The organism is Streptomyces sp. NPDC002276, assembly GCF_053891435.1.
Window position 1 is genome coordinate 1 of sequence record NZ_JBSFCQ010000018.1, and the last position, 57,671, is coordinate 57,671.

The 57,671-nt window shown below is 70.5% G+C and carries 48 protein-coding genes and 1 pseudogene (1 of these 49 running past the window's edge); 23 read left to right on the forward strand and 26 right to left on the reverse strand.

All coding sequences use genetic code 11. The annotated features are described in order from the left end of the window. Positions 1–211: 211 nt before the first annotated feature. The 6 genes from ACWIHT_RS35790 to ACWIHT_RS35815 all read right to left on the reverse strand — a co-directional run bounded on the left by ACWIHT_RS35790 (position 212) and on the right by ACWIHT_RS35815 (position 9,067). Entirely contained in the window at positions 212–2,017 is a 1,806-nt protein-coding gene (locus ACWIHT_RS35790) for an RICIN domain-containing protein (protein WP_456172490.1), read from the reverse strand. Between the two features lie 23 nt (positions 2,018–2,040). Then, complete coding sequence (locus ACWIHT_RS35795; protein WP_456172491.1) at positions 2,041–4,197, reverse strand: beta-galactosidase; 2,157 nt, start codon at positions 4,195–4,197, stop codon at positions 2,041–2,043. 52 nt (positions 4,198–4,249) lie between these two features. After that, complete coding sequence (locus ACWIHT_RS35800) at positions 4,250–5,176, reverse strand: carbohydrate ABC transporter permease (RefSeq protein WP_456172492.1); 927 nt, start codon at positions 5,174–5,176, stop codon at positions 4,250–4,252. Further along, a complete protein-coding gene (locus ACWIHT_RS35805; protein WP_456172494.1) occupies positions 5,173–6,090 on the reverse strand; it encodes a carbohydrate ABC transporter permease in 918 nt (305 codons plus the stop codon). Before ACWIHT_RS35805 ends, ACWIHT_RS35800 begins: the two co-directional genes overlap by 4 nt. Before the next feature lie 70 nt (positions 6,091–6,160). Further along, a complete protein-coding gene (locus ACWIHT_RS35810) occupies positions 6,161–7,558 on the reverse strand; it encodes an ABC transporter substrate-binding protein (RefSeq protein WP_456172495.1) in 1,398 nt (465 codons plus the stop codon). Between the two features lie 357 nt (positions 7,559–7,915). Next, the gene (locus ACWIHT_RS35815; RefSeq protein ID WP_456172496.1) at positions 7,916–9,067 is read right to left on the reverse strand and encodes a LacI family DNA-binding transcriptional regulator; all 1,152 of its coding nucleotides are present in this window, start codon (positions 9,065–9,067) and stop codon (positions 7,916–7,918) included. A gap of 367 nt (positions 9,068–9,434) precedes the next feature. Here ACWIHT_RS35815 and ACWIHT_RS35820 point away from each other — a divergent pair, with 367 nt between their 5' ends. Next, positions 9,435–11,240 (forward strand): ABC transporter ATP-binding protein, encoded by a 1,806-nt coding sequence (locus tag ACWIHT_RS35820; RefSeq protein WP_456172497.1) that lies wholly within the window; start codon positions 9,435–9,437, stop codon positions 11,238–11,240. Positions 11,241–11,247: 7 nt separating this feature from the next. Here ACWIHT_RS35820 and ACWIHT_RS35825 read toward each other — a convergent pair whose 3' ends face one another. Next, entirely contained in the window at positions 11,248–11,871 is a 624-nt protein-coding gene (locus ACWIHT_RS35825) for a hypothetical protein (protein WP_456172498.1), read from the reverse strand. A gap of 161 nt (positions 11,872–12,032) precedes the next feature. On the opposite strand from ACWIHT_RS35825, the gene ACWIHT_RS35830 reads away from it, so the two are divergent. Continuing rightward, the gene (locus tag ACWIHT_RS35830) at positions 12,033–12,815 is read left to right on the forward strand and encodes an alpha/beta fold hydrolase (protein ID WP_456172499.1); all 783 of its coding nucleotides are present in this window, start codon (positions 12,033–12,035) and stop codon (positions 12,813–12,815) included. Between the two features lie 10 nt (positions 12,816–12,825). Here the strand turns inward: ACWIHT_RS35830 and ACWIHT_RS35835 are convergent, their stop codons facing one another. The 3 genes from ACWIHT_RS35835 to ACWIHT_RS35845 all read right to left on the reverse strand — a co-directional run bounded on the left by ACWIHT_RS35835 (position 12,826) and on the right by ACWIHT_RS35845 (position 17,160). Further along, positions 12,826–13,482 (reverse strand): response regulator, encoded by a 657-nt coding sequence (locus ACWIHT_RS35835; RefSeq protein WP_456172500.1) that lies wholly within the window; start codon positions 13,480–13,482, stop codon positions 12,826–12,828. After that, positions 13,479–14,780 (reverse strand): sensor histidine kinase, encoded by a 1,302-nt coding sequence (locus ACWIHT_RS35840; protein ID WP_456172750.1) that lies wholly within the window; start codon positions 14,778–14,780, stop codon positions 13,479–13,481. The genes ACWIHT_RS35835 and ACWIHT_RS35840 overlap by 4 nt, the downstream gene beginning before the upstream one ends. 142 nt (positions 14,781–14,922) lie before the next feature. Further along, complete coding sequence (locus ACWIHT_RS35845; protein ID WP_456172501.1) at positions 14,923–17,160, reverse strand: MMPL family transporter; 2,238 nt, start codon at positions 17,158–17,160, stop codon at positions 14,923–14,925. 296 nt (positions 17,161–17,456) lie between these two features. Here ACWIHT_RS35845 and ACWIHT_RS35850 point away from each other — a divergent pair, with 296 nt between their 5' ends. From ACWIHT_RS35850 to ACWIHT_RS35860, 3 genes are all read left to right on the forward strand, one after another. Next, positions 17,457–18,935: a serine/threonine-protein kinase gene (locus ACWIHT_RS35850; protein ID WP_456172502.1), complete on the forward strand. Its 1,479-nt coding sequence runs from the start codon at positions 17,457–17,459 to the stop codon at positions 18,933–18,935. 126 nt (positions 18,936–19,061) lie between these two features. Then, positions 19,062–20,102, forward strand: coding sequence for a LacI family DNA-binding transcriptional regulator (locus tag ACWIHT_RS35855; RefSeq protein ID WP_456172504.1), 1,041 nt, complete (start codon positions 19,062–19,064; stop codon positions 20,100–20,102). A gap of 161 nt (positions 20,103–20,263) precedes the next feature. Then, on the forward strand, positions 20,264–22,399 hold the full coding sequence (locus ACWIHT_RS35860) for an RICIN domain-containing protein (RefSeq protein WP_456172506.1): 2,136 nt from the start codon (positions 20,264–20,266) through the stop codon (positions 22,397–22,399). Between the two features lie 74 nt (positions 22,400–22,473). Here the strand turns inward: ACWIHT_RS35860 and ACWIHT_RS35865 are convergent, their stop codons facing one another. The 5 genes from ACWIHT_RS35865 to ACWIHT_RS35885 form a co-directional block, all read right to left on the reverse strand. After that, positions 22,474–24,828 (reverse strand): glycoside hydrolase family 3 N-terminal domain-containing protein, encoded by a 2,355-nt coding sequence (locus ACWIHT_RS35865; protein ID WP_456172507.1) that lies wholly within the window; start codon positions 24,826–24,828, stop codon positions 22,474–22,476. Between the two features lie 89 nt (positions 24,829–24,917). Then, complete coding sequence (locus ACWIHT_RS35870; RefSeq protein WP_456172508.1) at positions 24,918–25,841, reverse strand: carbohydrate ABC transporter permease; 924 nt, start codon at positions 25,839–25,841, stop codon at positions 24,918–24,920. After that, positions 25,838–26,689, reverse strand: a complete 852-nt coding sequence (locus ACWIHT_RS35875) for a carbohydrate ABC transporter permease (RefSeq protein ID WP_456172510.1) — start codon at positions 26,687–26,689, stop codon at positions 25,838–25,840. Before ACWIHT_RS35875 ends, ACWIHT_RS35870 begins: the two co-directional genes overlap by 4 nt. 47 nt (positions 26,690–26,736) lie before the next feature. Continuing rightward, on the reverse strand, positions 26,737–28,062 hold the full coding sequence (locus ACWIHT_RS35880; RefSeq protein ID WP_456172511.1) for an extracellular solute-binding protein: 1,326 nt from the start codon (positions 28,060–28,062) through the stop codon (positions 26,737–26,739). 208 nt (positions 28,063–28,270) lie between these two features. Then, entirely contained in the window at positions 28,271–28,624 is a 354-nt protein-coding gene (locus tag ACWIHT_RS35885) for a hypothetical protein (protein ID WP_456172513.1), read from the reverse strand. A 175-nt stretch (positions 28,625–28,799) separates the two neighbouring features. Between ACWIHT_RS35885 and ACWIHT_RS35890 the strand changes: the two genes are divergently transcribed. Beyond that, positions 28,800–30,032 (forward strand): PP2C family protein-serine/threonine phosphatase, encoded by a 1,233-nt coding sequence (locus ACWIHT_RS35890; RefSeq protein ID WP_456172515.1) that lies wholly within the window; start codon positions 28,800–28,802, stop codon positions 30,030–30,032. 254 nt (positions 30,033–30,286) lie between these two features. Continuing rightward, positions 30,287–31,714: an alkaline phosphatase family protein gene (locus ACWIHT_RS35895; RefSeq protein ID WP_456172516.1), complete on the forward strand. Its 1,428-nt coding sequence runs from the start codon at positions 30,287–30,289 to the stop codon at positions 31,712–31,714. 81 nt (positions 31,715–31,795) lie between these two features. On the opposite strand, the pseudogene ACWIHT_RS35900 reads toward ACWIHT_RS35895, so the two are convergent. Beyond that, a pseudogene (locus ACWIHT_RS35900) lies at positions 31,796–32,660 on the reverse strand (fructosamine kinase family protein). Further along, a complete protein-coding gene (locus tag ACWIHT_RS35905) occupies positions 32,657–33,211 on the reverse strand; it encodes an AAA family ATPase (RefSeq protein ID WP_456172517.1) in 555 nt (184 codons plus the stop codon). The pseudogene ACWIHT_RS35900 and the gene ACWIHT_RS35905 overlap by 4 nt, the downstream one beginning before the upstream one ends. 123 nt (positions 33,212–33,334) lie before the next feature. On the opposite strand from ACWIHT_RS35905, the gene ACWIHT_RS35910 reads away from it, so the two are divergent. Next, the gene (locus tag ACWIHT_RS35910) at positions 33,335–34,564 is read left to right on the forward strand and encodes a PP2C family protein-serine/threonine phosphatase (RefSeq protein ID WP_456172518.1); all 1,230 of its coding nucleotides are present in this window, start codon (positions 33,335–33,337) and stop codon (positions 34,562–34,564) included. Positions 34,565–34,603: 39 nt separating this feature from the next. Here the strand turns inward: ACWIHT_RS35910 and ACWIHT_RS35915 are convergent, their stop codons facing one another. The 3 genes from ACWIHT_RS35915 to ACWIHT_RS35925 are packed head-to-tail and all read right to left on the reverse strand — an operon-like array spanning position 34,604 to position 40,248. Then, on the reverse strand, positions 34,604–37,555 hold the full coding sequence (locus ACWIHT_RS35915; protein WP_456172520.1) for a CHAT domain-containing protein: 2,952 nt from the start codon (positions 37,553–37,555) through the stop codon (positions 34,604–34,606). 3 nt (positions 37,556–37,558) lie between these two features. Next, complete coding sequence (locus ACWIHT_RS35920; RefSeq protein WP_456172522.1) at positions 37,559–38,848, reverse strand: hypothetical protein; 1,290 nt, start codon at positions 38,846–38,848, stop codon at positions 37,559–37,561. Then, complete coding sequence (locus tag ACWIHT_RS35925; protein WP_456172523.1) at positions 38,848–40,248, reverse strand: hypothetical protein; 1,401 nt, start codon at positions 40,246–40,248, stop codon at positions 38,848–38,850. The genes ACWIHT_RS35920 and ACWIHT_RS35925 overlap by 1 nt, the downstream gene beginning before the upstream one ends. 126 nt (positions 40,249–40,374) lie before the next feature. Here ACWIHT_RS35925 and ACWIHT_RS35930 point away from each other — a divergent pair, with 126 nt between their 5' ends. The 4 genes from ACWIHT_RS35930 (at position 40,375) to mftR (ending at position 43,335) form a co-directional block, all read left to right on the forward strand. Further along, positions 40,375–40,797 (forward strand): hypothetical protein, encoded by a 423-nt coding sequence (locus ACWIHT_RS35930; protein ID WP_456172524.1) that lies wholly within the window; start codon positions 40,375–40,377, stop codon positions 40,795–40,797. After that, the gene (locus ACWIHT_RS35935) at positions 40,794–41,072 is read left to right on the forward strand and encodes a hypothetical protein (protein WP_456172525.1); all 279 of its coding nucleotides are present in this window, start codon (positions 40,794–40,796) and stop codon (positions 41,070–41,072) included. The genes ACWIHT_RS35930 and ACWIHT_RS35935 overlap by 4 nt, the downstream gene beginning before the upstream one ends. Positions 41,073–41,257: 185 nt before the next feature. Continuing rightward, a complete protein-coding gene (locus ACWIHT_RS35940; protein WP_456172527.1) occupies positions 41,258–42,697 on the forward strand; it encodes a hypothetical protein in 1,440 nt (479 codons plus the stop codon). Positions 42,698–42,705: 8 nt separating this feature from the next. Further along, positions 42,706–43,335: a mycofactocin system transcriptional regulator gene (gene mftR, locus ACWIHT_RS35945; RefSeq protein ID WP_456172528.1), complete on the forward strand. Its 630-nt coding sequence runs from the start codon at positions 42,706–42,708 to the stop codon at positions 43,333–43,335. 14 nt (positions 43,336–43,349) lie between these two features. Here mftR and mftG read toward each other — a convergent pair whose 3' ends face one another. Continuing rightward, a complete protein-coding gene (gene mftG / locus ACWIHT_RS35950) occupies positions 43,350–44,894 on the reverse strand; it encodes a mycofactocin dehydrogenase MftG (RefSeq protein WP_456172529.1) in 1,545 nt (514 codons plus the stop codon). A gap of 147 nt (positions 44,895–45,041) precedes the next feature. On the opposite strand from mftG, the gene mftA reads away from it, so the two are divergent. From mftA to ACWIHT_RS35995, 9 genes are all read left to right on the forward strand, one after another. Further along, positions 45,042–45,179 (forward strand): mycofactocin precursor MftA, encoded by a 138-nt coding sequence (gene mftA, locus ACWIHT_RS35955; RefSeq protein WP_456172530.1) that lies wholly within the window; start codon positions 45,042–45,044, stop codon positions 45,177–45,179. Between the two features lie 9 nt (positions 45,180–45,188). Beyond that, a complete protein-coding gene (gene mftB, locus ACWIHT_RS35960) occupies positions 45,189–45,464 on the forward strand; it encodes a mycofactocin biosynthesis chaperone MftB (protein ID WP_456172532.1) in 276 nt (91 codons plus the stop codon). Then, the gene (mftC, locus tag ACWIHT_RS35965) at positions 45,461–46,669 is read left to right on the forward strand and encodes a mycofactocin radical SAM maturase (RefSeq protein ID WP_456172533.1); all 1,209 of its coding nucleotides are present in this window, start codon (positions 45,461–45,463) and stop codon (positions 46,667–46,669) included. The genes mftB and mftC overlap by 4 nt, the downstream gene beginning before the upstream one ends. 24 nt (positions 46,670–46,693) lie before the next feature. Beyond that, entirely contained in the window at positions 46,694–47,902 is a 1,209-nt protein-coding gene (gene mftD / locus ACWIHT_RS35970) for a pre-mycofactocin synthase MftD (RefSeq protein WP_456172534.1), read from the forward strand. Beyond that, the gene (gene mftE, locus ACWIHT_RS35975; RefSeq protein WP_456172535.1) at positions 47,899–48,633 is read left to right on the forward strand and encodes a mycofactocin biosynthesis peptidyl-dipeptidase MftE; all 735 of its coding nucleotides are present in this window, start codon (positions 47,899–47,901) and stop codon (positions 48,631–48,633) included. Before mftD ends, mftE begins: the two co-directional genes overlap by 4 nt. Next, positions 48,630–50,015: a mycofactocin biosynthesis glycosyltransferase MftF gene (gene mftF / locus ACWIHT_RS35980; RefSeq protein WP_456172536.1), complete on the forward strand. Its 1,386-nt coding sequence runs from the start codon at positions 48,630–48,632 to the stop codon at positions 50,013–50,015. Before mftE ends, mftF begins: the two co-directional genes overlap by 4 nt. Positions 50,016–50,135: 120 nt before the next feature. Further along, positions 50,136–51,317 carry a hydroxylase gene (locus ACWIHT_RS35985; RefSeq protein ID WP_456172537.1) on the forward strand — a complete coding sequence of 394 codons (1,182 nt, stop codon included), beginning with the start codon at positions 50,136–50,138 and terminating at the stop codon, positions 51,315–51,317. Between the two features lie 36 nt (positions 51,318–51,353). Next, positions 51,354–51,872 carry a flavin reductase family protein gene (locus tag ACWIHT_RS35990; protein WP_456172538.1) on the forward strand — a complete coding sequence of 173 codons (519 nt, stop codon included), beginning with the start codon at positions 51,354–51,356 and terminating at the stop codon, positions 51,870–51,872. A 46-nt stretch (positions 51,873–51,918) separates the two neighbouring features. Continuing rightward, positions 51,919–52,662 carry a hypothetical protein gene (locus tag ACWIHT_RS35995; protein WP_456172539.1) on the forward strand — a complete coding sequence of 248 codons (744 nt, stop codon included), beginning with the start codon at positions 51,919–51,921 and terminating at the stop codon, positions 52,660–52,662. Positions 52,663–52,669: 7 nt separating this feature from the next. Here the strand turns inward: ACWIHT_RS35995 and ACWIHT_RS36000 are convergent, their stop codons facing one another. Then, positions 52,670–53,089 (reverse strand): nitroreductase family deazaflavin-dependent oxidoreductase, encoded by a 420-nt coding sequence (locus ACWIHT_RS36000; protein WP_456172540.1) that lies wholly within the window; start codon positions 53,087–53,089, stop codon positions 52,670–52,672. Between the two features lie 102 nt (positions 53,090–53,191). Here ACWIHT_RS36000 and ACWIHT_RS36005 point away from each other — a divergent pair, with 102 nt between their 5' ends. Then, entirely contained in the window at positions 53,192–53,857 is a 666-nt protein-coding gene (locus ACWIHT_RS36005) for a TetR/AcrR family transcriptional regulator (protein ID WP_456172541.1), read from the forward strand. Positions 53,858–53,887: 30 nt separating this feature from the next. Here ACWIHT_RS36005 and ACWIHT_RS36010 read toward each other — a convergent pair whose 3' ends face one another. Together ACWIHT_RS36010 and ACWIHT_RS36015 are read right to left on the reverse strand one after the other, a co-directional pair. After that, on the reverse strand, positions 53,888–54,538 hold the full coding sequence (locus ACWIHT_RS36010; protein WP_456172542.1) for a PASTA domain-containing protein: 651 nt from the start codon (positions 54,536–54,538) through the stop codon (positions 53,888–53,890). Positions 54,539–54,581: 43 nt separating this feature from the next. Beyond that, a complete protein-coding gene (locus ACWIHT_RS36015) occupies positions 54,582–55,772 on the reverse strand; it encodes a prolyl oligopeptidase family serine peptidase (RefSeq protein WP_456172544.1) in 1,191 nt (396 codons plus the stop codon). A 203-nt stretch (positions 55,773–55,975) separates the two neighbouring features. Between ACWIHT_RS36015 and ACWIHT_RS36020 the strand changes: the two genes are divergently transcribed. Next, positions 55,976–56,599, forward strand: a complete 624-nt coding sequence (locus tag ACWIHT_RS36020; protein ID WP_456172546.1) for a TetR/AcrR family transcriptional regulator — start codon at positions 55,976–55,978, stop codon at positions 56,597–56,599. A gap of 9 nt (positions 56,600–56,608) precedes the next feature. Here the strand turns inward: ACWIHT_RS36020 and ACWIHT_RS36025 are convergent, their stop codons facing one another. Next, on the reverse strand, positions 56,609–57,382 hold the full coding sequence (locus ACWIHT_RS36025) for an SDR family NAD(P)-dependent oxidoreductase (RefSeq protein ID WP_456172547.1): 774 nt from the start codon (positions 57,380–57,382) through the stop codon (positions 56,609–56,611). A gap of 34 nt (positions 57,383–57,416) precedes the next feature. Continuing rightward, on the reverse strand, positions 57,417–57,671 hold the 3' portion of the coding sequence (locus tag ACWIHT_RS36030) for an SDR family NAD(P)-dependent oxidoreductase (protein ID WP_456172548.1). 510 nt of this gene lie beyond the right edge of the window; only the last 255 of its 765 coding nucleotides appear in the window; its start codon lies beyond the right edge, outside the window; the stop codon is at positions 57,417–57,419.

Below are 57,671 nucleotides of genomic sequence, written 5' to 3' on the forward strand. Positions count from 1 at the left end.
GCTCGGCGACGGCCAGTTCCGCGCCGTCGGCGACCCGGACCACCACCGCCCGCCCCGACAGCGTGCCGTAATCGACCCCGACGACGTAGGTGTCGAGGTTCGCGCGGTCCTCGTGGGGTGCGTTCACAACCGGCCGTCCTTCTGCTGATCGGTGATTCGATGTGCCCTGGCGGGCCTGGCCGATGGGGCCAGGCCCTGTCTCAAGAGGGGTCTACTGGACGAGTTCCCAGTCCTGCGAGCCGTCCGTGAGCGCTGTCTGTAGGGTGAGTTGCGCTCCGGCGGCCGCGCCGGTCAGGTACAGGCTCGTGTTCTTGACGGACTGCAGTTTGTAGAACCCGTCGCTGGTCTTGACGAGGTTCCAGCTGCCCGTGTTGCTGTTGTCGACCCACTGGCCGATCTTCTGGCCGGCGGTGGCGCTGCCGGTCCAGATGGCCGCCGCCCGGCCGCCCGCCTTGTTCAGCAGGCTCACGCCGCCGCTCGGCTCGGTCGTCACGTGCCAGTACTGGGTGTCGGCGTTGGCCGCCGAGCCAGGGGCCTCCAGCCGGACGTCGGGGACGTCCGCGTTGCCGATGTTCGCGTCGTTGGTCTTGTTGCCGGTCCCGATCACTTGGTCGGTCTTGCGGTTCACCAACTGGTAGTAGGCGCCGTCGGAGTGGCCGAGGTCGACCTCGGCGAACTTGAGGGTGGAGGTGCCCTGGTTGTTGAGGATCACGACACGGCCGGTGCTCGTGACGTACTGGAGGTTGCGGCTGTAGCCGGCCGCCGAGGTGGTCTGGTACTCCTTCCAGGTGCCGTCGCTGCGCCCGGTGTCATTGACCCAGACGTTGCCGCTGCTCGCCGAGTTGTAGACCAGGCGTCCGCCGGGCTCCCTGATGAGGACCGGGCTGCCGCCTGTGGCGAGGGCGTGCGAGCCTGTGTCGAGCGGCAGCGAGGTGACGGCTGTGCCGGTGGCGGAGCCGAGGAAGAACTTCAGCGGGTTGTCGGCGACGACATACCTGGTGTTGGCCCCTCCACCCCAGTACTCGAAGGTCAGCATCCACTTGCCGTCCGCCGTGCGGACCACGTTCGCCATACCCGGCCGGCCGCCGCCGATCTCCGTCTTGCCGCTGCCCATGTCCTGGTTCAGCCCGGCGATGTCGACGACGGTGGAACTCCACGCGGCACTCGTGCCGTCCCAGGTCCGGTGCGCGAGGATCTGGCCGTGCGAGTCGGTCGCGGTGTCGTTGGCGGGGTCCAGGGTGGCGACGCCGGTGGTCGCGTCGAAGCTGGTGTAGTCGTTCTCGTCGGAGTAGTAGCAGACGAGCTGGCCCTTGTAGACCATCAGGTAGGGCTCCCAGACGGGGTCCACCTGGTTGTTGGTGTTCGCCGCCGCGATGTTCTGGCCGACCGCGCCCGCGCTGCCGCCCTGCCAGCCGCCGGTCGCGACGACGTTGACGACCTTCCAGGTCGCACCGTCGTCGGTGCTGGAGTACAGCGCGATCGCCACGTCCTTGCGGTCGCCGTCGTTCGTCGGCGTCCAGCTCGCGTCGGCCGCCTTGTGCTCCTTGTAGTAGTAGTCGTCGCCCGACACGACACTGGCGAGGAGGAGGGTGCCCTGCTTCAGGTTCCCGACGTCCTGGGGGAGCGTGTAGAGGTAAGGGTTGGTCCAGTTGCTTGTGTACTTCGCGTACTGGGGGTCACTGGAGAGGTACGCCGGAGCCTTGACCTCCGACAGCGCCTGCCAGGTCGTGCCGTGGTCGTCGCTCTTGTACACCGGGAGGGTCTGCCCGTCGGCGCTGCCCGACGCCGTCACGACCGTCGACTTCTCGAAGGACGCGACGAGTCGGCCGCTCGGCAGCTCCGCCGACTTCGGATAGATCGCGCAGTTGCCCCGCCCCTTCAGACACGCCTCGCTGCCGAGTTGGTAGAGAGTGCCGCCTGTCGGGTTGTACGCCTGCGCACTGACCATGGGTATGGCAAGGATCGCGGATGTAGCAGCAAAGGTTGCGAAGGCTCGTCCAAGCCGTCTTCTCTGCATGGCCCCTCCTCAGGGGAGTTGGTTCACGATCGGTTGGCTGTGTCGGAGACGAGGACGCGTACGTCCCAGGCGCCGAGGTTCAGGGCCGAGCCGGTGACGACCGCGTCGCCGGTCAGGGCGTCGGTGAGGTCCGCCGGGGCGGGGACGCTCGCGGGCTCCCAGCTCCAGTTGTGGACGATGTGGACACGGCGGTCGTCGGGTGCGGTCCCGGTGGTCGCGGTGACGGTCGGGGGAAGGTCCTGCCAGCCGCTGCTCGCGGCCGGGGAGAGCCACTCGGCCAGTGCCCGGGCGAGGTCACGGTCCGGTGCCGTGCCGACGCAGGTGATCCGGCCCGCGCCGTGACCGCGGGTGGTCACCGCGGGCCAGCGGCCGTAGTGCGGGTGCTCGTAGGCGGCGAGGACCTCGGCGTCGACGGCGGTGAGGCCCTCGATCCACCGCGTGGCATGGGCGTTCGCGGGTATCTCGAACGGGCCGCCGGGCACCGCGCGCACCGGTACGTCCTGCGTGAGGTTGCCGAACTCGTCGTACCGCACGCCCGCCGCCGCGACCAGCCGTCCGGGGGCCGGTTCGTGGCGGGCCCGTGCCTCGTGGTCGGCGTAGCCGGTGCGCGGGCCGAGGACCAGGTGGCCGCCGGCGTGGGCGTACGCCTCCAGCCAGTCGAGCGTGGAGTCGTCGACGACATACAGGGCCGGGGCGACGAGAACCGGGTGGCGTTCTACGGCCTCCTGCGGTGTCATCCCGTCCCGCTCGCCGCGCGGATCGTGCAGCTGGCGGGCGTGCACGATGCGCACCTGGCGGCCCGCGTCGAAGGCGCCGCGGTAGAAGGGGTCGAAGAACCGGTGGTAGGCGGCGGAGTCCGGCTCGCCGTCGGCGTTCGCCAGCGGCGGGTACTTCTGCATCAGCCACTTGCTCGGCGTCGAGTAGACCATCGTGATGTCCGCGTCCGGTTCGAGACCGGCGACGAGCGGGCCCGCAGCGCTGAACTCCGCGCCGAGACGGGCGATTTCGGCATAGGTACGGCCCGGCTGACCGCTGTGCGGGAGGACTCCGCCCCAGTAGGTCTCCGCGCCGAAACGCAGCGTCTGCCACTGCCAGTACTCGATCATCCGCGCCCCGCGCGCGACATGCGCCCAGGCCGCCTGGCGCCATTGGCCGTCGTAGCCGGGCCGGTTGTCCCAAGCGAAGCCGATGCTCTGGGCGTTGGTCTCGGTGACGAGGAACGGCTCCTGGCGCGAGGAGAACATCCAGTCGGCCGTCTGGTACATCGACCACACCCCGGTGGTCTTCCACTGCTGCTCGTGGTCGTCGGGCGTGGGGTCGGGAAGGAGGAGGCCGTCCTGCATGTCGTAGTACGGGTTGCCGGAGGCGATGTCGAGGCGGTCCGACAGCTCGTCGTCCTCAACTCCCTTGCGGGTGTACGAGATGCAGGTGGTGACGAACTGGTCCGGCTGGGCGTACTCGCGGACGAGGTCGGCCTGCCAGCCGATGAACTCGGTGACCTGGCGGGCCTGGAACTCCCGCCAGGCGACGTCGTATTGAGGCTGTTCGTTGCCGTCCGGGGTCCACAGGTCGGCCCAGGTCGACAGGCGGTGGGACCAATAGACCAGTCCCCACTCGCGGTTGAGGGTCTCGACGTCGCCGTACTTCTCCCGCAGATGGTCCACGAAGCGCTGGAAGACGCCGTTGTTGTGGAGGAGGTGCAGGCCCGGCTCGTTGTCGACCTGCCAGCCGATGACCGCCGGGTGGTCGGCGTACCGGGCGACCATCTTGCGGATGATCCGCTCCGCGTGGAAACGGAACGCCGGGTGGGTGAAGTCGATCTCCTGGCGGGCGCCCCAGCCGAGGCGCTGCCCGGTGGCGTGCTCGGCGGTGATCTCCGGGTACAGGCGGACCAGCCACTGCGGGGCGGCGTAGGTCGGGGTGCCGAGGACGACGGAGATGCCCCGCTCGTGGGCGCCGTCCAACACCGGTTGCAGCCAGTCGAGTTCGAACCGACCGTTCTCGGGCTCCCAGGTCGACCAGACGGACTCGCCGACCCGGATCACGGTGAAGTGCGCCTCGGCCATCAGGTCCAGGTCGGTCTTGAGCTGTTCGTCGGGCCGCGCGATGGAGCCGTAGGCGGGCGTGTACTCGTGGTAGTACGCGGCACCGAACAGGACGCGGGCAGGCAGAGCCGCCATGGGGGGAAACCTCCGGGGAAACGGGAAGTGGTACGAGGGACGCGGACGCGCGCTACTGCTTGACGCCGCCGGACGCCAGGCCGCTCTGCCAGTACCGCTGGAGCATCAGGAACGCCACGACCAGCGGGACGATCGAGATCAGGGAGCCGGTCACCACCAGCGCGAGCATGTCGCTGCTGGAGCCCGCCCCGCCGTTCTGGGCCTGCGCGGCCCACGAGGAGAGGCCGACGGTGACCGGGTACAGGTTCGGGTTGTTCAGCATGATCAGCGGCAGGAAGTAGTTGTTCCAGGTCGCCACCAGCGTGAACAGCAGGACGGTCACCAGACCAGGACCGAGCAGCCTGAGCACGATCCGGAAGAAGATCCGCGCCTCGCCGGCGCCGTCGATCCGGGCGGCCTCCAGGATGCTGTCGGGTACGGCGTCCTCGGCGTACACCCGCATCAGATACAGGCCGAACGGGTTGACCAGGGACGGCAGGATGACGGCCCAAGGGGTGTTGACCAGGCCCGCCTTGGCGAACAGCAGATAGGTCGGGATCGCCAGCGCGGTGGCCGGGACCATCACGGCGCCCACGACGAGGTTGAACGCCACCCGGTCGCCGCGGAAGCGGAACTTGGCGAACCCGTAGCCGCCGGCCGCCGCGAGCAGCGCGGCCCCGACCGAGCTGACACCGGCGTACATGACCGTGTTCAGCAGCCAGCGTACGAAGACGCCGTCGTCCTGGGCGAAGGTGGCCCTGATGTTCGTCAGCAGTTGCGGGGCGTGCGAGAACCACAGGCCGAAGGTGTTGAAGAGGTCCTGGGTGCTCTTGGTCGAGGCGACCAGCAGCCACAGCAGCGGCAGCAGGAAGTACGCCAGGACGGCCAGCATGACGATCGTCAGCGGGGTGCTGTGACGCTTCCTGCGCCGCTTGCTCGCGGTGGCGGGGACACGCTTCGCCGACGGAGCGAGGTCGGCCGTGGGAAGGGTGGTCGTCATGATGTCCTCCTGCGGTTGGCGGTGAGCAGGACGGCGTAGGAGACGATCACGATGACGAGGCCGAGGAGGAAGGACACCGTGGCCGCGTAGTTGACCTGCTGTCCGGTGAACGCGAGCGTGTAGGCGTAGAGGTTGGCGGTGTAGGAACTGCTGATCACGTCCGGGGCGATGCTCATCAACAGCTTCGGCTCGTTGAAGAGTTGGAAGCTGCCGATCACCGAGAACAGCAGGGTGAGCATCAACGCGGGCCGCAGGGCGGGCAGTTTGATGGACCAGGCGATGCGCCAGGCGCCCGCCCCGTCCACCGCGGCGGCCTCGTACAGCTCCTCGGGGACGGTGCGCAGCGCGGCGTACAGGATGATCATGTTGTAGCCGACGAACTCCCAGGTCACGATGTTCGACAGGCTGCCGAGCATCCAGCTGTCGCTGAGGAAGTCCGGGGCCGGCAGGTGCAGATCGTGGCTCAGCTGGGCGAACGGGCCGAAGTCCGGTCCGTACAAGTAGCCCCACATGAGTGCGGCGACCACGCTCGGCACGGCGTACGGGACGAAGATGCCGAGCCGGATCACCTTGGCGAACCGCAGCAGCCCGCTGTCGAGGGCGAGCGCGAAGAGCAGCGCCAGCAGCAGCATCAACGGGACCTGGATCACGAAGAACAGGGCGACGCGTACGACACCGTGGATGAGCTGGGGGTCGCCCAGGGCCCGGACGTAGTTGTCGAGTCCGACGAACGCCGTTCCGCCGATGAGCCGTTCCTGGAAGAGGCTCAGATAGGCGGCGTAGCCGAGCGGGGCGAGGAAGAGCAGCAGGAACAGCGCCATGAAGGGTGCGACGAACAGTGGCCCTGCCGACCGGCGGCGGCGCGCGCCGCCGCGCCGGCCCTTGGGGGAGGCCGCGGTTGTGGCAGTCATCATCGGGCCTTTCTGAGGGGTGGGGTGTGCCGGGGGGCGGGTCCCGCGCCGCCGCGCGGGACCCGGCGCGCCGTCAGGACGAGTGGACCGTGAAGCCCTGGGTCTTGGCGTACGTGGTCAGCCGCGTCTGCCAACTGCCCAGCGCGCGCACCGTGTCGGTCTTGTCGGCGAGGGACTTGCCGACGGTCTCGGTCCAGTCGGTGGCCGCCTGGTCGAGGAACGGGGGCCACTGGAAAGAGGAGTTGACCGTGGAGCTGATGTCGGCGAAGACCTGGTTGACCTTCTGGCCGCCGTAGAAGGTCGGGGAGTCCGACACGAAGTCGGCCTCCGTGAGCAGGGCCTTGGTCGCCGGGAAGAAGAACTGCTCGGTGGCGAACATCTTGGCGCTGGCCGGGTCGGTGTTGAGGAACTGCGCGAACACCGCCGCCTGGATGGGGTTCTTGGTGGACCGGATGACGGCGGTGGTGGAGCCGCCCCAGTTGCCGGAGCTGGGCTTGGCCGCGTCCCACTGCGGGAGCGGGGCCGCGCGCCACTTGCCGGCGGTGGCCTTGGCGGAGCCGGAGAGGAAGACCGGGCCCCAGGCGGCGGTCAGCCAGGTCGCGTACTTGCCCTTGTTGAGGGCCGCGTACCAGGAGTCGGTGAAGTCCGGCTCCACGCCGATGACTCCGTCCTTGGCGAGCCCGCCCCAGTACGCGCCGAGCTTCTGGGAGACGGCGTCGTCCACACCGATGGTGATGTCGCTCTTGCCGGACATCGCGTAGGGCTTGGCGCCCGCCTGCCACAACAGACCGTGCCAGGCGGCGACTTGGTTGGCGGCGAGGTTGGTGAGGTAGACGTCCGGGTCGGCCTTGTGCAGCTTGCGGGCCGCGGCGGCGAACTCGTCCCAGGTGGTGGGGACTTCGATGCCGTGCTTGTCGAAGATGTCCTTGCGGTACAGCATGCCCATCGGGCCGGTGTCCTGCGGGATCGCCCAGATCTGGCCGCCACTGCCGGTGACCTGGCCCCAAGTCCAGTCCACGAACGTCGACTTGAGGGCCGAGGCGCCGTAGGGACGCAGGTCCAGGAGGCTGTCGGTGATGGTGAAGGTCGGGATGGCCTGGTACTCGATCTGCACCATGTCCGGGGCACCGCTGTTCGCCTTGAGGGCGGTGCGCAGCTTGGTGTACTGCGGGGTGCCCTGACCGGCGTTGACGACCTTGACCTTGACGGCCGGGTACTTCTTCTCGAAGAGCGCGACCTCCTTGTCGATGTTCGGGACCCAGGTCCAGAACGTCAGCTCGGTCGGCGTCTTCATGGCCTTGTCGATGTCGGCCTGGCTGACCGGCTTGCTGGACGTGGTCGAGCCGCCGGAGCCGCTGCCGCCGCAGGCGCTGAGGGTGACGCCGAGCGACAGGGCGCCGGTCGTGGCGAGGAAGCCGCGACGGCTCATCGAGAAGGGGCCGGGCGTGGACGAAGAGGTGTTTCTGGGCATGGTGAACTCCCGCCGGTGGCGAAGTTGACGGCACGCCTGGCAAGGGCGTGCGGAGGCGTGATGGAGGAGGGCGCGGACGCGCCGGCCGAGGAGCGGACGCCGACGGGGTCGGGCACGCGTCCTCGTGGACCGGGCCGACGACTTCTCCGGATGCGGAGAGGGCGGTCGTGGCCGAGGAAGAAGGTGGTGAGCCGGCGACGGAGACGGTGGGGGCGAGGCGGCTCGCCGTCTGTCGGCTTCAGGAACGCCCTTGCCTGGCAAGGGCGTTCGGAGGGACGGGGCGTGACCGGGACCTGCGGCTCGTCCTCTGGTCACGCACCGGCCGTGCGCTCGTGCTGTCCGGGCTGGCCGGCGTCGTCACTGGTGGGTGGCCGGGCCTCCGTTCGACAGCGGAGCGCTGCGCGCGCCCACGCGGGTACGGGCGGCGGTACGTCTGCCGCGGGCCGGGGTCGTCCGGCCGGGCGGCGGCGCGGTCGAGGTACGGATGATGAGGTCGACCGGCGGGGGACTCGTCGGTAAGGGAACCGAGTTCGGGTTCTCGATGGCGTGCACCAGACGCTTGAGCCCTTCCTGCGCCACGGCGTCGAACGGCTGACGCACCGTGGTCAGCGGAGGAGTCACATAGGCGGCGACCGGGATGTCGTCGAAACCGACGACACTGACGTCCTCGGGGACGCGCAGTCCGGCCTCCGTCAGCGCGCGGATCAGTCCGATCGCCATGTCGTCGTTGGCGGCGAACACCGCGGTGACCCCACCGTCCTCGGCCAGTTCGCGCCCCGCCCGGTACCCGGACGCGGCCGACCAGTCGCCCTCGACGGGCGGCGGTACGGCCCTGCCGTGCGCGGTCAGGGTGGCCCGCCAGCCGTCGAGACGGTCCCGCGCGGCGTACCACCGCTGCGGGCCCGCGAGGTGATGGACCGTCATATGGCCGAGTTCCAGGAGGTGTTCGGTGGCGGTGTGGGCCATCAGGTCGGCGCCGTCGCCCGCGGTCAGCACGAGCCGTGCGGAGACCGGCGAGGGTGCGCCGAGGACCAGGATCGGAACGTTCAGACGGGGAGCGGCACTTCCGTCGTCCCGGGGGATGCCCTCCTCTTCGATCGGCTCGGAGATGACGATGCCGTCCACGCCCTGATCGAGGAGCGAGTCCACGGCACCGGCCATGCCCGCCGGGTCGCCTTCCATCGTGTTGACCACGCGCAGCGCGTAGCCGGTGTCCCGGACGACCCGCTCGACCCCCATGAGCAGCGAGGCCGGACCGTACAGGGCCGTCCCCAGCGTCACCACGCCGATCGAGCGGGTGCGTCCGGAGGCCAGTGCCCGGGCGGCGTTGTTGCGCCGGTAGCCGAGTTCTTCGGCGGCTTGGAGAACGCGCCGGCGGACGTCGGCGGAGACGTACTGCTCGTCGTTGAAGACCCGCGAGACCGTCTTCTGCGAGACCCCGGCCAGGCGCGCGACGTCCACGCTGCGCGGAGCCGCGGTGTTCCCGCTCCGCGCTGTCCCTCGCGTCATGGTGTCTCCCGATGGCCGGTTTCTCCGTCTGGCTGCGCAGTCATGTCTGCGCTGTCATGTCTACGCAGTCATAAGGCTGTCGTCAAGAGTCCGGAACGCATCCGTAACTTCGGGACCGGCGTTCGCAGGGCATGGGTCAGCCGGGTAAGTGACTCGGTAAGGGAACATCATCCAACCCTCACCTCCCTTCCTGAGTTCGCCAACTACCGCCCCCGTACTACCGGTTGCCAACTCCGAGAAAGGGGAACGACGTGTCCTTCGCGAAGATCACCCTGGCCAAGAAGGCCAAGAAGAAGGAGTGCGCCAAGGAGGCGCATCACAAGCACCACGAGAAGAAGCACCACCGCAAGCACAAGAAGCACGGCAAGTGACGGCTGTGCCGGGGTCCGCCCGTCCGCCTGACATGGACCCCGGCACGCCTTGGGACTGGACGGCGGCAGCGGAACACCACCCGTCCCGTATGCGGCACGCCCGCGTCTCCCCGCTCGCCGCCTTCCGCACCTTCTGGCCCCTGGTCCGCGGCAACCGCCTCGCCGTCCTCTCCTCGGCCCTGCTCCTCATCGCCGCGTCCGCCGCCGACGCCGTCGCGATCGCCATCGCGGGCTGCCTCACCGACGACGTCCTCGCCCCCGGCGACCTCGACGCCTTCTGGGGCCCGGCCACGCTCTGGCTGAGCTTCGCCGTGGCGGGCGCCGCGGCCTCAGCCGCGGGCAGCTACCTCTCCGGCTGGACCAGCGAACACTTCCTCCTGGGCCTGCGCGACCACGTCTTCGAACACCTCCAGCGCATCCCGCCGGACACCCTCGACCGCTACGGTACCGGCGACCTGGTCACCCGCCTCACCGGCGACATCGAGGTCGTGGAGACCCTGGTCGCCTCCGCCCCCGTCGAGCTGATCACGTCAGCCGCGGGCGCTCTGGTCTTCGCCGCCGCCGCGTTCCGCACCAGCTGGCAACTGGCGCTCATCACCCTCGGCGCCGCCCCGCTGATCTGGCTCGGCGCCCGCGTCTTCGGCACCCTCATGCGCAGCGCCACCCGCGCGGAACGCGACAGCAACGGACGCCTCGCCTCCCTCCTGGAGGAGAGCCTCGCCAACATGCCGCTCGTGCAGGCCTACGGCCGTCAGCGCGCGGAGAGCAGCAAGGTGCACCGCGAAGGACGCACCTGGATGCGGGCCGGGCTCCGCCAGATCCGGCTGTCCTCCGTGTACGGCCCGCTGGGCGAACTCCTCGAAACGCTCAGCGTGTTGGCGGTGATCGGCGCCGGGGCGTGGCAGATCTCCGAACACCACCTCACCGTGGGCGGCCTGCTCTCCTTCGCTGCTTTCCTCAGCTACCTCCACCCGAGGCTCCAGGAACTCGGCGAACTCCTCGTCGGCGCCTCGACGGCCACCGCCGCCTGCGAGCGCCTGATCGAGGTCCTGCGCACCACCCCCGAACCCACCTCCCGCCCCGACGCGCGCCCACTCCCCGAACCCGTACGCGGCGCCGTCACCTTCCAGGACGTCGGCTTCTCCTACCCCGGCGCGCCGGGCCCTGTCCTCGACCACGTCCAACTCGACATCCCCCCGGGCCTGTTGGTCGCCGTCACCGGCCCCAGCGGCGCCGGTAAGTCCACCCTCGGCAAACTCCTCCTCCGCTTCCACGAACCCACCCGGGGCCGCATCCTCCTCGACGGCCGGGACATCGCCGAACTCCCGGTGGACGAGGTGCGCCGCCACATCACCCTGCTCCCGCAGGACAGCATGCTGTTCGACGACACGGTCCGCGCGAACATCGTCTACGGCCGTCCGGACGCCGCCGACAGCGAGGTGCTCGCCGCCGCCGTCGCGGCCGACGCGCACGGATTCGTCAGCGCGCTGCCCGAGGGCTACGACACCCCGGTCGGCAAGCACGGCAACAACCTCTCCGGCGGCCAGCGCCGCAGGATCGCCCTGGCCCGCGCCATGCTGCGCACCGCCCCCGTACTCGTCCTCGACGAACCCACGACCGGCCTCGACGACGCGGCGACCGCCCGCATCATGGCGCCCCTCCGCCACCTCTCCGCCGGCCGTACGACCTTCCTCATCACCCACGACCGACGGCTGGCCGCCCTGGCCGACCTCGTCCTCCACCTGACCGACGCCACAGCCGTACTGACGGCACCCGAACAGATCGCGACCGAGGCGGCCTGAACACGCCCTAGAGGTTCGGCGGTGGCACGGCAGCAGGCAGGTCCAGCGCGCGGCCGAGGGCCCGGACGACGGGGACGGCGTATCCCGACAGGTGCAAAGGGGCCCAGACGGCGGCCAGTTGGAGGAAGTCGGCGAGATCGCGCTCCGCGCCGGCGAGCAGGCCGCGCAGCTCGGCGACGGGCAGTTCGATCACCGGGCTGCCGTCGTCCTCGGCGTCGACGGTCAACCGGACGACGTCGCCGTGGCGTTCGGCGACGGGCGAGGGATCGTGCCCGAAGGAAGCCCAGCCGTCGCCGTCGACGACCTCCCACCAGTCGCGGCGCTCGTCCAGCCCGTTGCAGCAGCCGGGCAGCAGCGTCGTACCGGTCGTCGTGTCCGTGATCCGCAGGCCGCCGGACGCGAAGAGGCCGTCCATGGTGAGCAGTCCGTGCAGGAAGGTGCCGAGCGGGTCGGTGTCGCTCTCGGGCGCGGCGGTGTTGCCGTCGGCGATATGCGTCACCGCCGCGCCCACCTCCGCCGGAGTGAGCCCGCCGTGCAGCGGCAGAAAGCCGTAGGGCACGGACTCGGCGACGGGCCAGAGGGCGAAGCCGGCACGGGCGCGCGTTTCCAGGACGGGCTGTACAACGATCACCCGAGAAGTCTGCGGTACGCCTGTTCGTGCCTGCTCCCTCGTCGATCTCGATCTCGTTGCGGATCACGGCCGGGGACGGCAACTCCCTTGTGTTCAGGGCAAGATCCGGATCACCCCGGTCAACGACCGTGTCGCTGGCTGCCGCACTCCAGGAGAGGTCCATGCCGAAACTCGAACTCGACGGCGCGGTACTCGTGTACGACGACGAAGGCCCCCGCGACGGAGCCGACGCGCCGCTGGTGTTCATTCACGGCTGGACGGCCAACCGGCACCGCTGGGACGACCAGTTCGCGCACTTCGCGGCCGAACGGCGCGTCGTACGGCTCGACTTGAGGGGGCACGGGGAGAGCACGGGGGCGGGGTCGCGGACCGTCGACGCGTTGGCCGCGGACGTCGTCGCGCTGCTCGACCACCTGGAGGTCGAGCGGTTCGTGCCGGTCGGGCACTCCATGGGCGGGATGATCGCGCAGACCCTGGCCCTCGCCCATCCCGAGCGGGTCGAGCGGATGGTGCTGGTCGACTCGATCAGCCGCATGACGTACAGCTGGGCGCGCGGTGTACTGCTGGCGGTGTCCACGCTGCTGCCGTTCAAGCTGTTCGTCGCCGCCAACATCCAGCGCGCCTTCGCCCCCGGCTACCCCAAGGACAAGATCCGCCAGTACATCGAGGCCTCCGCGGCCACGCCCCGCGAGGTCGTCATGACCTGCTACGGCGCGATGCGCGCGTTCGACGTCCTGGACCGGGTGCACGAGATCACCGCGCCCACGCTCATCGCGCACGGCTACCACGACATCCAGCTGCCGCTCTCCCAGATGCTGCGGATGGCGAACGCCTACCCCGACGCGGTCGTCCGGATCGTCGACTGCGGTCATGAACTGCCCGTGGAGAAACCGGCCGAACTCACCGCGCTCCTCGGCAAGTTCGTCACCGCGCCGACGGGCTGAGGACCAGAACTCAGGCCGGCCGTACCAGCCCCGCGTCGTACGCGAAGATCACCGCCTGGACCCGGTCCCGGGCGCCGATCTTGGCGAGGATGCGGCTGACGTGGGACTTGACGGTGGACTCGGCGAGGCAGAGGCGTTCGGCGATCTCGGTGTTGCTCCAGCCCGAGGCCATGACGGTGAGGACCTCACGCTCGCGGTCGGTGAGGGTGTCGAGGCGGCGGTCCTGCTCGGGGGTGCGGCCGGGCATCCGGTCGCCGAAGGCGTCGATGAGCTTGCGGGTCAGGCCGGGGGAGATGACCGCGTCCCCGGCGGCCACCGCACGGATGCCCGCGACCAGTTCCTCGGGCAGCGCGTCCTTGAGGAGGAAACCGCTGGCCCCGGCGCGCAACGCGGCGTACGCGTACTCGTCGAGGTCGAAGGTGGTCAGGACGAGGACGCGGGAGCGGCCCCCGGACCGCACGATCCGGCGGGTGGCCTCGATGCCGTCCATACCGGGCATCCGTACGTCCATCAGGACCACGTCGGGGCGGAGTTCGGCCGTCAGCCGGACCGCCTCGACTCCGTGCGTGGCCTCGCCGACGGTGCTCAGGTCGGGGTACTGCTCGATGAGCATGCTGAAGCCGAGGCGCTGCAATGCCTGGTCGTCGACGATGAGGACGGTGGTCATGCCGGGTGCTTCTCCATGAGGTCGGGGGCGGTCGAGGTGGGCAGGAGGAGACCGCGGACGGTCCAGCCGCCACGGGAGTTGGGGCCCGCGGCGACCTGTCCGCCGTAGAGCGCGGCCCGTTCGCGCATGCCGACCAGGCCCTTGCCCTGCTCGTCGGTGCCGGGGGTCAGTCGCGGGCCGGTGTCCTCGACGGTGAGGTGCACGGCTTCGGAGTCGGCCGCGACCGTGACCTCGACGGTCGTGTCCGGTGCCGCGTGCTTGAGCGTGTTGGTGAGGGCTTCCTGCACGATGCGGTAGACGGTGAGCTGAAGTCCCTGGGGGAGACCGGTGAGTTCGCCCTTGAGACGCAGGATGGCGGCGGGGCCCGCGGCCCGGACCCGCTCCATCAGAGGGCCGAGGTCGGAGAGTCCCGGCTGGGGCGCGAACGGGGTGTCGTCGGGTTCGTCGTCGTGGATGACGGAGAGCAGTCTGCGCAGTTCGGCCAGGGCGCCGCGCCCGCTCTCCGCGATGATCCGCAAAGTGTCCGCGCCCCGCTTGGGTTTGCTCTCGGCGAGTCCGGCGGCGCCGCCCGCCAGGCCGACGATCACGGCGAGGGTGTGGCCGAGGATGTCGTGCATCTCCCTTGCCACGCGGGCGCGTTCACCGGCGGCGGCCAGCCGGGCCCGCTGGTCGCGCTCCACCTCAAGACGGACGGCGTGTTCCTTGAGGGCCTCGATGTAGGCGTTCACGAGTTTCCCGGCCAGGCCGAGCGCGGCCATCGACAGGATGGCGACCACGGCCAGGAACACGAGTACCGGGGTACTGGCCTGCTTGTCCGACCCCTTGAGGCCGTCGAAGAAGGCGATCGACACAAAAGTCTGGAGGAGGTTGTACACGACGCCGACGGCCAGCTGGCTCGGAGAGCCGAAGCGCCCCAGGTTGAGCAGGGCCACCAGCTGGGTCGCGCTCGAACCGGAGTCCACCCTCAGGGCGAGGCACATCTCCGAGAGGACGACCAGGGAGACGAACACCAGCACCGGCCGCTGCCTCCGCCACAGCAGCGGCACGGTGAACCCCGCGGTCACCGCCAGCATCAGCACGAACGCGGGGACGGAGTCGTGGGCGGCCCGCATCAGGCCCGGGATCCCCGCCAGCGCGTAGCAGGCGGGCACTCCCCACAGCCTGACCCGCGGATGGGCCGTGTCGGCCTGCCGCACCCGCCCCAGCCAGGTGAGCAGCCCGACGACCGCGCGGTACTCGGAGTCGCCCAGCCGGGCCCCTCCCATCAGGCTCTCCGGCATGAGAGACCGGGCCGTCATCGGTGGTGAGGTCACGGGATACACCCTCCATGGTGCAGGCGGGCCGCCCGCCGGTCCCGGGGGGAGGGGACCGGCGGGCGGGGACGGTGCGGCCGGGGCGGGCCCGGACCGGCGTCCTGGTGTGGATCGTACGGCCGCCGCCTCAGCGCTTCCCGGTGGTGACGGGCGACACGGGTGCGCGGTCCGGGCTGCCGGAGGCGTCGTCCGGGGTCTCGGCCAGCAGGTGGCGCAGCCGTTCGCCCTCGACGTCCACGTTGGGCAGGATCCGGTCGAGCCGGCCGGGCAGTGCCCAGGCGCGGCGGCCGAGCAGGGTCATGACCGCCGGTACGAGCGTCATGCGGACGACGAACGCGTCGAAGAGGACGGCGGAGGCGAGGCCCAGACCGATCGACTTGATCAGCGCCACGTCGTCCAGCAGGAACCCGGCGAACACCGAGATCATGATGACCGCGGCGGCCGTGACCACCCGGGCGCTGTGCCGGAAGCCCGCGATCACGGCCTCGGTGGGCTCGGCCCCGTGGACGTACGCCTCACGCATCCGGGTCACCAGGAACACCTCGTAGTCCATGGCGAGTCCGAACACCACGCCGATCATGAAGATCGGCAGCACGCTCACGATCGGCGAGGTCTGGTCGACGCCGAACAGGTCGGCCAGCCAGCCCCACTGGAACACCGCGACCACCACACCGAGCGTGGCGACCACGCTGAGCAGGAAGCCGAGGGCGGCCTTGAGCGGGACCAGGATCGAGCGGAACACCAGGAGCAGCAGGACCAGGGCCAGGCCGACGACCACGCCGAGGTAGGGGATCAGGGCGCTGCTGAGCTTGCTGGACACGTCGATGTTCAGGGCGGTCGTGCCGGTCACCATCAGCTCGGAACCGGTGTCGGACTTCAGCGCCGGGCCCCGGTCGCGGATCTGGGAGACCAGGTCGACGGTGTCCTGGCTGCTGGGGGAGCTCTTCGGTACGACGGAGATCAGGGCCACGTCACCGCTCTGGTTGAACACTGCGGGGCGTACGGCGGCGACGTCCGACAGCTTGCCCAGTTCGGTGACCGTGTCCTGCGCGGCCGTCTTGGCGTCGCTGCTGCCACGACCGTCGACGACCACCGTGAGCGGGCCGTTGTAGCCGTCCCCGAAGCCCTTGGTGATGGTGTCGTAGGCGATGCGCTCGCTGGTGCCGGGGGCGGACATGCTGTCGTCGGGCAGGGACAGCCGCATCGACAGGGCGGGGATGGCCAGGACGCCGAGCCCGACGACCGAGACGAGCAGCATCTTCACCGGGTTGCGGGTCACGAACCGGGCCCAGCGCACGCCCGTCGTCTCGCCCTCGCCGCGCTCCTGGAGGGCGCGCATCCGGCGGCTGGTGAACCGGCCGCCCATGATCCGCATCCCGGCGAAGCCCAGCATCGCGGGCAGCAGGGTCAGTGCGATCAGTACGGCGACGACGACCGAGAAGGCTGCGCCCAGCCCCATCGTGGTCAGCATGCTGATGCCGATGATGCTCAGACCGACCAGGGCGATGACGACGGTGAGTCCGGCGAACACCACCGCGGAACCGGCGGTGCCGAGCGCGCGCCCTGCGGCCTCCTCCGGTTCGTGCCCGTCCCGGATCTCGCTGCGGTAGCGGGAGACGATGAACAGGGCGTAGTCGATGGCCACCGCGAGACCGAGCATCAGCGCCAGTGTGGTGGCGGCCGAGCTGAGGTCGAAGAACGCGCTCGCGACCGTGATGGCGGCCACCGCCGCCCCGACCCCGAAGATCGCCGTCAGCAGCGGCAGCCCGGCCGCGAGCATCGACCCGAACGTGATGACCAGCGCCACGGCGGCGATCAGCAGACCGATCAGTTCGGCCGCGCCGCCGCCCGCCTTCTCCTGTACGGCGTTGCCGCCCAGGCTGACCGCGAGCCCGGCCTTCTCGCCCCGGTCGGCCACGGAGTGCAGGGCGTCGCGGGCCGCGTCGGTGACGTCGGCCTGTCCGACCTTGTAGGTGACCTGGGCGTAGGTGATGGTGCCGGACCCGCTGATCAGGCCGCTCTGGTACGGGTCGCTGACGTTCGCGACCTGGGGCGCCTTCTTGAGGTCGGCGATCAGCGACTCGACCTCGGTCTTGTTGGCGCCGGACTTCAACTGCTGTCCGTCGGGCGCCTCGAACACCACGCGGGCGGTGGCGCCGGCGGCCGAGGCCTGCGGGAACTCCTTGCCCAGCAGGTCGATCGCCTTCTGCGACTGCGTGCCGGGCAGGGTGAAGCTGTCGGACGAGTTCGACGACACGCTCGCCGCGCCGATACCGACGGCCGCCAGGACGGCGATCCACAGCATCAGGACGAGCCGTCGGCGCCGGAACGAGAACCGGCCAAGGCGGTAGAGGAAGGTGGCCACGGAGTACTCCCACCAGGTTCGAGAGAAAGAGGATCGAAAGCTGTTCGCGAGAAAAGGAGGGCCTTCGCGGCCCACGACTTCACGCTAGGAGCGCCTTTCCTCCCCTCCGCAGCACCGGGGAAGTGAAAACGGCCGCGGTGACTAGTACCGGGGTACTAGGCCCTCTCCACCCTCCAGTCGAGGTGAGCGGCTCTCCGGTCCGCCGGGGCGCAGTGATCCGCCCCACACGATCCGGGACAAGAGCCGGTTATGGTGACCAGGCGAATCGAACAGGGACAGAACCGGCGGAGGACACCGTGTCGGACGAAGGGCGTCGCATCGCCGGGCGCTACCGGCTGACCGAGCAGATCGGCCGCGGCGGCATGGGCACCGTCTGGCGCGCCGACGACGAGGTCCTCGGCCGCCGGGTCGCGATCAAGCGGCTCCACGCACGGCCGGAACTCGCCGCCGACGAACTCGCCACCCTCTACGAGCGCACCCGCCGCGAGGCCCGCAGCGCCGCCCGGATCCAGCACCCGAACGTGATCGTCGTCCATGACGTCGTCGACGACGACGGCCGCCCCTGCATCGTCATGGAGTACGTCCCCGGCCCCACGCTCGCCGACCTCCTCAAGGACGGCCGGACCCTCCCGCACGAGGAGGCCGCCCGCATCGGCCTGGACACGGTCGCCGCCCTGCGCGCGGCCCACGCCGCCGGCGTACTGCACCGCGACGTCAAGCCCGGCAACGTGCTGCTCGGCACCGGCGACCGCACCGTCCTCACCGACTTCGGCATCGCCATGACCGACGGGGCGTCGACCCTGACGAAGACCGGCGAGATGGTCGGCTCCATCCACTACATGGCCCCGGAGCGGATCCGCGGCCTCACCCCCGGCACCGCCTCCGACCTGTGGGCCCTGGGCGCCACCCTCTATCAGGCCGTCGAGGGCCGCCCGCCGTTCCGCCGGGCCACCGCGATGGAGACCGCCTACGCCATCGCCGTCGACCCCCTCGAACCCATGAAGCAGGCCGGACCCCTGGAGCCGCTGATCGAGGCGCTCCTGATCAAGGAGCCCGACGAACGGCCGACGGCACAGCAGACCGAGCGCGCCCTACAGACCGCGTGGTGGGGCGAGGCGACGGCCGAACTGCCGCCGCCCGCACCCGAGTTGACGACCGTGGAGCCGACAGGGGACACAGGTCGCGGGCGCCGCCGGGGCCGCACGGGGATCGTCGCCGGGGTGCTCGCCCTCGCCGCGGCGGCCACGGCGTTCGTGCTGCACGGGACATCGACATCGCCACCGGGGCACGCGACGACCCGGCCCACCACCACGACCTCCGCGTCCCCCGTCCCGGACGGCTACCACCTCGTACGGGACCGGCAGTTGGGTGTCTCCTTCCCGGTGCCGGACGACTGGAAGGCAGGCAAGCGGTCGGCGGAGAGCGTCACCTACACCGACGAGACGGGTCTCGCCGGGCTCACCATCGGTGTCGTGGACCCGGCGGGCCCGAACCCGAGCACGCACTTCGCGGACATCGAGGCGAACACCAAGGTCAACTACCCCACCTATCGCAGGCTCCGCATGCAGCAGACCACGTTCCGCGAACAGCCCGCCGCGATCTGGGAGTTCACCTTCCAGGGCCGGGTCCGGGTGTTCCGCGCCATCGACCTCGGCTTCGGCAAGGAGGGCGACCGAGAGTACGACATCTACCTCTCGGCCCCGGACGCGAAGTGGGACACCTACCGTCCCGTCTTCGACAAGGTCAGGGACGGCTTCGTGACCAGCGCGTCGTGACCGCGCGAGACCCGTGCACCGCTATTGCCTCCACGGCCCACGCCCCGTTACCTTGCGGCAAAGTTACAGGCCAGCTACGCGATGCGGTCCGGCGCATCGGTGTTCGGCGAGCGGAACGGGCATCGGGTGACAGGTCGCGGCAAGGGACAACTGGAGGCGCAGTACGGCCTCCTCACGAGCATCGCCACCGAGGCGGGCGTCTCGCTCAGCACGGTGTCCAAGGTGGTGCACCGACGCCGGGACGTCGGCGCCCGGACCCGTGAACGGGTCGAGGAACTCCTCGCCCGGCACGGCTTCGTCCGGCCCTGGGAGCGGGACCCCGCGACACCCCGCCAGATCATCGCGGTCTTCCGTGACCTGTCCGGGCCGTACACGCTGGAGGTGGTCCGCGGCATCGTGGACGCGGCCGGAGAACTCGGCATCGACGTGGTCACCGGCACGACCGGCCGCCGCTCGATCTCCGGGTGGCTGGAGCAGTGCGTCGCGCTGGGCGCGGCCGGGATCGTCATCGTGATCTCGATGCTGTCCGAGGAGGACCAGCGCCGCATCGTCGAACAGCGTCTCCCGGTGGTCCTGATCGACCCGCTCAGCGCACCCTCCGAGGACATCCCCAGCATCGGCGTGACGAACTGGAGCGGCGCCCGCGACGCCGTACAGCACCTGCTGGACCTCGGCCACACCCGCATCGGCATGATCGCGGGCCGCTCCCACTCGCTGGCCGGGGCGGCGCGGGTGCACGGCTACCGGGCCGCGCTGGAGGAGGCCGGGATCGCATACGACCCGACGATCGTCCGCTCCACCGACTTCGACTACGCGGAGGCGCTCGCGACCGGCGCCCAGATCCTGGACGCCGACGATCCGCCCACCGCCGTCTTCGCGGCCAGCGACGCACAGGCGCTCGGCGTGCTGGAGGCCGCCCGGCAGCACGGGCTCGCCGTGCCGGACGACCTCGCGGTGATGTCCTTCGACGACACACTCGTCGCGGCGATGGCCTGCCCGCCCCTGAGCGCCGTACGCCAGCCCTTCGAGGAACTCGGCCGCGAGGCGACCCGGGTACTCCTCGAACTCGCCCAGGGACGGCCGCCCGTGTCCCCGCGCATCGAGCTGGCGACGGAACTCGTACTGCGGACTTCCACGTCCGTGCGGAGACGCGTCAATACCACGTAACTCCCCATTCCGCGAAACACTTTCGAAACGCGGCGGTGACATTGCCATGTCCGCTGCGAATACTGGCCTCCTGCCCGGACCCCCTCCCGGTGAAAGGAAAGCCGTTGACAAGATCCTGGGTGCGAAAGGCTTTCGCGTGGGCGACAGCCTTCGGCACAGGCATGGCATTCGCCATCGCCTCCGCGACAAGCGCGTCGGCCTATCAGCCGAGTCCCGCCAATCTGTATACGGCGACCAATACCGCCGCCTGCAACAAGAGCCCGTGCGTGCTCTACCCGAAGTCGGCCCAGTTGCCGGACGGCCGGATCGTGGCCACCTTCGAGAACGACCAGACCGCCCCGGTGGGCCAGACGCTCCCCATCTACAAGAGCGACGACAGCGGCACGACATGGGCGAAACTGGCCGACGTCAAAGCCCCCGCCTATCTCTCCAGCGACTCCAAATACGCGAAATACACGAGCAATTGGACCAACCCGTATCTCTACGTCCTCCCGCAGAACGTCGGCAGCCTGAGCGCGGGCACCCTGCTGCTGGCGAGCATCGTCTCCGGCGACGACTACTACTACCAGGAGCAGAAGGCCGCCAACTCCAGCTGGACGCCCACCAGTGACGGCGACCGCAAGGACGTGGCGCTCGCCCTGTACTCCAGCACGGACGACGGCGCGACCTGGACCATCCAGAACATCATCGCCGCCGGCGGCTGGCAGGGCGGCAGCGCGGGCAGCATCGGCCGGGTCTCCACCGCCAACACCTCCGCCCAGGTCGACCCCGTCTGGGAACCCCATCTCCTCGCCCACAACGGCACGTTGATCGCCTACTACTCCGACGAGGACGACTACACCGGCTACAACACCACCACCGGCGCCCCGACCCTCGACCCGGCCAACGACACGGCGACGGACTCCGGCGGCCAGGTCCTCCTGCACCGCACCTGGGACGGCTCCACCTCAACCGCCTGGAGTTCCCCGGTAGTTGACGTCCCCGGCTCCACGGTGACCATGACCGGCGGCAAGACGGAGATCGGCGGCGGCCGGCCGGGCATGACGACCATCGCCCCGACGACCGACGGCAAGTGGCTGCTCACGTACGAGTACTGGGGCGGCGGCACGAACGTCCGCTACCGCATCTCCGACGACCCGACGAAGTTCTTCTCCGCCACGGACAACCCGATCACCTCGCTGCCCGTCCCTTCGGGCGGAGCCACCCTGGCCACCGGCGGCAGCCCGGTCCTCCTCCCCATGCCGGACGGCCGGATCGTCTACAACGCGGCGGGCAGCGGAGACGTCTGGGTGAACGAGTCCGGACTCTCCACCGGCACCTGGAAGGAGTACAAGACGTCGATCGCGGCCGGCTACAGCCGCACGCTCCAGTACGTCGACGGTACCGGACGCGTGCTCGTCCTCCAGGCGTCCTGGAGCGGCAGCAGCGTCGGCCCCGTCAAGTACGCCGAGGTCGACCTCGGCCGCTCCGACGGCGCCTACTACAGCCTCGTCAACCGGCTCACCGGGCAGGTGCTCAGCCCCGCGTCCGGCAAGACCCAGGACGCCAACCTCACCGGGAACACCCCCGACCTGATCCTGAGCGCCGCCAACTCCACCGACAACACCCAGCGTTGGCACCTCACCGCCAAGGGCAGCGACATCACGCTGCTCAACAAGGCCGGGGGCCGCTCGGTCGCCATCTGGACCGGCACGGCGACGGCGGGACAGAAGCTGGCCCAGTGGGTCGACGACGGAGCCACCGACAAACAGTGGACCCAGGTCGCGTCCTCGACCAGCGGCTACTACAAGCTCCGCTCGGTCCTCAACACCAGCCTCTACATGACCGGTTCGACCGCCGGCGGCTCCGTCACCGTCGCGGCGGCGACCACCGACGGCTCCCAGGACTGGCAACTGGTCCAGGACCCGCTCCCCACGGCCGCCACCTTCACCCTGAAGGGCACCAACTCCGGCCGCTGCCTCGACGTCCCGAACGGCGCGACGGGCGTCCAGGTCCAGATCTACGACTGCTCCGGCAACGCCAACCAGACCATCACACAGACCACGGCCGGTGAGCTCCGCGTCAACGGCAACTGCCTTGCCGCGAACGGCGACGGCACCACCGCGGGCACCACGCTCATCCTCTGGGCCTGCAACGGGAAGTCCAGCCAGAAGTGGGCGTTCCGCGTGGACGGCACCATCGTCAACCGCTCCAACGGCCTGGTCATCGACGTGACCAGCTCGGGGACGGCCAACGGCTCGAAGGTCGAGCTGTGGACCGGGCTCGGCACCGCTAACCAGCAGTGGACGCGTAGCTAGCCGTCGCTCCAACAAGAAGATGGCCCCGCCGGTCGGATTGGCCGGCGGGGCCACTTCTCGTGCGGGTGGTTCGACTACTCCCGCTCGACGCTCACCGGCACCGAGTGCTGCCGCAGAACCGCCGCGTCCCGTTCCTCGCCCACGAGTTGGACCGTCTCCCGCACCGGAGTGTCCAGGCTGGAGGAGCCGATCCGCAGCAGGATCTCGCCGGGCTCGACGATGCGCCGCCCCGCCAGACCGGTGAAGGCCAGCCGGTCGGTGTGGACGTGGAAACGGACCGTCGCCTCCTCGCCCGGCTCAAGCGCCACCTTGGCGAAACCGAGCAGGGCCCGCACCGGCCGCGTCACCTGGGCGACCGGGTCGATCGCGTACAGCTGGACCGTCTCGGCCCCCGCGACCGCCCCCGTGTTCCGCACCCGCGCGCTGACGGTGAACTCGCCGTCCACCGGCACCAGTTCACGGTCGACACCGAGCCCGTCGATCTCGAAGCCCGTGTACGACAGACCGTGTCCGAAGGGGAACGCCGGTGTCGGGTCGAGGTTGGAGAGCCAGCTCTGCCGGTCGCCGAGCGGCGCGTGGAGGTAGGTGTAGGGCTGGCCGCCGGGTGTGGTCGGGATCTGCACGGGCAGCTTGCCGCTGAAGTTCGCCTTCCCCGCCAGGAGTTGGGCCACCGCACGGCCGCCCTCCTCGCCCGGCAGGAAGACCTGCACCATGGCCGCGGCGGTGGCCGCGAACCGGCCCACCGCGTAGGGGCGGCCACTGCTGACGACCAGGACGACCGGCCGACCCGTCGCCAACACCGCCTCGACCAGTTCCTCCTGCACGCCCGGCAGCCGCAGGTCCTCCACGTCACAGCCCTCGCCGGAGGTGCCGATCCCGAACATGCCGGCCTTGTCACCGACGACCAGCACGGTCAGGTCGGCCCCGGCGGACGCCTCGACCGCGGCGGCGATACCGGAGCGGTCCGCCTCCCGGATCGGGCAGCCCGGTTCGAACCGCCAGTCCACGGAGGACAGTTCGGCCGCCAGGGCGTGGCGCAGGGAGACCGCCTCGACACCGTTGCCAAGGTCGTCGCGTTCGGCGAGGACATGGTTGGGGAAGCTGTAGCAGCCGAACATGGTGCGTACGTCGTCGGCGCAGGGGCCGATCAGTGCGATCCGGCCGGTCGACGGGAGGGGCAGGGTGCCGTCGTTCGACAGCAGCACGGCACTCGACTGGGCCACCGCATGGGCGAGTTGACGACTCCTCGGCTTGTCGAGGTGCAGTTCACCCGCGATCAGGGCGGGCGGGCGCGGGTCCCAGTCGGCGTCGAGCAGTCCGAGTTCGACTTTCTGGCGAAGCACCCGGCGTACGGCCCGGTCGACCAACTCCTCGCCCACCAGGCCCTGTTCGACGGCGTGCACCAGCGCGTCGCCGAAACCGCGCTGGTCGGGCAGTTCGACGTCCAGCCCCGCGGTCAGGGCGAGCGCGCCGGCCTCCGGCAGATCGGCCGCCACCCGGTGGTCGTTCACCAGGAAGGGCAGGGACCAGTAGTCGGAGACGACGGTTCCCTCGAAACCCCAGGCGTCGCGCAGGACTTCGGTCAGCAGCCAGCGGCTCGCGGCCGGCGCCTCGCCGTCGATCTCGGCGTACGAGTTCATCACCGACCGCACACCCGCGGCGACGAGCCGTTCGAAGGGCGGCAGGATGACGTCGAAGAGTTCACGGCGGCCGATCCCCACGGGCGCGTGGTTACGGCCGCCCATCGAGGCCGAGTACCCGGCGAAGTGCTTGAGGGTCGCGTACACCCCGGCGCTCTGCAACCCCGTGACATACGCCTCGGCCAACTCGCCCACCAGGTAGGGGTCTTCGCCGTAGGTCTCCTCGCAGCGGCCCCAGCGGTAGTCGCGGATGACGTCGACGACGGGGGACAGGCCCTGGTGCACGCCCGCCTCGGCCATGTCGGAGCCGATGGCCTCGCCCACCCGGCGGATCAGTGCCGGGTCGAAGGTGGCGGCCATGCCGAGCGAGGTGGGGTAAATGGTGGCGCCGTAGGCGGTGAAACCGGTGAGGCACTCGTCGTGGGCCATGGCCGGGATGTCGAATCTGCTCTGCGCCACCACCTGCCGCTGGTGCCCGGCCAGCAGGCGGGCGTGCTCCAACGCGGGCCGGGGCAGGGTGCCGTAGGGCCGGGTGAGCTGGCCCAGGCCGTGCCGGGCGGTCTCGTCGAGGTCGCCGACACGGCCGAAGTGGTTGCTGCCCGGGGCCACTTCGGGGCCGTCGGCCTCGATGTCCTCCCAGGTGCTGCTCAACTGCGCGACCTTCTCCGGCAGGGTGAGCCGGGCGAGCAGCGCCTCGACGCGTTCGGCGGTGGGCAGGGCGGGATCCGTCCAGGGGCGGTCGCTCTCCTCTTGGGGGAGGCCGCCGTGGTCGGGCATGGTGGTCGTCATTCACGACTCCTCGGTGTTGCGCGGGCACGCCGACGGGGCCGGGCGCCTGGCCCGGCCGTCGTGGCGTGTGAACTGCCCGGTAGTGGGGGCTACTTGGAGAAACCGGCGGTGAGACCGGCGACGAGCTGACGGCGGGCCAGGATGAACAGGGCCAGCATCGGCAGGGTGGAGAGCACCACCGCGGCCATCGTGGCCGGGACGTTGATGCCGAACTGGCCGCGGAACAGGGTCAGTGCCAGGGGCAGTACGGCCTTGTCGCCGCTCTGGGTGAGGATGAGGGGGAAGAGGAAGCCGTTCCAGACCTGGAGGCCGTCGTAGACGGCGACCGTCATCAGGGCCGGGCGGGCCAGGGGTGCCGCGAGCGACCAGAGCATGCGCCAGTCGCCGGCGCCGTCGACGATCATCGCCTCGAACAGCGAACGCGGCACGTCCCGCAGGAAGCTGACCAGGATCATCACGGTGATCGGCAGTGCGAACGCGGCCGAGGGCAGGACGATCGCGAGCAGGCTGTCGTAGAGATGCATGCGGATGATCAGCAGGTAGACCGGGATGATCACCGCCTGGAGCGGGATCGCCAGGCCCAGCAGGAACAGGCGGAACGACACCCGGGAGAAGCGGCTGCCGGCGTTGCGGACGATCGAGAACGCGGCCATCAGCGCGACGGCGACGGCGATGACGACCGTGCCCGCGGTGACGACGACGCTGTTGAGGAGGTAGGTGGTGAAGTCGCCGTCCAGGACGGTCCGGTAGCTGTCCAGCGTCGGATGGCTGGGCAGCGCGAGGGGGCTGTCGGAGGTGAAGTCGGACTGGCTGCGGAGGCTGGTGACGACGAGCCAGTAGATGGGGACGACGACGATCGCCGTCCAGAAGAGGGCGGCGCCGCCGGTGAGGGCGCGGCGCAGGATCCCCGGGACGGGGTTCTTCCGGACGGGTCCGGGCGTCACGGCCCGGTGGCTTGGAACGGTCCGCCGTTCGGTGGCGGTGGTGCGGGTCTTGGTCACGGTGGTGCTCACATGCCCTCCTGCTGGCTGTCCATCCGGGTGAAGCCGGACAGGCGGGTGGTCAGCAGCGACAGGCCCAGGCCGAAGACCACGAGAAGGGTGGCCACCGCGCTGGCCCGGCCCATGTCGTGGGCCTGGAAACCGGTGATGTACATGGAGAGGGGAAGGACGCGGGTCGCGGTGCCGGGCCCACCGGTGCCGCCCGACAGGACGAAGATCAGGTCGAAGTAGGTGAGCGAGCCGACCAGCATCAGCGTGCTCGACGTGACCAGCGTGTACTTCAGCTGCGGCAGCGTGATGTGCCGGAACCGGGTCACGGGCCCGGCGCCGTCGAGCGCGGCGGCCTCGTACAGGGCGGTCGGGATCTGCCGTATGCCCGCCTGGTAGAGCAGGGCGTGGAACGGCACGAACTGCCAGGCGATCACGAAGATCACCGTGTACAGGGCGAGTTGGGGCGAGCCGAGCAGCGGCTTCGCCAGCCAGTGCAGGCCGGGCGTGGAACCGATGCCGAAGGACGGGTCGAGCAGCGCCTGCCAGGTCAGGCCGATCGCCACCGCGGACAGCAGCAGCGGCAGGAAGAACAGCACCGCGAACAGGGCGCGCAACCGTCCCTTCGGTGCCTGGAACAGACCGAGCGCCAGGGCGATCGGCGTCTGCACCAGCCAGCTGACCACCATCACCTTGACGGTGAGCCACAGCGACTGCCAGGTGGCGCTGTCGGTGAGGACGGACGTCCAGTTGGTGAGGCCCGCCCAGCTGATGGAACCGAGACCGTCCCAGCGGGCGACGCTGAGCGCCGCCACGCCGATCAGGGGGACGAGACCGAACAGACCGAAGAGGAGCAGGGCCGGAGCGGCCATGAGAAGGCCGCTCCCTCCTCTCCGGCGTACGGGGGTGGTGGTGATCGTCACGACCCCGCCTTGCTCATGTTCACCCCGAAGTCGGCCGGCGAGATCTGCCGCAGGAACGACTTGTCAGTGTTGGTCAGCAGCGGGTCGGCCTGGTCGGACGGCAGCGCCTGGTCCCACGAGAGCTGGAAGCTCGGCGCCTTGTCCACCAGGTCGTAGACGAAGGTCAGCCACGCCTTGTCGGAGGCCGACGACACCGCGGCCAGCTTGGTGTCCAGGCCCTTGACCGGCGGGACGCTGCCCGAGGCGAGATAGGCGTCGACCTGGGAGCCGTTGAGGATGTAGTCCTTCAGGTAGGTCAGCGCGTCCGACTTGTGCGTGGACGACTTGTTCAGCGACAGGAAGTTCGACGGGTTGCCGACGATGTTCGCCGGGCTGCCCGCGCCGCCGGTCAGGGCCGGGAACGCGGTGTAGCCCAGCTCGCCCTTCTTCAGGAAGTCGGGCGCGGCCTTGGCGATGTTGGCGTACTCCCAGGTGCCCATCACCTCCATCGCCGCCTTGCCCGTGTACAGCAGCGCGGTCGAGGCGCCCTGGTCGTAGCTGACGGAGGACGCGTTGTCGCCGAACGCGCCGGCCTTCGCCAGGTCCTGGAGCTTCTGGTTGGCCTTGGTGACCGACGGGTCTTTCCAGGCGGCGGCGTCACCCGAGGCGATCTTCGAGAACACGCGCGAGCCGCCGGTCCGGTCGAGCAGGTACTCCAGGTACATCAGCGTCGGCCACTTGGAGTTCGCCGCGAGCGACAGCGGGGTGACGCCCTTGCCCTTGAGCTTCTTCACGGCCGCGAGGAGGTCGTCGTACGTCTTCGGAGGCTGGACGCCCGCGTCGGACAGCACCTTCTTGTTGTAGTAGAGGACGACCGGGGCGAGGCCGTTGACGGGGACGCCGTAGACCTTGCCGTCGAAGGTCGCGCTCTGCATGACGCTGTCGGTGTAGCGGTCCGAGTTCACGTCCGTGGCGTTCAGGACGTCGACCTTGTCGGCCTTGACGTAGTCGTTCAGGGCGCCGCCGCCCCAGCTGAAGAAGAGGTCCGGGGCCTGGTTCGCGCCGAAGGCCACGCGCAGCTTCTGCTTGTAGTCGTCGTTCGCGAACAGCCGCAGGGTGATCTTCGCGTCGGGGTGGTCCTTGTTGTAGGCGTCCACCGACTGCTTGAGGATCAACTGGTCGTTGAGCGCCCACATCGTCAGGCCCTTCGACGACGAGCTCGTGGACGGTCCCGAGGACCCGCAGGCGGCCAGGCTCGCGGCGGCGGTCAGGGTGACCGCGACCGCGACGGCGCGTCGAATTCTCGGGCTTCCGAGATGTCCGGTGACCGGGATTCCCCGCATGGTGTGCCTCTCTTCTTTCGGCGTGCCGTAAGTGCGCAGGACAGAGGCGGAAACGGCTACCGGCCCGAAAGGCTTTCGGATGCCCCACCGCGGCTCGTCTGCCTGCTGGCCGGGACACTGACACGGAATTCACACCCAGGACAAGCACGGGAAATTCCTCGGTTACGAAAGACTTTCGTAGAGCTGGGGGCGGCCTGGCCCCCGTGACTCAGCGGAACTCGTGCACCACGTGGATCTCGCCGACGAGGTGGGCGTTGAACTCGTCGAGCTCCTCGGCCGGCACCCACAGCTCCAGAATCGTTCGCCCGCCCGCCTGTTGGACCGGATAGCGGGTCAGGAACTCCGTCTCCACCTCGAAGCGCGTCACGAACCCGGCGCCGTCGTGCTTGACGTTCCAGTCCCGCGCGATCCGGATCGCGTAGTCCTCGTTGAGGACCGGGTAGAAGATCGGCTGCTCGGGCAGCCGGGGCGGCCAGGCACGCATGTCGAGCGCCCGGACCAGGTCCAGCTCCTTGGGGCCGGTGGGGCGCCAGAGGGTGGTCGTCGGTCGCTGGTTCGTCATCGGAGTCGCTCTCTGCGTCGGTGATCAAGGGGACGCAGTGGACGATATCCGCGGCGGGAACAGCACGGCCAAGGAGTTTCGCCCCCGACCCGGACCCGATCGCACCCCACCACGGGTCGCTACCGCCCGAACGCCCGCGCGGGTGTTGGGATGGAGGTGGCAGAAAGGGGCCGCGGTGGACGGCGACGACGAGGTGACCGGGGCGGGGCAGGGTTCGGCGGATCGGTTCGCGCTGGCTGGGCGGGCGGTCTCCGCGATCGGGTCGACGCTCGACGAGCGCAGGACCGCCGCGGAGTGCGCGAGGTTCCTCGTCGACGAACTGTGCGAGGCCGCGGCCGTCGACCTGTTCGCGCAGGACGAGGCACGCCCGGCACCGCACGGCATGCTGCACCCCATGGCGGCCGTCGGCCGCAAGGAACTCCTGGACGGCCTGCGCAGCGCGCCACGCGAGGACGTCATGGTCCGCGCCCTGGACGCCGGCCACCCGATCACCACCTCCTTCACCACCAACGACCACGGCGTCCTGGCCGCCCTGTCCGTGCCGCTCACCGCCTGGGGCAGGGCCTACGGCGCGCTCCTCGCGATCCGCGCCGGACGCACGTTCGGCGACGACGAGGCCGCGGCCGTGCACTACGCGGCCCGCCTCACCGCCGCCCATCTGCACCACGCCGTCGAACACCACCGCCTGCGCACCACCGCCCTCAACCTCCAACAAGTCCTGCTCACCGAGCCCAGCCGCCCCCACCCCAACATCGAGATGGCCACCCGCTACCTCCCCGCGGGCAGCGGCACCCTCGTCGGCGGCGACTGGTTCGAGGCCGTACGACTGCACTACGGCCGCACCCTCCTCGTCATCGGCGACGTCATGGGACACGGCCTGGACGCGGCCGTCGACATGAACGCCTACCGCTCGATGCTGCGCTACGTCGCCTCCACCGACCTGCCGCCCCACCGCATCCTGCGCCAGATGGACACCGCCATGTCCGAGGAGCACAACCGCCGCCCCGCGACCTGCCTGCTCGCCCTCCTCGATCCGGACCGGGGCACCGCCGCCTTCGCGAGCGCGGGCCATCTGCCGCCCGCCGTCTTCCACCGCGACGGCGCCGGCGAACTGATCCCCGTCCCCGTCGGCCCGCCCCTCGGCACGGGCTCCGCCGACTACGAGATGACCACGCTCACCCTCACCCCCGACGACACCCTGGTCATGTACACCGACGGGCTGGTCGAGCGACGCGGCGAGGACATCGACGTCTCCCTGTCCCGCCTGGCCCGGCTGCGCCTCCACCCCGGCCAGGGCGTCTCCCGCCTCCTCGACGACATCGTGCTCCGCCTCCACGTCCAGGAGGCCGAGGACGACGTCGCCGCGATCGCCGCCCGGCTGCGCCCCCGAGGTTCGATTCCCGGATAACTTCGCAAACGGGAAACGAGGGTACGGCGGCGGGGTCCTCGGCCGGGTCGGATCATGCCCCGGTCGGCCGTCCCCCAAGGTTTGGCAACACCTCGGCAACGCCCGGATGTTGCCGGTCACGGCTTGGCCAACCCCTTTCCGCACGTTGGCCGCAAATTCACCGCACGCCCCTGACACCCCTTGCCGAGCAAGGCGGAGAGTGATCCGAGGTCTGGTCCACGAGATCCCTCGAAGCTCTTCAAGAAGGGGCAATCATGGCCGAGTTGACACGTCGTAGACTCCTGGGTTCGGCCGCCGGCGCACTGGGCGGTGCCGCGGCTCTCTCCCTCCTCCCGCCGAGCGTCCAGAAAGCAGTCGCCGCCGAGCCGCCGAAGAACGGTTCGCTGCGGGACATCGAACACGTCGTCATGCTGATGCAGGAGAACCGGTCGTTCGACCACTACTTCGGCACGCTGTCCGGCGTTCGCGGATTCGCCGATCCGCACGCTCGCAAACTCGACACCGGGCGCAGCGTCTTCTACCAGCCGGACGCGGTGAACCCGAAGGGCTACCTCCTCCCGTTCCACCTCGACACCCACACCTCCAGCGCCCAGGCCATCCCGTCCACCAGCCACGCCTGGTCGGTGCAGCACCAGGCCTGGAACAACGGCAAGATGGACCAGTGGCTGCCCGCCCACCGCGCGGCCGACGGCGTCAACGGCCCCTATGTGATGGGCTATTACACGCGCGAGGACATCCCGTTCCAGTTCGCGCTCGCCGAGACCTTCACCATCTGCGACAACTACTTCTGCTCGGTCTTCGGGCCGACCTGGCCCAACCGCCTGATGTGGATGACCGGTTCGATCGACCCGGGCGGGACCCTGGGCGGCCCGGTCATCAGCAACGCCGCGCCGACGCCGTACCGTTGGACGACGTACGCGGAGCGCCTCCAGAACGCCGGGGTCAGCTGGAAGGTGTACCAGGAGGAGGACGACTACGGCACCAACATGCTGGAGCAGTTCGCGTCCTTCAAGAACGCCAAGCCCGGCTCCGACCTGTACGAGCGGGGCGTACGCCCACAGGCGCACGGCACGTTCGAGGACGACGCGCGCAACGACCGTCTCCCGACGGTGTCGTGGATCTGCCCCACGAGCTACCAGTCGGAGCACCCGGACTACCTCCCGGCGGCGGGCGCCGACTACGTGGCCTCGAAGATCGAGGCCATCGCGTCCAACCCGAAGGTGTGGCGCAAGACCGCCTTCATCCTCAACTACGACGAGAACGACGGCCTGTTCGACCACGTCGTGCCGCCGACCCCGCCGGCCGGCACGAAGGGCGAGTTCATCCAGGGCCTGCCGATCGGCGGTGGCTTCCGCGTCCCCGCCATCATCATCTCGCCCTGGACCGTGGGTGGTTGGGTCGCCTCGGAGGCCTTCGACCACACCTCGGCGCTTCAGTTCCTGGAGCGGTTCACCGGGGTCGAGGAACCGAACGTCACCGACTGGCGCCGTGAGACCTTCGGCGACTTCACCACGGCGTTCCGCTTCCGCGACGCCCGCCCGCGCTCGCCCCGGCTGCCCCACGACACGGCGGAGCAGCTGGAGAAGGCACAGGAGGAAGTGGCAACGTTGCCGAAGCCCACGCTGCCGGGCGCGGACCAGAAGTTCCCGCACCAGGAGCGGGGCCGCCGCCCGCACGTCTGACCCGGACCATCCCGTCACGGACCGTCCCGTCACGGACCGTCCTGTCACGGACCGTCCCGTCACGGGCGACCCTGGCCGGTGTCACCCGGTCAGGGCCGCCCGTGCCGCCGACAACGCCCGCTCCGCATAGCCGCGCCCGAACAGCACCACATGCACCAGCAGCGGAAACAGCTGGTGCAGCGCGACGCGGTCGGTCCAACCGGGGGCGAGCGGCGCGGCCTGCTGGTATCCGGCCAGCACCTCCGCCAGATACGGGCAGCCGAAGAGACGCAGCATCGCCAGGTCGGTCTCCCGGTGTCCGCCGTGCGCTGCCGGGTCGATCAGCCGGACCTGTCCGTCGGCGCCCCACAGCACGTTGCCGTTCCACAGATCGCCGTGCAGGCGGGCGGGCGGCTCGGCGGGACCGGTGAGTTCGGGCAGCCGTGCGCAGACCCGCTCCACCACCGCGGCCTCGGAGTGGTCCAGGGTGCCCGCGTCGACCGCGCCGCGCAGATAGGGCAACACCCGTTGTCCGGCGTACCAGTTGGGCCAGTCGGAGGCGGGAACGTTGCGCATCGGCGCGAACCCGATGAACGCATCCGTGGGTCCGTCGGGCGGCGGCGCGCCGAACGCCGGTGCCCCGGAGGCGTGCAGGGCGGCCAGGTCCCGCCCGAGACGGACCGCCGCCCGCGCACTCGGCGGCCCGGTGCGGACACGATCGGTGACCAGCCATCGCTCGTCCAGCCCGCGCACGGCGGGCACACGGACCGTATCGGCGTCCCCCCAGCCAGCGCAGTCCCGCCGCCTCGGCCCGCACCGCGCCGGGGGCCGCATCGCCCTTGACGACCACCAACTGCCCACTGTCGAGCGTGACTTCGGTGACCGCCCCGGACAATGGACGCTCACCGGTCACCGCGCACCCGGTGAGCCGGGCCGCCGCCGCGCTCGGGGTCTCGCGCTCGATCACGGGGACAGCGTAGGACCGTTCGACGAGCTCCCGACCCACAGGCCGGACTCGCGCAGGACCCGGTCGACCGTCTCCTCCAGCGGGCTCGCCGCCGGGACCACCGTCTCGACGCCGCCGGGAAGTACGTCCAACGGCCGGTACCACTCGCGGAGTTGGCGCTCGCTCACCTCGTCCGCGATGGGCTTCGTGGCGTGCCGGGCCAGGGTCTCCTCGAACGGCACGTCGAGGTAGTAGCAGTGCGCCCGGCCCGGATGGTCGGCGAGCAGACCAGCCAGCATCTCGCCGTAGTGGGCGCCGTAGAGGATGCCTTCCAGCACGGTGTGGAAACCGTGCGCCAGGGCGTGCCGGACGGTCAGGTCGATCAGGCCGATGTTCGCGCCGCCGGGGACGTCGCGCTCGCGCAGCACCTCCCGGCGAAGGACGTCCTGGCGCACCAGTGCGATACCCCGGCCGTACCGCTCGCGCAGCGCCGTGGCCACCGTGCTCTTGCCGGAGGCGCTGTTGCCGCGCAGCACGATCAGCCGGGTGGGGGAGGAGGGCGGCGTGGTCACCGGGGCACCCTACCGGTCGTGTGTCGCCGAGTGACCGAGTGGGCACAATGCGTCCCCCGAGGCCCGCTCGCTCTGCTTATATCGTGAGAAAATGGTGTGACAGCGGTGATTGGTGGCAGGGCCATGATGGACGCGACGATCGACTACGCGGCGGTGTTCCAGGGGCTGCCCGGCATGGTGGCGCTGCTGACACCCGACCTGGTGTACGCCGACGCCAACGAGGAGTTCCTGCGGATGTCCGGCCGCACCCGCGAGCAGGTCGTCGGCCGTTTCCTCTTCGACGTCTTCCCCGACAACCCGAACGACCCCGCCGCCACCGGCATGCGCAACCTGGAGACCTCACTGCGCCGCGTCATCGCCACCGGCGAACGCGACACCATGGCCCTCCAGCGGTACGACGTCGAGTCCGTGGCCTGCCCCGGGCAGTGGGAGGAGCGCTACTGGAGCCCGGTCAACACACCGCTCCTCGACCCGGACGGCAAGGTCGTGCTGCTGGTCCACCGCGTCGAGGAGGTCACCGAGCTGATCCGGGCCCGTGGTCGTTCCGGCGGCGGTCGCACCCGGGTGCTGGAGGCCGAGCTGTACACCCGCGCCCGCGAACTCCAGGAGCTCAACGAACGCCTGCGCGGCGCCCACGCCCGCGAACGCGAGGTCGCCCTCGCCCTCCAGGAGGCGATGCTGCCCACCCGCCGACAGGGCGCGAGCCACCAGATCGCCGTACGCTACCGGCCGGCCGTCGGCTCCCTGAACGTGTGCGGGGACTGGTACGACGTCGTCGACCTGGTCGGCGGCAACCGTATCGGCGTGTCCGTGGGGGACGTCGTCGGGCATGGCCTGGCCGCCGCCGGTGTCATGGGCCAGTTGCGCAGCGCCCTGACCGCCACCTCCCGGGTCGCGGACGGCCCCGCCCAGGCCCTCGACGTCCTGGGCCGCTACGCCAACGTCGTCGACGGCGCCGAGTCCGCCACCGTGGTCACGACCTTCGTCGACTTCGATGAGCACACCGTCACCTACAGCAGCGCCGGACACCCACCGCCCGTCCTGGTCCGTCCCGACGGCAGCGTGGAATTCCTGGACCGAGCCACCGACCCGCCCCTCGACGCCCGCCCCGACCCGACGCCCCGACCGCAGGCCGCCACCACGTTCTCACCGGGCACGACCCTGGCCCTCTACACCGACGGCCTGATCGAACGCCGCCACGAGGACATCGACCGGGGCCTGATCCGCCTGGCCGACTCCCTCGTACGCCACCGGAACACCGACCCCGAAGGCCTCGCGGACGCCGTACTCCTCGAACTGCTCCCGCACGGCGGCGCCACCGACGACACGGCCCTGATCATCGTCCGGCTGTGAGAGACGGCAGAGCGGTCCCGGTCATACGACTCATGTGACTCATACGACGATGCAGGTCAGCGCCGCCCACAGCAGGGGCGAGTGCTCGATACGGCCGTCCGCGCGCCAGCGGTCGAGCTGCTCGCGCTGCCAGCGGCCGAGCCGGTGCACGGGGTCCTCGTGCTCGTGCGCCGCGTCGACGGCGACGATCGCCTCCGACAACGGGCGTACGGAATCCGGCAGTTGGGCAAGGCGATGGAAGGCGAGGCTGGTCGGCAGCACCCAGCGGGTGGCGGTGACCAACTCGGCACCGTTGTGCAGCATCGCCGTAGCCGGCCCGAACGACTCGGCGAACCGCAGATCACCGCCGCTCTCACAGCCGATCAGGGCGACCCGGGTCGGCGCCGGCCAGATCCGCGCGCCCGGCTCGCCGTCCGCGCGCAGCGGGAGTGTGCCCAGCAGCAGGTCCTTGGCCGACAGCGGCCGATGCGTGCGCAGCGGTTCGGCCAGGCCGACGGTCTCCGCGGCGCAGGACAGGTGCAGCGTGCCGTCCTCGCTCTGCCCGCCCTCGACCGGCGCACCGCTGACGTGGCCGACGTACAGCAGCCTGCGGGCGCCCTTGCGGAGCGCGTCGCTCAGCCAGTCCCGGTCCAGGTCGGTACGGCGGAAGGCTTCGGGCGGGGTGGCGACGGACGGTACGACGTCTCCCGCGTCGAGATGGCGCCGGACCAGCGACAGCAGCTCCGGGTCGGAGCCGGGCGGTCCCAGCACCGAACCGAGCGGGGAGTCGGCGCGGAAGCCGGGGACCCGGGGGTCGAGGACGAGGACGACAGGGCCCGTGTCCGTGTCCGTGTCGGCGTCCGTGCTCTGTGTCGGTGCGGTCGACGGATTGCGTGGCCGCACCGACGCCGGTGCGGTGGTCACCACGTCCGCCAGGTCGATGAGCCGGACATCCTCGTCGTCCACGGCGAGCAGCTCCCAGGGGACCTGGGCGACCCGGGGCGACGGCTGGATCCGTACCAGCGGACGGCCCGCCCGCTCCGACACCTGACGTATCTGCGCCGTGAGACCCTCCGGCCACAGGGCCTCGGCCAGGGTCCGCGCGAGTCGACGCTCACTGTCGTGTTCGGCCAGCGGGCCCGTGAACGCCCGGCGCATCCCCTCCGCCCCGTCGCCCGCCCCCGGCAGGGCATCGGCGAGCGCGCGGACCGCCCGGTCCACCTCGTCGCCGGGGCCGTGACCGGTGCCGAACCCCCGGGCCCCGCCCGCCCAGGTCCAGGTCATGAACAGATCACCGGCGTCGGCCAGCCGGATCTGGACCACCGGGCGGCTCGTCATGTCGGCGGTGATCCAGAACGGCACCTCCTCCGCGTCCACGATCCGCCGCCGATAACGGAACTCGGCCGCCGCGATGTACTCCTGGAGCGCGACACGTCCCGGGCCCGACGGCGCCGACATCCGCACCTTCGGCGGCGGCGAGACCCGCAGCCCGGCGGAGGCGGCGGCCTCGGCGGCCACCCCACCGAGGGCCATCGTGCCGTTCGCGGGCCCGCCATCGTCGTTCGCGTCGTGCCAGTACGTCTTCATGGCCGCGTTCGGGAAGACGGAAGCGCGGTCCTCGACCGGGGTGGTGTCCCTGCTCGGAGTCAGGGCCAACGTCGCGCCCGCGCAACGGTGTTCGGCCAGTTCGAAGAGCAGCCCCTGGTCCTGCCGACGCATCACCAGACGGAACACCAGCTGTACGGCGTCCTCGGCGAGCCGCAGCCACTCACTGCGCGCGTGGGCGGTGGCGAAGTCGTAGCGTGCCGCCTCCAGGGCCAGCGCGGCGGGCAGCGCGAGGGAGAGCGCGTTGTCGATGGACCCCCGCTCCCGGTCGCCGTGGTCGGTCCGGTTCAGGTTGTCCTCAAGGGTGCGCGCGAGCATGAGGTCGACCTGCGCGCACCGCTCGTACACCTCCCGCTCCTGGTACACGTCCCGGGCTTCCTGGGCCAGCCGCTTCATCTCGTCGATGTCGCCCCGGGCGTACGCGTGTTGGGCACCCAGCAGCATGCTGTCGGCGGCGGCGATCGAGGCGCCGAGCCGTTCGAACCGCTCCAGGCTCGCCGCCAACAAGCCCTCCGCGCCGCTGTCGTCGCCGCGCTGACCGGCGAGGAACGCACGCGCCTGCTCGCAGACCGCGAGGTCGCCGAACCACCTCTGCCGCTCGAAGAACGCGGACGCCTCCGCGAACAGCCGCTCCGCCAGGTCGAGTTCACCCCGGTGCAGCGCGGCGTACGCCCGGTGCGCCAGCAGTGTCTGCTGCTCACCGGTGTTCCCCAGCAGCCGGAAGTGCTCCTCGGCGCGCGCGAAATGGTCCTCGGCCGCGTCGAAGCGTCCGGTCGAGGAGCAGATCAGACCGAGGGCGACGAGTAGTCGCGGGATGGTCTCCACCGCCGTCTCCGGGGTGGTCGACAGCAGCGCCGACGCCTGTTCCTCGGCGGCTCCCCACGCGCCCCGGTCCATCAGCAAGTGCACCCGGTTCAGGCCGACTTCGGAGGTGCGCAGGCCGTCGGGGTCGTCGAACTCGGGCAGTCTGAGCGCCGCCTCGTCCAGACAGGCCAGCGCCTCGTCCAGGTGCCCGGTCCTGCGCAGCAGATCGGACCTGGCGATCAGTGCCCGCAGCACCAGCTCCAGCCACAGCTGACGGCCGCGCGGCCCCATCGGTGCCAACGCGATGCCGTCGAGCAGGGCATTGGACCGGTCCACGGCGTCCTGCGCCGCCCCCAGGTCCGTGGCGGCGAGCTGGACACTCGCGATGTTCGCCAGCAGGTGCGCGCGCAGGAACCGTACGTCGGGGGAGTCCTCAAGGGACTCGGCCAGGGTGAGCAACTCGGCGTAGACGGCGACTGCGGCGGCGACTTCGGCGTTGAGGTGATGTTCCTCGGCCCGGGCCAGACCGCTGTCGAAGGGTTCGCCGTAGAGCGGTGTCACCGCGCCGACGCCGTCCGTCGTGTCGTCCTCCTGGTCCGGCATCCGTCAGTAGTCCTCATCGGTGGTGGCGGCGGCGATCTCGGCGAGGAGCGGTGCGGGGCAACTGCCGTGCGGTGGCGTGTCGTTGGCGACGGGCTGTGCCGCCGCCGCGAGGCGCCGCCGGACCAGTGCGCGGATCGCGTCGCGTTCGGCTCCGGTATCGGGGCCCGGTCCCGGGTCGAAGCCGGGCAGCAGCACGCCGAGTTCGACGCGCGGCCGTGTCTCGCCGGGCGGCAGGTCCAGGTCCGCGCGGCCGGTCCACATGTCGTCCCGTCTGGCGAGGGCGACCCGTGTGTGCGGGCCGTCGTTCACCCGGACCTCCGCCGCGAGAGGCGCCCCGGTGACGGGTGCCGCGCCGTGCGCGACGACGTCGACCTCGAACTGCCGTCGCGCGCCGAGTGCGCGGGCGGTCCAGGACACCGCGGTCTCGGCGGCGTCGATCAGTCCGGGCGGATAGCGGCGCCAGTCGTTGGTCCCCGAGCCTCGTGCGATCAACCGGCCGCCGCCGACCAGCTGTTCACCACCCGCGGCGAGGGCGTAGCCGTCACGCGAGGGGAACAGCGCGCCGAGGTCCAGCGGAGCGGTGGCCGGACTGGACCGGTCCAGGACCGAGCGCAGCCGACGCAGTTCAGGGCTGTCCAGACCGGCGGAGTCCGCCGCGTCGTCGATCAGCCGCAGCACGCGCTCCAACCGCCGTGCCGTGTCCGCCGACGCGGTGCGCCACCACTGGATCAGCGGATCGAGGGCTGCCCGGTGCTCCTCGATCAACTCGGCCGCACAGTCGTCGGGCTGATCACCGAAGCCCCCCGGACTGTCACCACCCCCGTCGAACAACTGCTGGCACTGATGGGTCAGCGCCGCCAACTCCAGCCCCAGCAGGTCCGGTTGGAGCGCCGGAATGCCGTCGAGGTGCGAGGCCGGCCACCAGCGGGCCGCCCAGTGCCCGAAACCGAGCCGGGCGGCATCGGCCGCGAGCGAGGCCGGGTCCACCGGCACCACGGTCTCTGCCGACTGGCTTATCGCGCAGGCGTGCACGGCGGCGGCGACGCCCTCGCCGTAGACCGCCCACAACCACTGCTGCGCCCGCTCCACGTCGTGGATCTCGGCGGTCGGCGGGCCGGGCTCCCCGAGGACGGGCCAGGTCAGCACCGCTCCGGCGACGTCGAGGACCGCCCGGGTGAAGTCGGCACCGGCACGGCCGTCGGCGACGCGGACGATGCCGTCCTCGCCCCGCGCGACGCGGACGATGCCGTCGTCGTCCCGCGCAACGCGGACATCGATGGGAGGCGGCGCCATCACGCACTCCTCGACTCGGCCGCTTCGGCCACGGCGGACGGTGGTGCCGTGGGCGCCGACAGCGCGCGTAGCGCCGACCGGACCCTGGCCCGGTGATCCATCATCACCGAGCGGGCGACCCCGTCGAGCACCGCCCAGGCCGCCGCGGCGTCCGCCAGCGGCGCTTCGCGGACGTCCCGCCCGTGCAGTCGCACCCACAACCGCCTCATGTAGGCGGCCCAGGGCGTACGAAGGTCCTGGGCGAGGGCGTCCAGCACGCCGCCGTCCGGATCGGGGCGGGGAGAGACGGTCATCCGACGGGCGCGCAGGACCGAGGCCTCCCGACGCCAACGGCTGTTGACCGCACGGTGCGCAGAGGTCTGACCCGGCGCGGACTCCCCGGTGCCCAGCGGGTCGAGGCCGACCGCGAGCCGGCCGCCGAGTACGACGGCGACGCGCAGGCTCTCGTCGTACAGACCGAGCGGAGCGCAGCTACGGCCGACCTCGCGCCGGACGAGTTCCGGGACCGTCGGCAGTTCCTCGCGCCGGGCCGAGGACTGGAGCACGACGAAGAGCCGCTCGCAGAGCGTGCGGTCCAACGGCGCCGGGAGCGTGGCCGTCGAGGCGCTCCGGCCGACCCGCGGACGCGGAGCCAACCGCCCTTCCGTCAGCCCGAGATGGACCGGCAGATCGGTGCGGCTCCAGACCCCGTCGGTGCCCGCCCACATGGCGCGGCCGAGCGACTCACCGTCTCCCGCCTCGACCATGACCCCGTACTCCGGCGAGTTCCGCGGGCCGTCCGGCGCGCCGCAGGCTTCCAGCACCTCGGCAGCCCGCGCGAGCACCGAGGCGGTACCGGAGGTGGCGGCAGTCCGGCGACTCTCCCACGCGAGGGCCAACTCCCTTTCGACACGGGCATGTTGGGCGTCGTCAGCCAGATGGCGCTTGAGCGCGTCCACCGTACGGCCGCCGTCCGCCTCCGCCACATCCTCGACGACGGCCCTGGCCAACGCGCCCGCACCGCCGCCCGCACCGGCGGCGGGCGCTCCGTGCTCGGCGGCGAGTTCGAAGCACCGCTGGAAATACAGGTCCTGGGGATTGCCCGCCACCACGCCCAACGCCCGCCGGGTCCGCTTGAGGAGGGTGAACCACTGCGCCGTCGCGACCAGCCGCGCACCGGACTCCCGTATCAGCGCGTCGAGTTGGGCGGCGGGATCCGGCGCGAGGAAGTCGGCGGCGAGTTCGGGACGCAGCGCGGGCCGGACGACCAACGGCAGCAGGATCAGCTTGACGGTCCGGGTCAGCGGGGCGCCACCGGGACCGCTGAGCGGCTCAAGACCCGGCCCGAGAGCACGCCAGGAGCCGTCGATGACCATGGCGCGCGGACGGCGCGCATCGGTCGACTGGCTCGGAAGCGGCATGTCAGGAGGGTACGTCGTCCCGGATCGGGCGGTCGAACCTGGGATCGGTAGGCGAACGGAAGCACCTAGCGTCCACAGGGACAGCGGGAACCACGGGACACCACCCGATCAGAAGGAGAAACCGTCATGGGACTCTTCGGACGTCGCAAGAGCCGCGAGGAGCGGGCCGCGGACATCGCGGCACAGGTGGCCGGAGGCAAGGGCTTCTACGGCCGCACCACCCGCGCCTTTCTCGGCAAGGAGGACTACGCCAGGGTCCAGGAGTCGATGGGGGCGTACAACTCCGGCCTCGGCGTACAGCAGTTGCTCGCGGCGGGAGCGCCGACCACGTCCGCCGTCGTGCTGTCGATCGGCGACACCGGCCAACTGATCAACCACGACCCGGTCGTCGACCTGGTCCTGAAGCCGTCCGGCAGTGCCGAACAGATCACCCTGCGGGCCATTGTCTCCAAGCTGCGGATCCCCCGCACCGGCGACGAGGTGCTGCTGGTCGCGGACCCCGCCCGGCCGGGTGCCTACCTCTACGCCGGGGACGGTACGACCCCGTGACGCCGACCCTGCCGTACGACGCTCCGCTGACCCGGTCCGCGCTCCTCTCCTTCGACGGCCGGGTGCTGGAGGCGTTCGGCTACTCCGACGCGGCCCGGTACCACGTCTGGGAGGAGCCTCGGATCGAGTTCCGCACCGGCCGGATCCGCCGGCTGACGATCATCACCAAGTCCGGCCGGAAGCACACCGTCCTCTACGACGAGCCCTTCCTCCCCGGCCTGCGCATCTTGGCCGACTTGCTGGAGCGGAGCAGGCCCCAGGCGCCGGGGAACTGATATGGCCATGGCGGACGACGGGGGCGGCGCCGCCGATCCTGTACTTCAGCGCCGCGACCCTGTTGTCTGTGCGGCCCGGTCGTACTGGGCTTCACGGTGGAACGGCGCGGAGTCCGGCGTCCTGGTCGAGTGGTGAGCGTTTTCAGTGAGGCGAGTCCACAGAGGACAGGAACGGAGGACAGACCATGCGTAGCCGCGCCGGAGTGTTCATCGGCAATCTGCTGTTCGCCGCGCTCTGCTGTTGTACGGGCCCGATCTTCCTTGCCTTCGGCTACTCCGCCTGGGACGAGGACCCCGGCTGGGGCTGGCCGGCGGCCGTAGCGGCGGCCGGGGCGGCCATCACGCTCACGATCCCCCTCTCCGCGATCAGCTCGACGCGGAAGGAGTTTCCCGGGATCACGCGCAGGGACCGACTGAAGGGCGGTGGCTTCCCGTACCGGGACGACACCTTCGTGCTGATGGCGCCCCGGGCCCAACAGGGCTCGCCGCAGGCGCGGTTGATGCGGGCGGACGTGCTGGAGGCGTCCCTGGTCCGGTACAGCCCGGACGGCGAGTCGACCTTCACCACCCACGTGGGCAACTACACCCCCAATGAGTTCACACCGCTGATCGGACTGAGACTGCGGGTGCGCGACACCGAAGGCACCCAAGGCACCCAAGACACCCAAGACACCCAAGACACCGACAGGACCGGGGACTTCGAGGTCACCGGCGAGTGGCGGGTGCCGTCCGTGTGCCTGTCGGCGATCACGGCGGGCCGTCTGGTCGTCCTCGTCGAGCCGACCGCTCCCGGGGCGCCGCGAGCCGTCACACCCGAATGGCCGCGCAGCGCCCTGCTCTCGGGTACGCGAACCGCCCAGCTGATCGATCTCGAAGGCCGCTCCGCCGAGTTGACCCGGCGCTCGGGCCGCCAGCTCCAGCAGATGCGGATCTCACGGGAGGCCGGAGGCGTCGTCATGACCGGCGACACGATCGACCTGCGGCGACTGGACCCGTACACGGCGGCACGCTACGCCGCTCTTGCCGACCGGTACCGTGACCGCCCCGAGGACCAGGCGCCGGTGAGCGAGCCGGGCGAGGAGACGCGCTGGTTGGCGGACCAACTCCCGGGTGAGAAAGGTGAGTTCGGATGGGTCGGCCGTCGTTGGTCGCGGCGCGGCGGGGTGTTGGCGCGCGCCCGCTTCCTGGAGATGCGGAGCACGACCACCTTCCAGGACCACGGCCCGGTCCTCGACACGGTCCTGCGCATCCAACCGGCCGACGGCACACCCCCGTTCGACGCCGCCCGGCGGCTGACGGTCCCGATGGACTATCTGACGGTCCTCCACCGGACCAAGGAGGTCGTCCTCCTCGTCAGCCCGAACGGCCGCTCGTACGTGGTCGACTGGGCCCGCACCAGCCTCCTCGCGGGTGTCACCGAGGCCAGGGTCATCGCCCCGGACGGCAGAGAACTCCCGGTGGTGGGACGCCCCGACCTCATCTGGGCCCTGATGAACCTGCTGGCGTTCCAGGGCCTTTCGGTCACGACGCCCGTCCTGGACCTCCGCAAGCGCCGCCTTCGTACGGTGGCGGGCATGGTGACGCGGGTGGTCCAGGACCACGCCGACCCCCGCACCTGTGCATGATGTGCGCTGTGGATGGTGCGAACGGCGACAACGGACAGCGACCGACCAGAACGGGCCGACCGCCCGCGACCTCGCGGGCCGTCCTCGAACGGGTGGGCTTCGAGCTGTTCGCGCGGCGTGGCTTCGACTGTACGACCGTCGAGGACATCGCCGCCGCCGCAGGCATCGGCCGCCGCACCTTCTTCCGCTACTTCGCCTCCAAGAACGACCTGGTGTGGGGCGACTTCGCGGCCGAACTGGTCAAGCTCGACGCCCTGTTGGCGGCCGCCGATCCGGTCGCCCCGATGATGGACGCGCTGCGCGGGGCGGTCGTGGAGTTCAACCGCTTCGACCCGGCGGTGGTGCCCTGGCACCGGCAGCGCATGGCGCTCATCCTGCGGGTGCCGACGCTTCAGGCCGACTCGACGGTGCGGTACGCGTCGTGGCGGACCCTCGTCACGGAGTTCGCCGCCCGACGTACCGGCCGCGCGCCCTCCGATCTGCTGCCCGGGCTGATCGGCCACACCGTCCTCGCCGCGTGCATCGCCGCCTACGAACACTGGCTGACCGACGAACAGGCAAGCCTGGCCGACCTGTTGGACCAGGGACTGCGGCAACTCGCGGCCGGTTTCGAGGGCCCGGCCCCGGCCCTCGCCTGATCCGTTGATCCGCGTCACGGCAGGTCGCGCCGCATGGCCTCGGCGACGAGTTCACCGATGAGCACGGCGGTGGCCGCCGGGCCGCGCAGCGGCGGAGCCGGCAGGATCGACGTGTCCGCGACGCGCAGGCCCACGACACCGTGCACGCGCCCGTAGTGGTCGACGGCCGCCCCGGGATCGTCGGCCGGGCCCATGGGAACCGTGCCGCACGTGTGGTGCGAGGTGCCGAGCCGCGCCTCTATCCACCGGTCGAGCAGCCCGTCGTCCGCCAGCACGTCCGGCCCCGGCTCCACGAGCCCGCGAGACACCTCCGCGAACGCCTCGGTGGCGACCAACGCGGCCGTGGCACGGGCCACTTCACGCAGCCGCCGCCGGTCCTCGCCGGTCTCCAGATAGCCGTAGTCGATACGCGGGGGAGTGGCGGCGTCGGCCGACAGCGTGCGCAGTCGGCCGCCGAGCCGGGGCGACTGGACGGACGCGAGGAACGCGAGAGGCGCGCCGGGGACGGTCACGATGCCACCGGTCAGGCCCGCCATCGGAACGAGTGACTGAAGAATCTCCAGATCGCCCGGGTGGTCGCCGTCCGACGCGGACAGATGGAGGCACCCGCCGAGCCAGGAGTCGGTGGGCGCGGGCAGCGGCCGACGGGGCAGCCACTCCAGCACCAGTTGCGGATGATCGCCGAACCGGGCGCCTACAGCAGGGGAGTTGACGGTCACCGGAATCCCGAGGCACGCCAACTCTTCGTCCGGACCGACGCCCGACAGATGCAGCAGCCGCGCGGAGCCGAACGCCCCTGCGCACAGCACGACTTCGCCGCACTCCACCGTGGTACGACGCCCGTCGCACTCGACGACGACACCGGTCGCCCGGCCTCGCTCGATGACCACCTGAGTCACCGAACTGCCGCCCATCACCGTCAGGTTGGGCCGATCGAGTGCGCCCAGCAGATAGCCGACGCCGGTGTTGACCCGTATTCCGTCCACGGCGTTGGACGGCACCGGTCCGAACCCGGGTGTGTCCTGGGCGTTCTTGTCGGGCTCGTCCGGGTAGCCCAACTCCCGTGCGGCTGACTGGAACGCCACGGCGGCGGGGTGCCGGAGGTCCGTGCGCCGGACCCGTACCGGGCCCTCGGCGCCGTGCGACTCGTCCTTGCCGTAGTCGAGATCGGTCTCCAGGGAACGCAGCAGCGGAAGTACCCGCTCGTACGACCAGGCAGCGCCTCCCGCGGCCGACCAACGGTCGAAGTCCTCGCGCCGGGCCCGCACGAAGTAGCCGCCGTTGACGGTGGTCGACCCGCCGAGAACGCGCCCCCGTACGACCGTGTAGGGCCGCCCCGGTGTGAGGTGGACGGCGTACGGCTGGACGGCGGGATGTCCGGGCCGCGCACCCGGCACGAGTCGCGCGTCCAGCAACTCACCTGCGAATCCTGGGTGTTGGCGCGGCACGGGGCCCGCCTCCAGCACCAGCACGCTGCGGTCGGAGTCCTCGCTGAGCCGTGCGGCCAGTGGAGCGCCGCTGCCACCGGCCCCCACGACGATGACGTCCGGGCGGCTCAACCGGACCTCGGCGCCGATATAGACCGACCGGTCGAAAGAATCATGGTGGCTTCCTCTTCACTTTCGGCACCGGGTGCCATTACTGTCGACCGCGCAGTCGTCCGTATGCCGAGCCGTATGCCCCGCCGGATGCCCAGGGAGATTCGCATGAACGAGCTCCACTCCGTACAGACCGTCCCGGCCAACGAGAACAGGGCCGAAGAACCCGTCACAGAACAGCAGTTGATCGAGGCCGACGACCTCATCGAGGAGATCTCCATCGACGGCATGTGCGGTGTCTACTAAGCCGCCCGCATGACCGCGCCGACCCTCGACCGCGCCCTCGGCCTGCACCCACAAGTCTCGGTACGCCCCGAACCGTTCGGCGCGCTGCTCTACCACTTCGGGACCCGCAGGCTGACGTTCCTCAAGGACCGCAGACTCCTGGCCGTCGTCGAGTCCCTCGCGGACGCCCCCACGGCCCGCGCCGCCTGCCTCGCGGCCGGTGTGCCGGAGGCCGAACTACCGCGCTACGACAAGGCGTTGGCAGCCCTCGCCGAGTCCTCGATGCTCGTCGGAAGGACCCCATGACCGTCACCGCCGCCGGAACACGGCTGGTCGACCTCTTCGAATCCGGACTCGACGCGCCGATCTGCCTCACCTGGGAACTGACCTACGCCTGCAACCTGGCCTGCACCCACTGCCTCTCCAGCTCCGGCCGCCGCGACCCGCGCGAGCTGTCCACCGCCGAAGCCAAGGCGGTCATCGACGAGTTGGAGGCCATGCAGGTCTTCTACGTCAACATCGGCGGCGGCGAGCCCACCGTCCGCGCCGACTTCTGGGAACTCCTCGACTACGCCACCGCCCACCACGTCGGCGTGAAGTTCTCCACCAACGGCGTCCGCATCACCCCCGAAGCCGCCCGCCGACTCGCCGCCAACGACTACGTCGACGTACAGATCTCCCTCGACGGCGCGACCGCGGACGTCAACGACGCGGTACGCGGCCCGGGTTCGTACGCCACGGCGATCAAGGCCATGGAACACCTCTCCGCCGCGGGCATGCGCAACTTCAAGCTCTCCGTCGTCTGCACCCGCCACAACATCCCCCAACTCGACGAGTTCAAGGCCCTCGCCGACCACTACGGCGCCCAACTCCGCCTGACCCGGCTGCGCCCCTCCGGCCGCGGAGCCGACGTCTGGGACGAACTCCACCCGACCGCCGGACAGCAACGCGAGCTGTACGACTGGCTGTTGGCGCACGGCGACAAGGTGCTCACGGGCGACTCCTTCTTCCATCTCTCCGCCTACGGCGAGTCGCTTCCCGGCCTGAACCTGTGCGGCGCCGGACGCGTGGTCTGTCTGATCGACCCGGTGGGCGACGTCTACGCCTGCCCGTTCGCCATCCACGACGAGTTCCTCGCGGGCAACGTCCGCGCGCCCGGCGGCTTCACCGAGGTGTGGCGCGGCTCGGAACTCTTCGCGCGGCTGCGCACCCCGCAGCACGGCGGAGCCTGCGCCTCCTGCGCGTTCTACGACACCTGCAAGGGCGGCTGCATGGCCGCCAAGTTCTTCACCGGCCTGCCCCTGGACGGCCCCGACCCCGAGTGCGTGCAGGGCTACGGCGAACAGCAACTCGCCGAGCGTGCCAAGGGCGGAGCGGATCTCCCCAAGCCGTCCGGCGACCACTCCCGCCGCCCGCCCGTGGACCTGGTCCTCACCCGACGCCGGGACCTGGAACGGTCCCCGGTGAGCGACTGCGCCGAGGACCCCCTGGCCGGCCTGCGCCTGAGCTGATACCTCCAGAAAAGAGAACAAGTCATGGGCAGGAACCCCTGGTTCGAGACGGTCGCCGAGGCGCAGCGCCGGGCGAAGAAGCGGCTGCCGAGCTCGGTCTACGGCGCGCTCGTCGCGGGCTCGGAGCGCGGCCGTACGATCGACGACAACACGGCGGCCTTCGCCGAACTGGGCTTCTCGCCCCGGGTGGTCGGCCACCACGCGGAGCGGGATCTGTCCACGACCGTGCTGGGGACACCCACTTCGCTCCCGGTGCTCATCTCGCCGACCGGGGTGCAGGCGGTGGACCCCGAGGGTGAGGTCGCCGTGGCCCGGGCGGCGGCGAGCCGGGGTGTCGTCATGGGGCTGAGTTCCTTTGCCAGCAAGGCGGTTGAGGAGGTGGCAGACGCGCAGCCGGACCTCTTCTACCAGCTGTACTGGAGCGGCACCCGCGCGACGATGGTGCAGCGCATGGACCGGGCCAGGGCGGCCGGTGCCAAGGCCCTCATCGTCACCCTCGACTGGTCCTTCTCCCACGGCCGGGACTGGGGGAGCCCGTCCATCCCCGACAAGCTCGACCTGAAGACCATGCTGAAGTTCGCACCCGATGTGCTGCCCCACCCCGGCTGGCTGCTCCGGTTCGCCAAGTCCCGCCGCCTGCCCGACCTTTCGGTCCCCAACCTGCGTCCCCCGGGCGGTGAGGCCCCCACTTTCTTCGGCGCCTACGGAGAGTGGATGCAGACCACGCCCCCGACCTGGGAGGACGTGGCGTGGCTGCGTACGGAGTGGGGCGGGCCCTTCCTGCTCAAGGGAGTTACCCGCGTGGACGACGCCAGACGGGCCGTCGACGCCGGGGTCTCCGCACTCTCCGTCTCCAACCACGGCGGCAACAACCTCGACACCACCCCCGCCACCATCCGGGTGCTCCCCGCCATAGCGGACGCGGTCGGCGACCAGATCGAAGTCCTCCTGGACGGCGGCGTCCGCAGGGGCGGCGATGTCGCCAAGGCCCTCGCCCTCGGCGCCCGCGCCGTCCTGATCGGCCGCGCCTATCTGTGGGGCCTGGCGGCCAACGGACAGGCCGGAGTCGAGAACGTCCTGGACATCCTGCGCGGCGGACTCGACTCGGCGGTGCTGGGCCTCGGGCACTCCTCCGTCCACGAGTTGTCGCCCGACGACCTGGTGATACCGCCGGGCTTCCGGCTGGAACTGGGCGCCCGTTCCGGCCATGACGCTCCGGCCGCCCGGGCATGACCGGCGACACGGTGACCGAACTGGCCCACACCGCCTGGCCGGACGTGCCGCCCGAGGCGCTGGTCCTGCTGCCGATCGGCTCCACCGAACAGCACGGACCGCATCTGCCGCTCGACACCGACAGCGTCATCGCCCACGCCGTCGCCCGGCGAGCCTCAACTGCCCTCCCCACGGCGCTGGTTGCACCGACCCTGCCCTACGGCGCCAGCGGCGAACACGCGGGCTTCCCCGGAACCGTCTCGATCGGCCACGAAGCACTGCGCGCGGTACTCGTGGAGTCGGTGCGCTCACTCTCCCTGTGGGCCGCGCGGATCGTTCTCGTCAACGGCCACGGCGGCAACACCGCCACCCTCGCCACCGCCGTCGGTCAACTGCGCGCCGAAGGCCACGACGTGGCCTGGACCGACTGCTCGGCACCCGGAGGCGACGCGCACGCCGGCCGTACGGAGACCTCGCTGATGCTCCATCTCGCCCCGGAACGCGTCCGGTTGGACGCCGCGGTCACCGGCGACACCCGGCCGCTGTCCGTCCTCCTCCCGGAGCTGATGGCTCACGGCGTCCGCGCGGTCGCACCGTCCGGCGTCCTCGGCGACCCGACCGGCGCCACGGCGGGGGAGGGCCGTACGACGATGGACGCCATGGTGTCGGCCGCGGTACGCCGGATCTCCGCCTGGAGCGCGGACGGCCGGGGACGCCTCACCGAGCCCGCCCGCCAGGCCGTACGACCATGACACCGCCCGTCGGCTTCGTGGTCGAACTCGACCGGCACACCCGGATCGTGGACGGTGGCCGGGCCCTCGTCGGCGGCTTCCCGACCCGGCTGATCCGGTTGACGCCACGGGCCCAACGGCTGCTCACCGGGCGGACGTTGTACGTGCGGGACGCGGCGGGCGCACTGCTCGCGGACCGGCTGCTCGACCTCGGCATGGCCAACCCGGTCGTCGGCGCACTGCCCCCGCCCGGCGACCCCCGGTACACCGTGGTCGTACCGGTCCGCGACCGACCGCGCCAACTCTCCAGGCTGCTCAGCAGTGTTGGCGGCGGCCATCCCGTGATCGTGGTCGACGACGCGTCCCGACACCCGGAGGCCGTGGCCGCCGTGGCCGCCGAACACGGCGCCAAACTCCTCCCCTTGACCACGAACGTCGGCCCGGCCGGTGCACGCAACGCCGGACTGCGGCTCGTCACGACCCCCTTCGTGGTGTTCGTCGACTCCGACATCGTGCTGGCCCCCGACACCGTGCCCACCCTGCTCCGGCACTTCGCCGACCCCGCCGTCGCCATGGCCGTACCGCGCATCACCGGACTGCCCTCGGCCGCCCCCACCTGGATCGAGCGCTACGAGAACGCCCGCTCCTCCCTCGACCTGGGCGCCCACCCGGCCGGAGTGCGACCCGGCAGCCCGGTCTCCTGGGCCTCGACTGCCTGCGTCGTGGCGCGGACCGACGACCTGGCGGACGGGTTCGACGAGGGGATGCGGGTCGGCGAGGACGTCGACCTGTGCTGGCGACTGATCGAGCGGGGGCGCAGGGTGCGCTACGAACCGGCCGCCGAGGCGGCCCACGAGCACCGGACCCGGGTCGACGACTGGCTGCTGCGCAAGGCCGTCTACGGCACCGGGGCGCACCCCCTCGCCGAACGGCACCCGCGTTTCATCGCCCCCGCCGTGTTCGCCCCGTGGAGCGCGGCACTCGTGACCGCGCTGCTCACCCAGCGCCGCTGGTCGGCGCCCGTCGCCGGGGCCGTCCTCGTCGGCGTCACCTATCGGATCGGCCGCCGACTCGGGGACACCCGGGACCGCCACCGGCTCGCCGCACGGCTCACGGCCAACGGCGCGCTGGCCGCCCTGGCCCAGACCTCGGCTCTCCTCAACCGGCACTGGTGGCCGCTCACCGTCGTCGGCTGTGTCGCCTCCCGTAGAGTGCGGCGGGCGGCGGCGGTGGCCGCGCTGGCCGACATCGCCCTGGAGTACCGACGGGACCGGTCCAATCTGGACCCGGTCCGCTACGGCGTCGCCCGACGCCTCGACGACCTCGCCTACGGGGCCGGCGTCTGGCTGTCCGCTCTCAAGGGACGCTCCACCACCGCGCTGCGGCCTCGCGTCACTCGCTGATCCACAGTCCCGGTCAGCGGAAATCGGCCAGCGGGCGCTCGGTCCCGGAAATGACACTGGGATCATCCCGCCGCGTGTGTGCGGCACTTGCGAGGAACCAGCCAGCAGGAGGTGTGCGGCGTGACGCACGAAGTGGTCAACCGTGTCGAGGAACTCGGGCCCGAACTGGCCGCACTCGCCGAACAGAACGAGAAACTCGGCAAGTTGAGCGACCGCACCGTCGAACTCCTGCGCTCCGCAGGGGTGATACGGCTGTTGCAGCCCAAGGAGTTCGGCGGCTACAGCGCCCACCCCCGCGACTTCGCCGAAGCGGTGATGGCGGTCGCGCGGTACGACGGGGCGGCGGGCTGGGTGTCCGGTGTCGTCGGCGTACACCCTTGGGAACTGGCCCAGTTGGACCCCCGGCTCGCGCACGAGGTGTGGGACGACGACCCGGACACCTGGATCGCCTCGCCCTACATGCCCAACGGCATCGCGGAACCCGTCGACGGCGGATACGTGCTCAGCGGTCGCTGGCCGTTCTCCTCCGGGAGCGACCACTGCAGCTGGGACTTCCTCGGCGCACTCGTCGGAGACGGCAAGGGGAAGCCGGCCGGGCCGATCTCCGTGCTCCATGTCGTCCTGCCGCGCTCCGACTACGAGATCATCGACGGCACCTGGGACGTCATCGGCCTGGCGGGCACCGGCAGCAAGGACGTCGTCGTCGACAAGGCGTTCATCCCCACGTATCGCACCATCAGGCAGGAAGTGGTCCAGGAGGGCACTGCCGCCGAGGCGGTCGGACTCACCGACACCCTCTACAAGCTGCCTTTCAGCTCCATGTTCCCCCTGGGGATCACCGCCGCCGTCGTCGGCATCTGCGAGGGCGCCCTCGCGCTGCACCTGGACCAGCAGCGGGACCGGGTCGCCGTGACCGGGGTCCAAGTACGCGACGACCCCTACGTTCTGTACGCCGCCGGGGAGGCCGCGGCGGAGATCGCCGCCTCCCGGGTCCAACTGATCGACGGCATCAGCCGGTTGTACGACCAGGTCGAGGCCGGGAAGCCCATCACCGTCGAGGACCGGTCCAACGTCCGCCGCAACCAGGTGCGTTGCGCGTGGCGGGCCGTCGCCGCCCTGGACGAGATCTTCGTACGGTCCGGCGGCAACGCGATCCGCCGCGGCAACCCGCTCCAGCGGTTCTGGCGGGACGCGCACGTGGGGCTCCAGCACATGATCCACGTCCCGGGAGCGGCGTACCACGCAAACGCCCTCGCCCAGATGGGACTTGAGCTGCCCGAGCCGATGCGCGTCCTGATCTGACGGGACGTCAAGAGAGTGAGCGAGCGAGGAGGGGCCGTGTCGGACGTGGTCGAGGGGCGCTACTTCCGTGAGGTGCTGGGGCACTTCCCCACCAGCGTGGTCGCGATCACCACGACGGACAGCGACGGGCAACCACAGGGAATGATCGTCGGGACCTTCATGTCCGTGTCCCTGGAACCGCCCCTGGTGTCCTTCCTGGTGGACGGTTCCTCCAACACCCTGCGGACGATCCGGACGGCCGGGCGGTTCTGTGCCAACGCGCTCGCCGGCAACCAGGAACGTCTGTCCCGGCGGATGGCCGGCGGCCCGAACCGTTTCGAGGGGACCGAGTGGGAGGAATCCCCGCTCGGCAACCCCGTCCTCGCCGGAATCGTCGCGTGGGTCGACTGCACGGTCGAGAAGATCGTCGAACTCGGCGATCACGAACTCGTCGTCGGCCGGGTCCGGACACTCCGCGTCGAGTCGATGAAGACACCACTGCTCTTCTTCCGCGGTGGATACGGCGACTATCTGTCCAGCGCGGGACTTCTGCTGGACAGGCTCGTCGGCTGGTGAGAGAGCGAAGAACAACAAGAGCCGCGAGATAGAAGGAGATCCGTTGATGCGCCAGGACCTTCATTTCAGATTGGAACGCATCTCCGCGTGGTGCGGATTTGTACTGCTGCTGGGATTCGCCGTGGCTTTCTCCGTCGGCCATCTCATCACGCCGATGGACCCGACGAAGAACGCGCAAGGCGTAGTCGAATTCCTCACCGACCATCAGACGGGCATCCTCGCCTGCGCCGCGATCATGGTCCTCGTCGTGCCGTTCGAGTACCCGTTCGTCGTTCTGACCAGCATGCAGATGCGCCGTATCGAAGGCGGCTGGGGCCTGCTGTCCATGGTCCAGCTCACCACCGGCGTCGTCGCGCCGATCGGTTTCTTCTTCCCGATCGCGATACTCGCCGCCGCTGCCTACCGACCGGAAAGCCACTCGCCCGACGTGCTTTATGCGATGTCGGACATCTACTGGCTCATGCTGGTCGGCAACGCCTGCATATTCGTCCTCCAGGTCTGGTCGATCGGATTCGCGGCCCTCGTGGACGACCGTGCCAAGCCGGTGTTCCCGCGCTGGTTCGGCTATCTCAACCTGGTGCTCGGAGTTCTGCTCATCCCGGGCGCTTTCGTCTTCCTCACCAAGACCGGCCCGTTCGCCTGGAACGGACTCCTCGCGAACATGCTGCCCACGCTGGTGTATTTCATCTGGAAGATCGCCACGCCGATCGTGCTGCTGCGTGCCGTGAAATCCGAGGAGGAGGAAGCGAAGGCGAAGGCCGCCGAACCCGCCGCGCTCGCCAGCACATAGCCGGCCGTCAGCCGAGCTCCCGGGAGCCGACGATACGGAACGTGGGATGGTCGGCGGGTTCGGGCAGTTGACGGAACGTCTCGGCGACGGTCGGGAAGCGGCCGAACTGTTCCAGATAGACCCGGATCAACGGCGCGCGCTCCGCCACCGGCACCTCGACCGCCTCGAACTCCTCCCCGCGACCCTTGCGTTGGAGCCGTCCGCTCTGCGCGGCACGCAGATTGCGCGACCACTCGGTGTTGCCGCGGGGCGCTATCAGATAGCGCTCCCCGTCGTGGTCGAGGACGGCCACCGGCACACTCCGCCAGCGGCCCGACGTACGCCCCCGGACGCTCAGCGTGCTCAGCACCGACCGGGCGAAGAGCTTGGCCATCCGGTTGCCGATGACCCGGGCTCCCCACGGCGGGGGCAGGTAGGGGGCGCTCATCGGGACCTCCTCGAAGACGACGGTGAAGTAGTATCTAGGGTGACCCTAAATATAGGGTCACCCTAGACTCCTTGTCTCACTGAAATCTGGACGGAGGCGACCGTGGGACTGCGCGAGTTGAAGAAGGAGCAGACGCGGACACTGATCGCGGACATCGCCTGGCGGCTCTTCGCCGACCGGGGGTTCGACGCCGTGCGGGTCGCCGAGATCGCCCGCGAGGCACGTGTCTCCGAGGCCACCGTCTTCAACTACTTCCCACGGAAAGAGGACCTCCTCTACTCCCGGCTCGACGACTTCGGCGAACGGCTCCTCGCGGCGGTCGACTCCCGGCCCCCGGGCGCGTCGGTCCTGGACGCGCTGCGGACGTTCCTGACCGGGGCGACCGGACTCCTCGCCCAGGTCGCGGCGGGCGACGACGAGGCCCTCGTACGACTGCGGACCGTGCACCGCATGATCGCCGACAGCCCCACGCTACGAGTCCGCGAACAGCAGGCGATCACCGATGCGACGACGGCACTGGCCGCCCTCCTCGCGGCGGACCCGGGTGACACGGCAGGGACGGACGAGGTGACCGCGTACGTGGCGGCCAACGCCCTGATGGGTGTCCACCGGGCACTCATCGACCTCGTACGCCGACGCGTTCTCGCCGACGAGGCGCTCGACCGGCTCGCCGCGGACGTCCGCGCACAGGGCGCGCGTGCCTTCGCCCTCCTCGCGCACGGCCTCGCGGACCACGGCGTACGGCCAACAGCGGGGAACGGACGGTGAGTTCACCGGCCGTGCGACGACCTGCCACCGCTACGGGCAGGACTCCCCGAACTTCACCGCCTTGAACTCCACGGGCTGCCCGGTCAGTTGCGTCCCGGCCGACGGTTTCTGCGAGCACACCTGCCAGTTCGACGCCAGCAGGATGAAACGCCCCTTGCCGGACGCGTCCTTGACCGTGACCGACGTCCCGGACGCGAGTGCGGCGCGCGCGGTGTTCACGGACTTTCCCTTGAAGTCCGGCATCGTAGAACCGGCCCGTGCGGGCGCGGACCGGTCCTTCGACGGGCAGGTCTCGGCGAGCTTCACCGCGCCGAAGTCGAGCCGCGTGGTGGTGGCGACACGCATGCCGGCCTTCACGTTCTGGGAACAGACCTTCCAGTCCCGGTCGAGGATCTGGTGGCGGTCGCGGCCGAGCGCGTCATGGGACTTGAGGCTGTAGAAGCCCTGCTTCTGGGCGGCGTCCTGGGCGGACTGGAGCCCCATGCCCACGAAGGCGGGAACGGTCCTGGTCCCGCCACGGGTCTTGGCGTTGCCGCTCGCGCCCGCTGTCGTGCCCCCTTGCCCGGTGTCGGGGTCGCAGGCGGTTCCGAGGCCGCCGATGACGAGGACGCCCGCGATGGCTCCGACGATGAGCTTCCCGTCGCGCCGCCGCCTGGGCGACGGGAACACGGAGTTGGACACGGCAGGCCCCCTGATGTGTTCGGCAACGCGGGCTGATCCTCCGCTACTTGAGGTGTTGCCCCAGGAAGTCGACGATATGTCCCATCGTCTCCTGCGTGGACCAGGGCAGGGCGGCCGAGGTGTCGCCGGTGAAGGACAGGTCGCCGTGGCCCGCGCCGGTGAGGACGTAGCGGGTGCTCTCGATCCCCTTGGCGCGCAACGCCGTCTGAAGGTCCAGGGTTTCGCTCGGTGAGACCAGATTGTCGGCGCTGCCGTGGAACAGGACGAAGGGCGCCGTCCTGGAGCTGATGTGGGTCGCCGGGTCGGCCGCCGCGACCTCGCTGGTGCGGTCCGCGACCGACTTCTTGGTGCCGGGGCCGTAGACCCACTGGGCGGCACTGTTGCCCGCCGCGTAGTTGGACCTCTGGGCCGCCGTGTCGTAGTCGGCCGCCAGCTTGGACAGGTCGGCGGGGCCGAACTCGTCGACCACGCCCTGGACTTCACTGCTCTGGTCGAGGTTGTCGCCGACGTCGAAGGACTTCTCCCCGTTGGTCGTGCCGGTCATCGCGGCCAGGTAGCCACCGGCGGACTGGCCCCACACGGCGACGTGGTCGGCGTCGATGTCGTACTTGTCGGCGTTGGCGCGGAGGTAGCGCACAGCGGACTTCACATCGGCGACGGCGTCCTTGTACGTCGCGCCGTCCTTGGTGGTGCGGTACTGGAGGCTCGCGACGACATAGCCCTGGTCGGCGACATAGGTGCGCTGACTCAGGTTGGCGGTGCGGTCCGCCATGACGAACCCGCCTCCGGTCAGATAGACGACCAACGGCTTCTTGCCCGACGCGGACGTGGGCACCTGGATGTCCAGCTTCAGATCGGTCTTCTTGCCGTTGGTGGTCGGCGAGGAGTACGTGATGTCGTGCGTGGTGGTGATCCCGGACGTGGCGCACTGGATCTGCGCGCCCTTGGGGTCGATCACGGTGCTGGTGCTGGTGTCCGACTTCTTGATGGTCTTGGCCACCGGAAGGCCGCCCGCGTTGCCCGACGGCATCGCGCTGGGCGCCGCGGCGCTTGAGGCCGCCGTACCCGTGTGGCAGGCGGCCGTCCTGGCGCGGGCGCTGGTGCTGGACGTACCGCTGGACGGGCTGTCGCCGCCCGAGGAACAGGCGACCAGCGCAAGGCCCGCCGCGACGGTGATCGTGACGCCGGCGATGCCCCTCCGCCGGCCTGCCCGTGTCTTCTCTTCTTCTCGCATGTCTTCGTCTCCCGCGACATCGGACGGCAAACGGAGATCTAATCTCCGATTCTCGTTGCCACCGTAACATCAAACGGAGATGACATCTCCGTTTAGGTCTGCGGTGTCGCGGTCCGGAATCGAACCTGATCAAGGGGTGCGCAGCTCGCGGAAGTACGATGCGCTGGACGAATCGACATCACCCGGAAGGCGGGACGACTGGTATGGCGGAGCCCGCTGAACCCGCCAGGGCGCCGCTGCGGCGCGACGCCGAGCTGAACCGCCGCCGGCTGATGACCGCCGCCCGCGAGGTGTTCCGTGACCGGGGCCTGGCCGCGACCCTCGACGACGTCGCCCGCCACGCGGGGCTCGGAGTGGGGACGGCCTACCGGCACTTCGCCAACAAGGAAGAGCTGGTCGACGCCGTCTTCGAGGACATGATCGACCGGGTCGAGGCCTGCGCCCGGGAAGCCGCGGCCGATCCCGATCCATGGCACGGGCTGGCGACCAGCCTTGAGCAGGTGTGCGAACTCCAGGCCCACGATCGCGGGCTGCGCGAGGTCATGCTCGGCACCGGCAAGGCCGCCCAGCGGCACGCCCTCATCGACCGGCGGATCAAGCCCCTGGTCGATCCGTTGATCGACCGCGCCAAGGAGCAGGGCGCGCTGCGGGCCGACGTGGAGCCCCTGGACCTCCCGATGATCCAGCTGATGGTGGGGGCGGTCACCGACCAGACCGGAGAGCCGGACCTGTGGCGCCGCTATCTGCGGATGCTGCTGGACGGCATGCGCACCAGACCGGACGGAACCGAGCCGCTGCCCCCGGGCCCCAAGTCCCACCCGCTGTGACGCGAAACGCTAGACGGAGAGCGCGAACCCGCCCGTCACCCGCAGCGTCTCACCCGTGACGAACGACGCCTTCGACGAGACCAGATACAGCAGCGCCTCGACGATGTCCCGCTCCTCGCCCTCCTGTTGGAGGATCTGCTCGCCCAACACCCGCTTCGCCTCGGCCTCGGGCAGTTGGGCACGCACGGTGTCCGTGAAGATCAGACCCGGCGCGATCGCGTTGACACGGATGCCATCGGCCGCGAACTCCCGCGCGAAGGACACCGTCAGTCCGCGTACGGCGAGTTTGGAGACGCCGTAGATGCTGCGGTTGGCGTAGGCCGCCGACGAGGAGATGTTCACGATGGTGGCACCGGCCCGTCCCCGCATGGCCTGTTGGGCCGCGAGGGAGCAGATGACGACGCCCATGACGTTCACGTCGAGCACGCGGCGCACCTTGGCCAGGCCGAGTTCGGCGAACGGCCGGTTGTAAGCGGCGTGCAGGCCCGCGTTGTTGACCAGGATGTCGAGACCGCCGTGGCGTGCGACGACCTCGTCCATCACCGCCTCGACCGCCGTCTCGTCGGCCACGTCACAGGCCACGCCCGTCAAACTGCCCCCGGCGGCGCTGAGTTCGGCCGCGGCGGCCTCCGCCGCCGCGCCGTCGATGTCCGCGAGCACGACATGCGCGCCCCGCGCCGACAGCGCGGCGCCGAACGCCTTGCCGAACCCGCGCCCGCCCCCGGTGATGAACGCGACCTTGCCCTGGTGCTCGTCGTGCTCCGGCATTACGGATGCTCCCATCGTCGTCCTGGCTCCAACCGGCCCCCGACACCGGTCACTTGGGGCCGAACCGCTGCCCCGCGTCGAGCCGCAGGCACTGGCCGTTCAGCATCGGGTTGTCGACGATGGCGAGCGCGAGCTTCGCGTACTCCTCCGGCCGGCCGAGGCGTTTGGGGAACGCCGCGTCCTCGACCAGCGCCGCGCGCGCCTCGTCCGGGATCTTCTCGACGGCGCCCGTGTCGAACAGGCTGGGCGCGATGGCCATGACCCGGATGCCGAACGTGCCGAGATCGCGCGCCATGGTGAGACA

Coding starts and splice junctions, on each gene's coding strand:
- ACWIHT_RS35790 (WP_456172490.1), bottom strand. CDS start 2,017: ATGCAGAGAAGACGGCTTGGACGAGCCTTCGCAACCTTTGCTGCTACA.
- ACWIHT_RS35795 (WP_456172491.1), bottom strand. CDS start 4,197: ATGGCGGCTCTGCCTGCCCGCGTCCTGTTCGGTGCCGCGTACTACCAC.
- ACWIHT_RS35800 (WP_456172492.1), bottom strand. CDS start 5,176: ATGACGACCACCCTTCCCACGGCCGACCTCGCTCCGTCGGCGAAGCGT.
- ACWIHT_RS35805 (WP_456172494.1), bottom strand. CDS start 6,090: ATGATGACTGCCACAACCGCGGCCTCCCCCAAGGGCCGGCGCGGCGGC.
- ACWIHT_RS35810 (WP_456172495.1), bottom strand. CDS start 7,558: ATGCCCAGAAACACCTCTTCGTCCACGCCCGGCCCCTTCTCGATGAGC.
- ACWIHT_RS35815 (WP_456172496.1), bottom strand. CDS start 9,067: ATGACGCGAGGGACAGCGCGGAGCGGGAACACCGCGGCTCCGCGCAGC.
- ACWIHT_RS35830 (WP_456172499.1), top strand. CDS start 12,033: ATGCCGAAACTCGAACTCGACGGCGCGGTACTCGTGTACGACGACGAA.
- ACWIHT_RS35835 (WP_456172500.1), bottom strand. CDS start 13,482: ATGACCACCGTCCTCATCGTCGACGACCAGGCATTGCAGCGCCTCGGC.
- ACWIHT_RS35840 (WP_456172750.1), bottom strand. CDS start 14,780: ATGACGGCCCGGTCTCTCATGCCGGAGAGCCTGATGGGAGGGGCCCGG.
- ACWIHT_RS35860 (WP_456172506.1), top strand. CDS start 20,264: ATGGCATTCGCCATCGCCTCCGCGACAAGCGCGTCGGCCTATCAGCCG.
- ACWIHT_RS35865 (WP_456172507.1), bottom strand. CDS start 24,828: ATGACGACCACCATGCCCGACCACGGCGGCCTCCCCCAAGAGGAGAGC.
- ACWIHT_RS35875 (WP_456172510.1), bottom strand. CDS start 26,689: ATGGCCGCTCCGGCCCTGCTCCTCTTCGGTCTGTTCGGTCTCGTCCCC.
- ACWIHT_RS35880 (WP_456172511.1), bottom strand. CDS start 28,062: ATGCGGGGAATCCCGGTCACCGGACATCTCGGAAGCCCGAGAATTCGA.
- ACWIHT_RS35885 (WP_456172513.1), bottom strand. CDS start 28,624: ATGACGAACCAGCGACCGACGACCACCCTCTGGCGCCCCACCGGCCCC.
- ACWIHT_RS35895 (WP_456172516.1), top strand. CDS start 30,287: ATGGCCGAGTTGACACGTCGTAGACTCCTGGGTTCGGCCGCCGGCGCA.
- ACWIHT_RS35910 (WP_456172518.1), top strand. CDS start 33,335: ATGATGGACGCGACGATCGACTACGCGGCGGTGTTCCAGGGGCTGCCC.
- ACWIHT_RS35915 (WP_456172520.1), bottom strand. CDS start 37,555: ATGCCGGACCAGGAGGACGACACGACGGACGGCGTCGGCGCGGTGACA.
- ACWIHT_RS35920 (WP_456172522.1), bottom strand. CDS start 38,848: ATGGCGCCGCCTCCCATCGATGTCCGCGTTGCGCGGGACGACGACGGC.
- ACWIHT_RS35925 (WP_456172523.1), bottom strand. CDS start 40,248: ATGCCGCTTCCGAGCCAGTCGACCGATGCGCGCCGTCCGCGCGCCATG.
- ACWIHT_RS35930 (WP_456172524.1), top strand. CDS start 40,375: ATGGGACTCTTCGGACGTCGCAAGAGCCGCGAGGAGCGGGCCGCGGAC.
- ACWIHT_RS35940 (WP_456172527.1), top strand. CDS start 41,258: ATGCGTAGCCGCGCCGGAGTGTTCATCGGCAATCTGCTGTTCGCCGCG.
- mftA (WP_456172530.1), top strand. CDS start 45,042: ATGAACGAGCTCCACTCCGTACAGACCGTCCCGGCCAACGAGAACAGG.
- mftB (WP_456172532.1), top strand. CDS start 45,189: ATGACCGCGCCGACCCTCGACCGCGCCCTCGGCCTGCACCCACAAGTC.
- mftC (WP_456172533.1), top strand. CDS start 45,461: ATGACCGTCACCGCCGCCGGAACACGGCTGGTCGACCTCTTCGAATCC.
- mftD (WP_456172534.1), top strand. CDS start 46,694: ATGGGCAGGAACCCCTGGTTCGAGACGGTCGCCGAGGCGCAGCGCCGG.
- mftE (WP_456172535.1), top strand. CDS start 47,899: ATGACCGGCGACACGGTGACCGAACTGGCCCACACCGCCTGGCCGGAC.
- mftF (WP_456172536.1), top strand. CDS start 48,630: ATGACACCGCCCGTCGGCTTCGTGGTCGAACTCGACCGGCACACCCGG.
- ACWIHT_RS35995 (WP_456172539.1), top strand. CDS start 51,919: ATGCGCCAGGACCTTCATTTCAGATTGGAACGCATCTCCGCGTGGTGC.
- ACWIHT_RS36000 (WP_456172540.1), bottom strand. CDS start 53,089: ATGAGCGCCCCCTACCTGCCCCCGCCGTGGGGAGCCCGGGTCATCGGC.
- ACWIHT_RS36015 (WP_456172544.1), bottom strand. CDS start 55,772: ATGCGAGAAGAAGAGAAGACACGGGCAGGCCGGCGGAGGGGCATCGCC.
- ACWIHT_RS36020 (WP_456172546.1), top strand. CDS start 55,976: ATGGCGGAGCCCGCTGAACCCGCCAGGGCGCCGCTGCGGCGCGACGCC.
- ACWIHT_RS36025 (WP_456172547.1), bottom strand. CDS start 57,382: ATGGGAGCATCCGTAATGCCGGAGCACGACGAGCACCAGGGCAAGGTC.